54 protein-coding genes and 1 pseudogene (2 of these 55 running past the window's edge) are annotated in these 57,103 nt (G+C 67.4%); 24 read left to right on the top strand and 31 right to left on the bottom strand.

Features of this window, described 5'->3' with window-relative positions:
- The 5 genes from IBX18_RS36735 to IBX18_RS36715 all read right to left on the bottom strand — a co-directional run.
- On the bottom strand, positions 1-145 hold the beginning of the coding sequence (locus IBX18_RS36735) for a thiamine pyrophosphate-dependent enzyme (protein ID WP_194838052.1). It extends 446 nt beyond the left edge of the window; the window shows 145 of its 591 coding nt (coding positions 1-145); it begins with the start codon at positions 143-145; the stop codon falls past the left edge of the window.
- Between the two features lie 2 nt (positions 146-147).
- The gene (locus IBX18_RS36730; RefSeq protein ID WP_194838051.1) at positions 148-690 is read right to left on the bottom strand and encodes a thiamine pyrophosphate-binding protein; all 543 of its coding nucleotides are present in this window, start codon (positions 688-690) and stop codon (positions 148-150) included.
- A 126-nt stretch (positions 691-816) separates the two neighbouring features.
- A complete protein-coding gene (locus tag IBX18_RS36725; protein WP_194838050.1) occupies positions 817-1,536 on the bottom strand; it encodes a GntR family transcriptional regulator in 720 nt (239 codons plus the stop codon).
- A 77-nt stretch (positions 1,537-1,613) separates the two neighbouring features.
- Positions 1,614-2,948, bottom strand: coding sequence for an MFS transporter (locus tag IBX18_RS36720; RefSeq protein WP_194838049.1), 1,335 nt, complete (start codon positions 2,946-2,948; stop codon positions 1,614-1,616).
- Positions 2,949-3,141: 193 nt separating this feature from the next.
- Positions 3,142-3,993, bottom strand: a complete 852-nt coding sequence (locus IBX18_RS36715) for a bifunctional 5,10-methylenetetrahydrofolate dehydrogenase/5,10-methenyltetrahydrofolate cyclohydrolase (protein ID WP_194838048.1) — start codon at positions 3,991-3,993, stop codon at positions 3,142-3,144.
- Between the two features lie 255 nt (positions 3,994-4,248).
- On the opposite strand from IBX18_RS36715, the gene IBX18_RS36710 reads away from it, so the two are divergent.
- Both IBX18_RS36710 and IBX18_RS36705 read left to right on the top strand, forming a co-directional pair.
- A complete protein-coding gene (locus tag IBX18_RS36710; RefSeq protein WP_147143663.1) occupies positions 4,249-5,118 on the top strand; it encodes a YdcF family protein in 870 nt (289 codons plus the stop codon).
- Positions 5,119-5,229: 111 nt separating this feature from the next.
- Positions 5,230-6,042, top strand: coding sequence for a putative protein N(5)-glutamine methyltransferase (locus IBX18_RS36705; protein ID WP_194838047.1), 813 nt, complete (start codon positions 5,230-5,232; stop codon positions 6,040-6,042).
- A 21-nt stretch (positions 6,043-6,063) separates the two neighbouring features.
- Here IBX18_RS36705 and IBX18_RS36700 read toward each other — a convergent pair whose 3' ends face one another.
- The 3 genes from IBX18_RS36700 to IBX18_RS36690 all read right to left on the bottom strand — a co-directional run bounded on the left by IBX18_RS36700 (position 6,064) and on the right by IBX18_RS36690 (position 9,681).
- Complete coding sequence (locus tag IBX18_RS36700) at positions 6,064-7,143, bottom strand: S8 family serine peptidase (RefSeq protein WP_194838046.1); 1,080 nt, start codon at positions 7,141-7,143, stop codon at positions 6,064-6,066.
- Between the two features lie 104 nt (positions 7,144-7,247).
- Positions 7,248-8,078 carry an SDR family NAD(P)-dependent oxidoreductase gene (locus tag IBX18_RS36695; RefSeq protein WP_135231875.1) on the bottom strand — a complete coding sequence of 277 codons (831 nt, stop codon included), beginning with the start codon at positions 8,076-8,078 and terminating at the stop codon, positions 7,248-7,250.
- Between the two features lie 31 nt (positions 8,079-8,109).
- The gene (locus IBX18_RS36690) at positions 8,110-9,681 is read right to left on the bottom strand and encodes a succinic semialdehyde dehydrogenase (RefSeq protein WP_194838045.1); all 1,572 of its coding nucleotides are present in this window, start codon (positions 9,679-9,681) and stop codon (positions 8,110-8,112) included.
- A 172-nt stretch (positions 9,682-9,853) separates the two neighbouring features.
- On the opposite strand from IBX18_RS36690, the gene IBX18_RS36685 reads away from it, so the two are divergent.
- The gene (locus IBX18_RS36685; protein WP_194838044.1) at positions 9,854-10,531 is read left to right on the top strand and encodes a TetR/AcrR family transcriptional regulator; all 678 of its coding nucleotides are present in this window, start codon (positions 9,854-9,856) and stop codon (positions 10,529-10,531) included.
- Positions 10,532-10,598: 67 nt separating this feature from the next.
- Here the strand turns inward: IBX18_RS36685 and IBX18_RS36680 are convergent, their stop codons facing one another.
- The gene (locus IBX18_RS36680; RefSeq protein ID WP_194838043.1) at positions 10,599-11,669 is read right to left on the bottom strand and encodes a PDR/VanB family oxidoreductase; all 1,071 of its coding nucleotides are present in this window, start codon (positions 11,667-11,669) and stop codon (positions 10,599-10,601) included.
- Positions 11,666-12,541 (bottom strand): metal-dependent hydrolase, encoded by an 876-nt coding sequence (locus IBX18_RS36675; RefSeq protein ID WP_194838042.1) that lies wholly within the window; start codon positions 12,539-12,541, stop codon positions 11,666-11,668. Before IBX18_RS36675 ends, IBX18_RS36680 begins: the two co-directional genes overlap by 4 nt.
- A 134-nt stretch (positions 12,542-12,675) precedes the next feature.
- Between IBX18_RS36675 and IBX18_RS36670 the strand changes: the two genes are divergently transcribed.
- Entirely contained in the window at positions 12,676-13,341 is a 666-nt protein-coding gene (locus tag IBX18_RS36670) for a TetR/AcrR family transcriptional regulator (protein WP_194838041.1), read from the top strand.
- Positions 13,342-13,365: 24 nt separating this feature from the next.
- Here the strand turns inward: IBX18_RS36670 and IBX18_RS36665 are convergent, their stop codons facing one another.
- Positions 13,366-14,859, bottom strand: coding sequence for an NAD(P)/FAD-dependent oxidoreductase (locus IBX18_RS36665; RefSeq protein ID WP_194838040.1), 1,494 nt, complete (start codon positions 14,857-14,859; stop codon positions 13,366-13,368).
- A gap of 550 nt (positions 14,860-15,409) precedes the next feature.
- Here IBX18_RS36665 and IBX18_RS36660 point away from each other — a divergent pair.
- From IBX18_RS36660 to IBX18_RS36625, 8 genes are all read left to right on the top strand, one after another.
- On the top strand, positions 15,410-16,459 hold the full coding sequence (locus tag IBX18_RS36660) for a 3-oxoacyl-ACP synthase III family protein (protein ID WP_194838039.1): 1,050 nt from the start codon (positions 15,410-15,412) through the stop codon (positions 16,457-16,459).
- An 8-nt stretch (positions 16,460-16,467) separates the two neighbouring features.
- Positions 16,468-17,376: a hypothetical protein gene (locus IBX18_RS36655; protein ID WP_194838038.1), complete on the top strand. Its 909-nt coding sequence runs from the start codon at positions 16,468-16,470 to the stop codon at positions 17,374-17,376.
- Complete coding sequence (locus IBX18_RS36650; protein ID WP_194838037.1) at positions 17,373-19,046, top strand: fatty acid CoA ligase family protein; 1,674 nt, start codon at positions 17,373-17,375, stop codon at positions 19,044-19,046. Before IBX18_RS36655 ends, IBX18_RS36650 begins: the two co-directional genes overlap by 4 nt.
- On the top strand, positions 19,043-19,318 hold the full coding sequence (locus IBX18_RS36645) for a hypothetical protein (protein WP_194838036.1): 276 nt from the start codon (positions 19,043-19,045) through the stop codon (positions 19,316-19,318). The genes IBX18_RS36650 and IBX18_RS36645 overlap by 4 nt, the downstream gene beginning before the upstream one ends.
- Positions 19,315-20,361, top strand: coding sequence for an NAD(P)-dependent oxidoreductase (locus tag IBX18_RS36640; RefSeq protein WP_194838035.1), 1,047 nt, complete (start codon positions 19,315-19,317; stop codon positions 20,359-20,361). Before IBX18_RS36645 ends, IBX18_RS36640 begins: the two co-directional genes overlap by 4 nt.
- Positions 20,362-20,394: 33 nt before the next feature.
- A complete protein-coding gene (locus IBX18_RS36635) occupies positions 20,395-21,639 on the top strand; it encodes a peptide synthetase (protein ID WP_194838034.1) in 1,245 nt (414 codons plus the stop codon).
- On the top strand, positions 21,636-23,750 hold the full coding sequence (locus tag IBX18_RS36630; protein WP_194838033.1) for an MMPL family transporter: 2,115 nt from the start codon (positions 21,636-21,638) through the stop codon (positions 23,748-23,750). Before IBX18_RS36635 ends, IBX18_RS36630 begins: the two co-directional genes overlap by 4 nt.
- A 157-nt stretch (positions 23,751-23,907) precedes the next feature.
- The gene (locus IBX18_RS36625) at positions 23,908-24,108 is read left to right on the top strand and encodes a hypothetical protein (protein WP_135231888.1); all 201 of its coding nucleotides are present in this window, start codon (positions 23,908-23,910) and stop codon (positions 24,106-24,108) included.
- Between the two features lie 26 nt (positions 24,109-24,134).
- On the opposite strand, the gene IBX18_RS36620 is transcribed toward IBX18_RS36625, so the two are convergent.
- The gene (locus IBX18_RS36620; protein ID WP_194838032.1) at positions 24,135-25,154 is read right to left on the bottom strand and encodes an NAD(P)/FAD-dependent oxidoreductase; all 1,020 of its coding nucleotides are present in this window, start codon (positions 25,152-25,154) and stop codon (positions 24,135-24,137) included.
- Positions 25,155-25,233: 79 nt separating this feature from the next.
- Between IBX18_RS36620 and IBX18_RS36615 the strand changes: the two genes are divergently transcribed.
- Together IBX18_RS36615 and IBX18_RS36610 are read left to right on the top strand one after the other, a co-directional pair.
- A complete protein-coding gene (locus IBX18_RS36615) occupies positions 25,234-25,824 on the top strand; it encodes a helix-turn-helix domain-containing protein (protein ID WP_194838031.1) in 591 nt (196 codons plus the stop codon).
- Positions 25,825-25,991: 167 nt separating this feature from the next.
- On the top strand, positions 25,992-26,735 hold the full coding sequence (locus tag IBX18_RS36610; RefSeq protein ID WP_194838030.1) for a nucleotidyltransferase domain-containing protein: 744 nt from the start codon (positions 25,992-25,994) through the stop codon (positions 26,733-26,735).
- Between the two features lie 419 nt (positions 26,736-27,154).
- Here the strand turns inward: IBX18_RS36610 and rpmB are convergent, their stop codons facing one another.
- The 3 genes from rpmB to IBX18_RS36595 all read right to left on the bottom strand — a co-directional run bounded on the left by rpmB (position 27,155) and on the right by IBX18_RS36595 (position 28,898).
- The gene (gene rpmB / locus IBX18_RS36605; protein WP_167768759.1) at positions 27,155-27,373 is read right to left on the bottom strand and encodes a 50S ribosomal protein L28; all 219 of its coding nucleotides are present in this window, start codon (positions 27,371-27,373) and stop codon (positions 27,155-27,157) included.
- A gap of 211 nt (positions 27,374-27,584) precedes the next feature.
- Positions 27,585-28,190, bottom strand: coding sequence for a response regulator transcription factor (locus tag IBX18_RS36600; RefSeq protein ID WP_194838029.1), 606 nt, complete (start codon positions 28,188-28,190; stop codon positions 27,585-27,587).
- 375 nt (positions 28,191-28,565) lie between these two features.
- Positions 28,566-28,898 carry a hypothetical protein gene (locus tag IBX18_RS36595; protein ID WP_194838028.1) on the bottom strand — a complete coding sequence of 111 codons (333 nt, stop codon included), beginning with the start codon at positions 28,896-28,898 and terminating at the stop codon, positions 28,566-28,568.
- Positions 28,899-29,196: 298 nt separating this feature from the next.
- Here IBX18_RS36595 and IBX18_RS36590 point away from each other — a divergent pair, with 298 nt between their 5' ends.
- From IBX18_RS36590 to IBX18_RS42520, 4 genes and pseudogenes are all read left to right on the top strand, one after another.
- Positions 29,197-29,526, top strand: coding sequence for a hypothetical protein (locus IBX18_RS36590; protein WP_194838027.1), 330 nt, complete (start codon positions 29,197-29,199; stop codon positions 29,524-29,526).
- On the top strand, positions 29,507-30,031 hold the full coding sequence (locus IBX18_RS36585) for a DUF6879 family protein (RefSeq protein ID WP_373889258.1): 525 nt from the start codon (positions 29,507-29,509) through the stop codon (positions 30,029-30,031). The genes IBX18_RS36590 and IBX18_RS36585 overlap by 20 nt, the downstream gene beginning before the upstream one ends.
- Positions 30,031-30,189, top strand: a pseudogene (locus tag IBX18_RS43290) (helix-turn-helix domain-containing protein); the annotation flags it as partial. The gene IBX18_RS36585 and the pseudogene IBX18_RS43290, both read left to right, overlap by 1 nt.
- Positions 30,190-30,352: 163 nt before the next feature.
- Positions 30,353-30,877: a DUF5753 domain-containing protein gene (locus tag IBX18_RS42520; protein ID WP_306796580.1), complete on the top strand. Its 525-nt coding sequence runs from the start codon at positions 30,353-30,355 to the stop codon at positions 30,875-30,877.
- Positions 30,878-31,315: 438 nt separating this feature from the next.
- Here the strand turns inward: IBX18_RS42520 and IBX18_RS36575 are convergent, their stop codons facing one another.
- The 4 genes from IBX18_RS36575 to IBX18_RS36560 form a co-directional block, all read right to left on the bottom strand.
- Positions 31,316-31,546 carry a ferredoxin gene (locus IBX18_RS36575; protein WP_194838026.1) on the bottom strand — a complete coding sequence of 77 codons (231 nt, stop codon included), beginning with the start codon at positions 31,544-31,546 and terminating at the stop codon, positions 31,316-31,318.
- A gap of 12 nt (positions 31,547-31,558) precedes the next feature.
- Entirely contained in the window at positions 31,559-32,761 is a 1,203-nt protein-coding gene (locus tag IBX18_RS36570; RefSeq protein ID WP_194838025.1) for a cytochrome P450, read from the bottom strand.
- A 108-nt stretch (positions 32,762-32,869) separates the two neighbouring features.
- Positions 32,870-33,466, bottom strand: a complete 597-nt coding sequence (locus IBX18_RS36565; protein WP_194838024.1) for a TetR/AcrR family transcriptional regulator — start codon at positions 33,464-33,466, stop codon at positions 32,870-32,872.
- A gap of 133 nt (positions 33,467-33,599) precedes the next feature.
- Positions 33,600-34,502, bottom strand: a complete 903-nt coding sequence (locus IBX18_RS36560) for an alpha/beta hydrolase family protein (protein WP_306796563.1) — start codon at positions 34,500-34,502, stop codon at positions 33,600-33,602.
- Between the two features lie 1,007 nt (positions 34,503-35,509).
- On the opposite strand from IBX18_RS36560, the gene IBX18_RS36555 reads away from it, so the two are divergent.
- Positions 35,510-35,713 carry a cold-shock protein gene (locus IBX18_RS36555; protein WP_069166293.1) on the top strand — a complete coding sequence of 68 codons (204 nt, stop codon included), beginning with the start codon at positions 35,510-35,512 and terminating at the stop codon, positions 35,711-35,713.
- A gap of 55 nt (positions 35,714-35,768) precedes the next feature.
- On the opposite strand, the gene IBX18_RS36550 is transcribed toward IBX18_RS36555, so the two are convergent.
- From IBX18_RS36550 to recC, 8 genes are all read right to left on the bottom strand, one after another.
- Entirely contained in the window at positions 35,769-36,281 is a 513-nt protein-coding gene (locus IBX18_RS36550; protein WP_194838022.1) for a methylated-DNA--[protein]-cysteine S-methyltransferase, read from the bottom strand.
- Positions 36,282-36,343: 62 nt separating this feature from the next.
- Entirely contained in the window at positions 36,344-36,622 is a 279-nt protein-coding gene (locus IBX18_RS36545) for an Ada metal-binding domain-containing protein (RefSeq protein WP_194838021.1), read from the bottom strand.
- Positions 36,609-37,331: a 2OG-Fe(II) oxygenase gene (locus IBX18_RS36540; protein WP_194838020.1), complete on the bottom strand. Its 723-nt coding sequence runs from the start codon at positions 37,329-37,331 to the stop codon at positions 36,609-36,611. The genes IBX18_RS36545 and IBX18_RS36540 overlap by 14 nt, the downstream gene beginning before the upstream one ends.
- The gene (locus IBX18_RS36535; protein ID WP_194838171.1) at positions 37,328-37,942 is read right to left on the bottom strand and encodes a methylated-DNA--[protein]-cysteine S-methyltransferase; all 615 of its coding nucleotides are present in this window, start codon (positions 37,940-37,942) and stop codon (positions 37,328-37,330) included. Before IBX18_RS36535 ends, IBX18_RS36540 begins: the two co-directional genes overlap by 4 nt.
- A complete protein-coding gene (locus IBX18_RS36530; protein WP_228542385.1) occupies positions 37,942-38,415 on the bottom strand; it encodes a sigma-70 family RNA polymerase sigma factor in 474 nt (157 codons plus the stop codon). The genes IBX18_RS36535 and IBX18_RS36530 overlap by 1 nt, the downstream gene beginning before the upstream one ends.
- Before the next feature lie 49 nt (positions 38,416-38,464).
- Positions 38,465-40,375 carry an exodeoxyribonuclease V subunit alpha gene (gene recD, locus IBX18_RS36525; protein ID WP_194838018.1) on the bottom strand — a complete coding sequence of 637 codons (1,911 nt, stop codon included), beginning with the start codon at positions 40,373-40,375 and terminating at the stop codon, positions 38,465-38,467.
- Between the two features lie 109 nt (positions 40,376-40,484).
- Positions 40,485-43,997 (bottom strand): UvrD-helicase domain-containing protein, encoded by a 3,513-nt coding sequence (locus IBX18_RS36520; protein WP_373889257.1) that lies wholly within the window; start codon positions 43,995-43,997, stop codon positions 40,485-40,487.
- Between the two features lie 103 nt (positions 43,998-44,100).
- Positions 44,101-47,520: an exodeoxyribonuclease V subunit gamma gene (recC, locus tag IBX18_RS36515; RefSeq protein ID WP_194838016.1), complete on the bottom strand. Its 3,420-nt coding sequence runs from the start codon at positions 47,518-47,520 to the stop codon at positions 44,101-44,103.
- 674 nt (positions 47,521-48,194) lie between these two features.
- Between recC and IBX18_RS36510 the strand changes: the two genes are divergently transcribed.
- Positions 48,195-49,040: a tat pathway signal sequence gene (locus IBX18_RS36510; RefSeq protein WP_194838015.1), complete on the top strand. Its 846-nt coding sequence runs from the start codon at positions 48,195-48,197 to the stop codon at positions 49,038-49,040.
- Between the two features lie 25 nt (positions 49,041-49,065).
- Here the strand turns inward: IBX18_RS36510 and IBX18_RS36505 are convergent, their stop codons facing one another.
- Positions 49,066-50,577, bottom strand: coding sequence for a cytochrome P450 (locus IBX18_RS36505; protein WP_194838014.1), 1,512 nt, complete (start codon positions 50,575-50,577; stop codon positions 49,066-49,068).
- A gap of 230 nt (positions 50,578-50,807) precedes the next feature.
- Between IBX18_RS36505 and IBX18_RS36500 the strand changes: the two genes are divergently transcribed.
- Positions 50,808-52,247: an NAD(P)/FAD-dependent oxidoreductase gene (locus IBX18_RS36500; protein WP_194838013.1), complete on the top strand. Its 1,440-nt coding sequence runs from the start codon at positions 50,808-50,810 to the stop codon at positions 52,245-52,247.
- A gap of 330 nt (positions 52,248-52,577) precedes the next feature.
- Positions 52,578-53,297, top strand: coding sequence for a hypothetical protein (locus IBX18_RS36495; protein ID WP_194838012.1), 720 nt, complete (start codon positions 52,578-52,580; stop codon positions 53,295-53,297).
- A 341-nt stretch (positions 53,298-53,638) separates the two neighbouring features.
- Here the strand turns inward: IBX18_RS36495 and IBX18_RS36490 are convergent, their stop codons facing one another.
- Genes IBX18_RS36490 through IBX18_RS36480 form a run of 3 tightly spaced genes read right to left on the bottom strand, consistent with a single transcriptional unit; the run spans position 53,639 to position 55,674 of the window.
- Positions 53,639-54,292 carry an urease accessory protein UreD gene (locus tag IBX18_RS36490; protein ID WP_194838011.1) on the bottom strand — a complete coding sequence of 218 codons (654 nt, stop codon included), beginning with the start codon at positions 54,290-54,292 and terminating at the stop codon, positions 53,639-53,641.
- Positions 54,282-54,998, bottom strand: a complete 717-nt coding sequence (ureG, locus tag IBX18_RS36485) for an urease accessory protein UreG (protein WP_194838010.1) — start codon at positions 54,996-54,998, stop codon at positions 54,282-54,284. The genes IBX18_RS36490 and ureG overlap by 11 nt, the downstream gene beginning before the upstream one ends.
- A gap of 25 nt (positions 54,999-55,023) precedes the next feature.
- Entirely contained in the window at positions 55,024-55,674 is a 651-nt protein-coding gene (locus IBX18_RS36480) for an urease accessory protein UreF (protein WP_194838009.1), read from the bottom strand.
- Positions 55,675-55,855: 181 nt separating this feature from the next.
- Between IBX18_RS36480 and IBX18_RS36475 the strand changes: the two genes are divergently transcribed.
- A complete protein-coding gene (locus IBX18_RS36475) occupies positions 55,856-56,194 on the top strand; it encodes a hypothetical protein (RefSeq protein WP_194838008.1) in 339 nt (112 codons plus the stop codon).
- Positions 56,191-57,103: the 5' portion of a polymorphic toxin type 44 domain-containing protein gene (locus IBX18_RS36470; RefSeq protein WP_194838007.1), read on the top strand. 179 nt of this gene lie beyond the right edge of the window; only the first 913 of its 1,092 coding nucleotides appear in the window; it begins with the start codon at positions 56,191-56,193; its stop codon lies off the right edge, out of view. The genes IBX18_RS36475 and IBX18_RS36470 overlap by 4 nt, the downstream gene beginning before the upstream one ends.

The raw sequence follows: 57,103 nt of genomic DNA, 5'->3' as shown, positions 1-57,103 counted from the left end.
CCAGCCCCATCGCATCGAGCAGATACAGATGATTCGGTCGATCCGCGACCGCCGCCAGCTCTCTACTCGAGGCGGCACAGGTCACCACCACCGGCAGGTCGCTGGTCTGTGCGGCGATAATCCGCAGTGCGTCAATACGTTTCACGTTCAGGCCGCCTTGCCGTCGGTCGCCCAGAAGTGTGCGAGCACCACCACCGGCCGAAATGTCATGCGCGCGTGCACACCCGCCTCGGTGACCACCGCCGCCCAGTCCGCAGGCCCACTGCGCCGGTCGAGTTCGAAGAACGGAATCCCGAACTGTTCGAGCATGCGGGGCACGTGCTGGCTGAATGTGTGGATCATCGAGTTGTACTCACCGAGCCCGCCGCGGGTGTTCGCCACGATCAGCATGGGCAGGTGGTAGGCCACGTTGAACGTGGTCAGAGCCGTCAGCGCGTTACCGAAACCGTTGTCCTGCATGACGATTGCGCCGAGCTTGCCGGTCAGCGGCAGCGCGCCGATCAGCCCGGCCGCTTCCTCTTCCCTGGAGAGCGGGAACACCCGCTCGGAGCTGCCTGCGGCACCCCCGCTGGTATCGACCAGCGCCGTGATGACGGGTGCCACGCTCACCGATGGCACATAACCGACCAGATCGACCTCCGCCGCCCAGATGCCGCTGGCGACGGACGCCGCATACGAGTTGGAATTCACCGAATGTCCCTTCGCCGGACCGGCTGCTCGAACGCAGCCTCTTTGGTGTCTGCAACATACTACTCAACGTGAGTAGCATGCAACACTCAAAAAGGCGTGACACCGATCAGGATTCGGACGGGACTGTCAGTAGATGACTTGGTCGCCCTCGGGGACGGACACCGAGACCCACCGCCGCCACTCCGCGACCAGGCCGCGGTTGTCGTCGCTGCTGTGCGCGACGAGCAGATCGCCCGAGCGCACCAGATGTTTGCGCATCGCGCGCTCGGCACCGACACCATCGCGCTTGCGCAGCGCATCGACGATGTCCCAGTGGTCTTTCAGCGCGGTGTCCACCGTCTGATACCGCGGCACGCTGTGCCTGCCGTCCAGGGCCAGCGTCTGCCGCAACTCGTTGACCACCTTGGCCAGCCTGCGATTACCGCTGGCCTGCAGGATCAGTTCGTGCAGCCGCTCGTCGGCGGCGAAGTATTCGGCGCCGCCGTCGGCGGTGCGTTCCATGATCCGATACTCGGCGAGCATGGCTTCGTCGTCGCGGCTGGTCATCACGGCGGCGGCACTGCGGCAGGCGGGCGGTTCCAACAGCACCCGCAGGCTGCACAGGTCGACGATGCCGCGCCCGTCCTGCCCGAGCACCCTGGCGCCGCGGTTGCGTTCGATCTTGACCAGGCCCAGATCGGCCAGCTTCAACAGCGCTTCACGCACCGGCGTCCGCGAGGCGCCGAACCGCTCGCCCAGCTCACGGGACGAATACAGGATGCCGCGCTCGAGCCGCCCCTGCCGGATCGCGTCCCTGATCTCGGCAGCGATCTGCTCGGACTTGCTGTCTACCGCATCCTGCGACAAGGCACCTCTTCACGACCGAGAGCAACGGGAAATCGCCCGTGGCACACCGTCCCCGGGCGATTCCCCAGCATAGTCGCTCAGACAGGCTCTACCGACGAGGCGCGTCGTGGCCTGGACCGCGCGGCGATCGCACCGATCACGAGCAACGCGCCGACGTTGGCCATGATCATCACGGCGATGGCGAAACCGGTGCGCCCGCCGGAGAAGTCCTTGATCCAGCCGAACGCATACGGGCTGACGAACCCGGCCGCGTTGCCGAGCGAATTGATCAGCGCGATACCGCTGGCCGCGCCCGCGCCCGCTAGATAGGCCGTCGGCACCGACCAGAACAGGGGTTTCGCGGTCTGCGCGGCCATCGTGGCCACCGTGATCGCGGCGAACGCCAGCAGCGGCGACCCGAACGCGAACGCCGTGATGCTGAACGCGACCACCGAGATGCCCAGCGCGACCAGCACCGGCCGCGACGATCCCTCGGCTCGGACGAGCCGGCCGGTGGCGTACATCCCGATGGCGGCCAGCAGGAACGGCACCGCCGACAACCAGCCGATCTGGGTGCTGCTCAGCCCGTCACCGACTTCCTTGACCACTGTCGGCATCCAGTAGGCCAGCGGATACGCACCGCACAGCACCAGGAAGTAGGCCAGGCACAGCGCGAGCACCCGCTTGTTCCGCAGCGCCGCCAGATGACCGGCGGGTGCCGTGCGCGCGCGTTCCGCGTTCTCGGCCGCCAAGGTCTCGACCAACCAGGTCCGCTCGGCCTCGCTGAGCCATTTTGCCTCCCTTGGCGTTTCGGTGAGCGCGACGAAGAAGACGCCGCCGAGCAGCACTGCGGGCAGGCCGCCGACGATGAACACCCAACGCCAGCCGTCCAAACCCAGTGCGCCGTCGAAGGTGTCGAGTATCCAGCCGTTGAGCGGACTGCCCAGCACGCTGGCCACCGGGATGGCCACCATCACCGTCGAGATCACCTTGGCGCGTTGGGCATTCGGGTACCAGCGGGTGAGATACACCAGGATGCCGGGAAAGAAGCCCGCCTCCGCGACGCCGAGCAGGAAGCGCAGCACGTAGACCATCTCGACGCTCGTCGCGAACGCGGTCAGCGTGGCGATGATGCCCCAGGTCACCAGGATTCGGCTGAGCCAGATCCGGGCGCCGACCTTGTTCATGACGATATTGCTCGGCACCTCCGCCAGCACATAACCGACGAAGAAGATGCCCGCCGCGAACCCGTACTGGGTCGCGGTCATGCCGAACGTCTCCTCCATGCCGAACTTGGCGAAGCTGATGTTGATCCGATCGATGTAGCTCACGATGTAGCCGATCATCAGCAACGGAACTATCCGGCGGGTGATCTTCCGGATTGTGTTCGCCTGCAGCACGTCCCCCTCGACTTGGGGAATCGAACGTTCCATCTCTTTCCTCCACAGCACAGAGCCAGCTGTGATGGCATGCCACCTAGATCAGTAGCATGTCTCACTTGGTGAGTGGCATGCTACTCATGCTGTGACGCGGCGCACAAGACTTTCGCCGACGTGTCGAGGAAAACGGCGACGGCCGGCCCGGGAAGTTCCCGGACCGGCCGTAAGCCTGCGATGCCGCGGTCTGTCAGTTGCTCGCGTTCTCCGCGGCAACGACGACGTGCCGCATGAGCAGCGCGGTGGTGACGGGCCCGATACCGCCGGGCACCGGGCTGAGGGCGGCGGCCTTGCCGCGCACCGACTCCGCCTCGACATCGCCGACGATGCCGCCGTCGGCGGCCTCATTGGTGCCGACGTCGATGACCACCGCACCCTCGCGCACGTGCTTACCGGTGACCAGGCCGATGCGCCCCGCCGCGGCGACCACGATGTCGGCGGCCGAGGTGACCGCGGGCAGGTCGGTGGTCCGTGAGTGGCAGACGGTGACCGTGGCGTTCTCGGCGAGCAGCAGCTGGGCCAGCGGCTTGCCGACGATGTTCGAGCGGCCGACGACCGCGACATGCCGACCTTCGAGCGGGATTTCATGCTGCTTCAGCAACTCCACCACCGCCTCGGCGGTGGCGGGCACGAAGCCGTCCAGCCCGGAGGCGAGCAGGCCGAGCGAGAGCGGGCTCACGCCGTCGACGTCCTTGGTCGCGACGATCGCGGAGCTCACGTCGTCGAGGGAGATGCCCGCGGGCAGCGGTGTCTGGAGCATGATCGCATCGGTCGCGCTGTCCGCACTGCGCGCCGCGAGCTCCGCGCGGATCGTGTCCGCGCTCGCGTCGGCGCCGAGATCCACGGTGTCGCAGGCGATTCCGAGACGCTCGGCGGCCTTGCGCAGCGAGTTCACGTACCAGGCGCTGGCCGGGTCGTCGGTCGCCACGATCAGGGCAAGGCGCGGCGCGGCGCCCGCCTCGGTGCGTGCGGCGGCGCGCTGCTTGGTGTCGGCGTTGATGGCGGCGGCGAGTTCCTTGCCGGTCAGCGAAACGGTATCCACGCTGTCATACCTTATCCGGGGCCGCGCGGCCCGCCGCGACTGCGCCTAGGTCCTGTGTCGCAGCCCGCCCGGTTTGTCCCGATGCCGGAAATAAGCCGCAGAATCCGCCCGGCTAATACGCGATTTCCAGATCACCCCGCCGTATCGTGATCCCTGCTTGCCCATGGCTAACTGCCAGCACGTGCCAGACCCGTTTCTTGCCGATCGTCCAGCTCGCCGATCACACAGCATTTTCGCGGAAAGGTGTCGACTGTAGTGAAGATCTCGAGGCACTCGAAACAGCTAGCCGCGGCGTTGTTCGCGGCCATCACCCTCACCGGCCTGGCCGGCGCCCCGGCCCAGGCCGACGTGACCGACGACCTCTACAACTCCGCCCAGCGCAACTTCACCGACGGCAACGACGTCGCCGGACGCGCCGACCTGCGTGCCCTGATCGGCGCCGACCCCGCCGACGCCGACGCGCTGTCGCTACAGGCCATCTGGTCGCACTACGCGGGTGACCTGCCCGCACTCGCCGACGCGATGGCGCGGCTCAACGCCGTAGACCCGGGCAAGGCGGCGGGCACCAACCACGTGCTCAACGCCATCGCCGCAGCCGTCGGCACGTTGCCGAATCCGTTGCCTGCGTTGGTCGGACCGCAGACCGGCATCGTTGTGCTCGGCTACGGCCTACTGCCGGACGGCGCGCTGCGCCCCGAACTGGTGAACCGGTTGACCGCGGCCTGGCTGCAGTCGATCGCCTCGCCCCTGTCCCCCATCGTGGTGACCGGCGGTAATCCGCAGAACGGCATCACCGAGGCGGACGCGATGGCAGGCTGGCTGATCGGCCACGGCGTGCCCCCGAACCGGATCCACGTGGAGGGTCGCGCGGGGTCGACCGTGCAGAACGCGCTGTTCAGCACCAAGCTGCTGCGCGATGTCGGCGCGACGAGCGCGGTGGTCGTCACCTCGCCCAACCACATCCGGCGCGCCGTCGCCGACTTCATCGTGGCGGGCACCACCGTGGTCGGCGCGACCACCTCGCTGGAGCAGCTGGTCTCCCAGTTGCCGCCGCCGGCCAGGCAGTCGCAGCGCGGCATCTATCTCGATGCCACGCGCACCTTCGAATTGGCTACTTCGCGCTGAGTACGCCCGCGCCCGGGGTCCGCACGAGGGTGCGGATCCCCGGCGGGCGAGCGAGATCACGGGGAAATTCGCTGGCTGCGTCCGGTCCGGGCACGGCAGGATGGCCGAGTGATGGCAGCAGGTAGAACCGAAGAAGTGGTCGCGTCCTTACGCGCGGCGGGCTGCGTTTTCGCCGAGGACGAGGCCCGCCTGCTCACCGCCGCCGCCGCGGAAACCGGCGCGGACCTCGACGACCTGGTCGCCCGGCGGGTCGATGGCACGCCGCTGGAGTATCTGCTCGGCTGGGCCGAGTTCCACGGGCTGCGGGTCGCGGTCGCCCCCGGCGTTTTCGTGCCGCGGCAGCGCACCGCGTTCCTGGTGGAGGAGGCCGCTCGCTTGACCCGAGCGCGGCACCGGCATTCGGTCGTGGTCGATCTGTGTTGTGGCTCAGGCGCTTTGGGGCTGGCGCTGGCCACCCTCCTGGCCGCCGAGCACACCGTCGTGACGCTGGCCGCCGCCGACATCGACCCGGTCGCCGTCGACTGCGCCCGCCGCAACCTCACCCCACTCGGCGCGCCGGTCTATCAGGGCGACCTCTTCGAACCACTGCCCGAGGAACTCCTCGGCTGCATCGACATCCTGCTCGCCAACACCCCTTACGTCCCGTCCGAGATGATCGCGCACATGCCGCCGGAGGCCCGCGATCACGAACCGCGCACCGCCCTCGACGGCGGCCCCGACGGCCTGAACATCTTCCGCCGCGTCGCCGAAGGCGCCCGATCCTGGCTCGCCCCGGGCGGTCATCTGCTGGTCGAGTCCAGCGAGGAGCAGGCTCCCGCAGCGATCGCAGTGCTCACCGAGCACGGACTCGCAGGCCGGATCGCCGAATCCGAGGAGCACTACGCCACCGTCGTCATCGGAACCAGACCAACCGACGGGGCGTAGCTTCCGGGTTCCGGCGATCCGCTATGCCGCGACCGCTGCCGCGGCGTCGACGATGCCGTACCCGTACAAGGGGGTGTACACCCCACGCGGCGGCCCGGGGACGAATGGCGTACGCGCGGTGCGAAGGATGGCGCTGTAGATGTCCGGCACGCTCCGTCCTTGCGCGGCCAGCAGCGCTGCGACGCCCGCGACGTGGGGGCTTGCCATCGATGTACCGGCGACAGCGTCGTAATCTGCTTGACCGCAGGTACCTGCTGTTCCGGTCCCACGCGGGACCGAAGACCACACGTTGTCATCGCAATTGATCAGTCCCGCACCACCCGGAGCCGAGACGATCTTCAGATCCGGTTTGAGACCGAAGTGTGAGTACCAGCCTTTGAGCTCTTGTCGGTCGGTGCCGACCACACAGATCACGTCGCGAGTGAACGCGGGATCCAGGCACAGCGGAAGGGAAGTGTTGCCCGACGCGGCGACAACCGCGACGCCGTTGCTCACCGCGTAGGCGATCGCATCGGACAGCCGCTTTTCGATCCCGACCACGGCCAGCAACTGGTCGTTGGGCAGCCCGCTCAAGCTCAGGTTGACGACGTCCGCGCCATGATCGACCGCCCAGCGCACGCCCTCGCCGATGTCCTCATAGGTGCCGATATTCTCGACCACCTTCACCGGCATGATCTGCGCGTCCGGTGCGACTCCGGCGATACCGATGCCGTTGCCGGTCGCCGCGGCCGCGATCCCCGCGACATGCGTGCCGTGCACGTCGATGGTCGAGCCGACGCCGTCCGGCCCCTTCCAGTCGCCGTTGCCACACGGCCGCTGCCCGTCGGGACATCCGGTGAAGGTGGCGCCGGGGACGAGCTTGCCTTGCAGATCCGGGTGGTCCAGGTCGACGCCGGAGTCGACGATCGCAATCACGACCCCGGCGCCGGTACTGGTCGACCACGCCTGCGTGGCCTTGATCTGGGTGAGACCCCACTGCTTGCCGAACAGGGGGTCATTGGTCGCGGCATTCGCCGGGGTGGCCAGGGCGACCGCCGTCGCGGCAACCGTGCTTACTGTCAGGCAGAGCGTCATCGAGGTCCAGCTGCGCTTGGTCCGCATGGTCGGCTCCAAGAATCGATGCCCGATCTTTTGGGCCGGGCGTGTGCTGACTTCATCCCGGCCCGAGGACATCGCGTTACTGAACAGTTGCTGACGGCGGCCGCTTACTTCTTGCGACCGGTGAACTCGTCCATCGAGTGGTAGACGCCGACGGAGTTGAGAAACAGATCGCGCAACTTGATCGGCAGGATCCCCGACAGCGCCTTGTTGAGGCGCGAGGTCCACGGCAGGATCACCAGCGGGTTGCCGTTCTTCATCTCGCGCCAGGAGGTGTCGACCACGGCGTCCTGCTCGAGGATCGGGGTGAACAGGAAACCCTTTGCGCCGTCGAACATTCCGGTGTTGATGTAGGTCGGGCAGACCGTGGTGACCTTCACGTGGTCGTGGCCCGCCTGCTCCAGTTCGATGCGCACCGAGTCGGACCAGCCGAGCGCCGCCCACTTGGACGCCGCGTAGACGCTCATCCGCGGATTCGAGACCAGCCCCGCGGAGGAGGCGATGGTCAGCACCCTGGCCTCGGTCGAACCGGCCACCATGGCGGGCAGGAATTCGAGGGTGACGTACATGGGGGCGTGCGCGTTGATCGCCATCGTCTTCTCGATGTCGGCGCGGTTCTCGGTTTCCCAGAAGTAGTTGTTGCCCCGGACGATTCCCGCGTTGTTGACCAGGATGTCGATGGTGCCGACCTCGGCGCGCACCGACTCCGCCGCCTCGGTGATGGCCGCGGGCGCGGACACGTCGACCACGAAGTGGTGGATGGTCCCGCCGAGACCGGTGAGCTCCGCGGCGGTCTCCTTCAGCGCGACCTCGTTGATGTCCCACAGCACCACCGCGGCCGCGCCCTCGCGCACCGCGCGTTCGGCGAACAGCTTGCCAAGGCCCATCGCGGCGCCCGTGACGAGAACCTTCTTGCCCGCAACCGTGTCGAGTTTCATCCGTCCCTATCCCTGTCGATGTCGCTGAAAGTTACTTCTGGCGCAGTGTTTTCATCAGGCCGAAGTAGAAGGTCATGGTCTTGGCCCACAGCTCCTCGGACATGCCGGGCAGCGGCGCGATCGGCAGCATCCGCTGCACCGCGATGGTCTGGGTGTCGATGTATTTGAGGAGGCCCTCGGCGCCGTGCCTGCGCCCGGTGCCGGAGATGCCGAGGCCGCCGGACGGCGCGTCGGCGCTGCCCCAGGCCGCGATGAAGCCCTCGTTGACGTTCACCGAACCGGCGTTGATCCGCGCCGCGACCTCGCGCCCACGGGCGATGTCCTTGGTCCAGACGCTGGCGTTGAGGCCGTACGCGGTGTCGTTGGCCTGCTCGACGGCCTCGTCGTCGCTGCCGACCCGGTAGATCGAGACGACCGGGCCGAAGGTCTCCTCGCGGTACACCGTCATGCCGGGGCGCACGCCGCTCAGCACCGTCGGCTCGTAGAAGTACGGACCGAGATCGGGTCGCGCCCGCCCGCCGGCCAGCACCGTGGCGCCCTTGGCCACCGCGTCCTCGACATGCGAACGGACCGTGGCCAATTGGCGCGGGAAGGTGAGCGAACCCATGTCGCTGTCGTAGTTCAGGCCACCGCCGAGCTCGATACCCTTGACGTGCTCGATGAATTCGGCAACGAACTGGTCATACACCTTGTCGTGCACATAGATTCGCTCCATCGACTCGCACAGCTGCCCGGCCGAGGCGAAGCAGGCGCGGATCGCGATCTTGGCAGCCCGGGACACATCGGCGTCGGCGAGCACCACCAGCGGGTTCTTGCCGCCGAGTTCGAGGGAGTAGCCGATGAGCCGCTCCCCCGCCTGCTGGGCGATGGTGCGGCCGGTCGCGCTGGAACCGGTGTAGTCGACGTAGTCCGCGCGCCCGATCACCTCGTGCCCGATCACCGAGCCGCGCCCGAGTACCGCCTGCCACAGGCCGCGCGGCAGGCCTGCCCGCTCGGCGGCGTCGATCGCCCACAGGGCGGTGAGCGCGGTCTGGTTGTCCGGTCGCGCGACCACCGCGTTGCCCGCGACCAGGGCGGGCAGCGCGTCGGAGGCGGCCAGCGCGAGCGGGTAGTTCCACGGCGAGATCACCGCGACCACACCCTTGGGCCGGTGCCGCACGTCGACCTGGGTGAGCACCGGCAGCACGCCGCGCGGCTTGCGGGTGGCGAGCAGTTTGGCGGCGACCTGCGCGTAGTACCTGGCGTTGACGGCCACATCGCCGACCTCGTCGAAGGCGTGCGCACGAGACTTACCGGTCTCGGTCTGCACGATGTCGAGGATGGTGTCCTGCTCGGCGAGCACGATGTCGTGGAAGCGGCGCAGCACCGCGGTCCGCTCCCGGATCGGGCGGCGCGCCCATTCCTGCTGCACCGCGCGAGCCGTCGCGAACGCCCGGTCGATATCGGCGACCGAGGACTGCGGCAGGTCGGCGATCTTCTGCCCGGTGGCGGGGGCGAACACCTCGACCGAGGGCGCACCGCCCGCGGTCGCACCGTCGAGCAGGGACTGGACCAGCGACGATGGCAACGCGTCTGCCGCGGCGAGCTGGGGGGCGGTCGTCATTGTCGGCCCTCTCGATAGGACGGTCGGACGAGCCGTGCGCGCATCCGCCTTTAACTGAACACTAGTGTTAGATTAATAGGCGTGCCACACCTCGTGTCAAGCTCTTGGTCATGGAACACAGACCCGGCAGGCTGCTCGCTGTGAAGCAGCACCATGTCTGCCGAGTGCTGCGATGACCGAGGCGACCACGCGGCGCGGTAGGCCGCCGCAGACGCAGGAGCAGGCCGAAGAGGTGCGCGCCCGGATCGTGCTCGCCACCGCCGAGGTGTTCACCCGCAACGGCTCGCGTGGGCTGAGCGTCGCGCAGATCATCGAGCAGGCCGGGCTGGCCCGGCCGACCTTCTACCGCTACTTCGGCAACGCGACCGAGCCGCTGCACGTGCTGCTGAACACCTCGAACGACGGCCTGGTCGAGGGCATCCGGGTGGCGCTGACCGGCACCGACGAGCCCGTCGAGCTCGGCATCCGGCTGATCGACGCCTACCTCGACTGGGCGGGCGGTCACGGTGCGATGCTGCGGCCGCTGTTCGCCGAGCTGCACGATCCGGCCTCGCCGGTGTCGGCGTATCGGGAACGGGCACTCGACGATATCCGCAGACTGGTCCGCGAGACGTTCACCGAGCTCGGCCGTCCCGTCCCCAGTCCGCTCGATCTCGATGCGGCACTGCATGTGTGCGAGTACGTGGTCTATCGCATCTCCGCGGGCACCGAGCCGGGGGCCGAGCCCGACGCGGAAACGGTTGCCGCGGCACGGCTCACGATGATCCGCGTGCTGCTGACCACGCTCGGCACCCGCGTCGATCTCGAATACGCGTTGCAGCTGCCGGGTATCTTCCCGGCAGCGCCGTGACTACGGACGGTTGCGGGTCAGCGGGTAGCTGACCCGCGAACTCGGCGAGCGACGTTGATCGCCGAGTTCACAGGTCTAGGTCGAGTTCGGTACCGCGGGCACGCGATACGCAGGTCAGCATGGTGCGGTCACGCTCGCCGTCCGCCAGGAACCGGTCCCGATGGTCGACCTCCCCCGCCAGCACACCGACCCGGCAGGTGCCGCAGAACCCCTGCTGGCACGAGTAGGCGACGCCGGGCAGCCGCCGCCGGATCGCGGCGAGCGCGGACTCGTCGGCCGCGACCTCGACCTCGGTGCCGCTGCGGCGCAACCGGATACGGAAGGGCGCGCCATCGCGCACCGGCACCGGCGAGAACCGCTCGGTGTGCAGCGAGGCCGTCGGATCGTGCAGCGACAACACCTGGCGCGCCGCATCGGCCAATGGCGGTGGGCCACAGACATATACCGCGGCACCGGTCGGTGTCTGCTCGAAGATCATGCGCGGGTCCGGCATGCCGAATTCGTCGTCCGGGCGGACCACCACGTCGCCACCGGTGAGCAACGCCAGCTCACACAGGAACGGCATCCGCGCGCGCGAGCGGCCCAGATACATGAGCCGCCAACGCGTTCCGGCCCGCTCGGCCGCCGCGACCATCGGCAGGATCGGCGTGATCCCGATGCCACCGGCGACGAACAGATACTGCGGCGCCTCGATGAACGGGAAGGCATTGCGCGGCCCACGCACGGTCAACCGGTCACCGACCTGCAACCGCTCGTGGATCTCGCGCGATCCGCCGCCACCATCCGCGATGTAGCGCACGGCAATTCGATACTGCCGCCGATCGGCCGGATCGCTGGTCAGCGAATATTGCCGCTGGCGCCCCGACGGAAGGAACACGTCCAGATGCGCGCCGGGCGTCCACGCGGGCAGCAGGCCGCCGTCCGGATCGGTCAAGAGCACACTGACCACTTCGTCGGCGGCCTGCTCGATCCGATCGATGACGACTGTGAAGTCGTACCCGGTGTGCCGCACCGGCTGCGGCCGCGAAAGCAGCTGCGCCGCATCCCCTTCGGCGAAGACCCGCTTGTACGCGTCGGCCACCGTCGCGATCATCCGCAGCCCCGGCCCCGGCCGATACTCCTCCTCGACGGCCGTCATGCGACGGCCGCCCGAGCCGCGGGCGACTGGGCGAGGTAGCGCAGCGCGTTGTCCATCGGCCCGAGCTGCGACGGATGGAAACCCGGCCGCAGGTAACGGGGAATCTCGGTGAAGAACGTGGTGAAGCTCGGCACAACGCCGCGCACCGAGGCACTGGCCAGCTGTAGTGGCCAGAATCTTCCCTTGCGCGGCGAGGGATCCTTGTGGAACAGGTAGCCGCCTGAAATGACGAACAGCGCAAGCAATCCCGTGCTCGCGATCACCGCTTGCCTGGCCTTGCGGCCGTAGCCACCGTCGACATACATGTACGCGTCGTAGACCACGCTGCGGTGCTCGACCTCTTCCGCGCCGTGCCAGCGGATGAGATCCAGCATCGCCGGATGCATCCCCTTCCGCACGAGAGTGTCGTTGGTCAGCAGCCATTCGCCGATGACGGCGGTGTAGTGCTCCATCCCGGCGAACAGGGCCAGCCGCTCGCACAGCCACGCGTGCTTGGCACGTCCGGACAGCCCGTGGTCGCCGAGCACCCGATCGACAAGCCACGCAACGCGTTCCACCATCGAACGCACGTCGAGGCCGAGCCGCTCGAGTTGTTTCCTGGCCAGCTCATGCGAACTCGCGTGCATGGCCTCCTGCCCGATGAACCCGCGCACTTCTTCGCGCAGCCGCTCGTCGTCGATCAGCGGCAGGGCCTCGGCCAGTGCCTGCGCCATGGCCCGCTCGCCCTCGGGTAACACCAGGTGCATCACGTTGATGATGTGGGTCGCCATCACCTCGCCGGGGATGTAGTGCATCGGCACCGTGTCGAAGTCGAAGGTCACCTCGCGTGCGTTGATCGCGTGCGCCTGATCGGCATAGACGGTGGAGCCCATCTCGCATCCTCATCTCTGATCGGCGAAGCCCGGCAGCCTGGGATCTGCGGCCCGGCATGCTGGCAATCTATTGCTGACATCAGATGCTGTCAACATCATCCGATGTCTACAAGACGGTGTGAGAAGATGGCGCCATGGTCGCCGAAGACGACGGGTCGATCCCGGGCATGCGCCGCTGGCGCGGACGGTCACCCGCCGATCGGGTCGCCGGCCGCCGCGAGCAGCTCATCGAGGCGTGCACCGAACTGATGGGCACCGTCGGCGCCGCCGAAACCTCGATGCGCGGGGTGTGCAGGCAGGCCGGGCTGACCGAGCGCTATTTCTACGAGAGCTTCCCGAACCTGGACGCGCTGCTGACCACCGTGCTCGACACCGTCGTGCTCGGCGCCCGCGACCGACTACTCGATGCGCTACCCACCGCGCCGATCGAGCGTGACGCCATGTTCCGTCACCTGGTCGGCATATTCACCGACTATCTGGTGGAAGATCGCAGGCGCGGCCGGATCATGTTCGTCGAATCGCAGGCCACCCCCGTGCTGATGCCGCGGGCCAACGAACTCATCGGCTTATTCACGGCGCCGATCGCCTTGACGATCGGCGCCGGCGACTACTCCCAGTCCGCACCGGACGAGCACGACAACGCACTCAACGCGAGCGCCATCTTCGGCGCGCTCGCCTACCTCTACCGGCCCTGGCTGGACGGCGAGATCCCGGTCTCCCGGGCCCGATTCGACGAGCACGCCGCGACCGTGCTGGAACAGATTGCGCGGGCGCGGTCTTCGGTGATCACCGAGGCCTAGCGCAGGCCCCGCACCGCCACCGGCTCAATCCCGCACCGCCACCGGCTCGGTTCGCTCCGCCCGCTCGAAGAGCAGCGCGTCGTCGGCGATCGACCCGTGCCGCAACGTGATCATGTCGCGCAGATAGTTCATCCGTAAGCGCCATGGCGCGCGGTCGCCCTGGATCGGGAAGTGGCTCGCGGCCCGCTGCACATATCCGGGATTGAAGTTGAGGAACAACGATTCCGCACCGACCGACGGGTCGCGCACCGGCGTGCAGCGCGCATAACCGCGCGCATCCATGTGCCGGAGCAACCGAACGAGATACTCCGACACCAGATCAGCCTTGAGCGTCCATGAGGCGTTGGTGTAACCGATGATGTAGGCGAAGTTCGGCACATCCGACAGCATCATCGCCTTGTAGGCCATGCTGTCGGACAGGGTCACCGGCCGCCCGTCCACCGCGAAATCGATGCCGCCGAAGGCGAGCAGGTTCAATCCTGTTGCCGTGACGACGATGTCGGCGTCCAGCGTCGCACCGGAGGCCAGCCGCAGCCCGGTCTCGGTGAACGTCTCGATCCGATCGGTGACGATATCCAGCTTGCGCTTGCGGATGGCGCGGAAGAAATCGTTGTTGGGGGCCAGGCAGAGTCGCTGATCCCACGGGTTGTAGCTCGGGGTGAAGTGCGTGTCGATGTCGTAGCCCGGCGGCAGCCAGCGTTCCTGATAGCCACGGATGCGTTCGCGCACCCACGCCGGATAGCGTTGGCTCAGTTGGTAAACCGTCGTGGCCAGCGCCACGTTCTTGGCTCGGATGAGCGCGTAGGCGGCGCGCGGCGGCAAGCGGCGGCGCAGCTTCATCGCGAGGGCGTCGCGGGCGGGCCGGGAAACGATATAGCTCGGGCTGCGCTGCAGCATGGTCACGTGCGCGCCCTGCTCGGTGAGCGTGGGACCCAATGTGACCGCGGTGGCGCCGCTGCCGATCAGCACCACCTTCTTGTTCGCGTAATCCAGCTCCTCGGGCCAGAACTGCGGGTGCACAACAGGTCCGGCGAATTGCTCGACGCCGGGAAAGTCCGGCGTGAAGGCCTCGTCGTAGCTGTAGTAGCCGGAGCAGGAGAGCAGGAAGCCTGCGGTGAACGTGACCGTCTCGCCGCTCTCGGTCCGTTCGGCCTGCACGGTCCAGCGATTGTCCGCCGACGACCATTCGGCGCGCCGCACCCGATGCCCGAAGCGGATGTGCCGGTCGATGCCGTTCTCCGCGGCGGTGTCGCGCACGTAGTCGAGGATGGAATCGCCGTCGGCGATCGACTTGTCGCCCAGCCACGGCTTGAATCGGTAACCCAGGGTGTACATGTCGGAATCGGAGCGAATTCCGGGATAGCGGAACAGATCCCAGGTGCCGCCGATCGCGTCGCGGCCCTCCAGGATCGAGTAGGTCCGCTGCGGGAAAGCCTGCTGCAGGTGATAGGCCGCGCCGATGCCGGACAGTCCGGCTCCGACAATGAGCACCTCGACGTGCTCAGTAGCGGTTGTCATCGCTATCTCCTCGACTGGTCGACGGAATGCCCCAGCCTAACGACCCGGACAGTAATCCGGCGCGCAGGCATGAATGGCGCGGCGCCCCTTTTACCGCGGCGCACGCTGCCCGGTGCGGGTTCCGTTCGGCCGCAACCTAGTTGAGTCTTGTACGACTCGGGATGTGCCGGACGGGTATTCGGCCGTCCAACCCGCAGTGAAGTCACTCACATCGCAGCGACACGCTACTCATTGTTCCGCCGAGACGCTATGTTAGCTAAAGATTCGCTAGCTGGCCGAGCGGGCGCCTTGCACAATACCGGGCCACACTGTCACACCGACCCCGGAAACCCTTGGCGACCCGCACTATTCGCCCCCGCTCGACCTCCCGACCGGCCCATAGCCAGTCGATCACCAGTTAGTGATACTTCACGAAACATGTACTTCTGCACCATAACCGGAGCTCGTCTCTGTGCCATAGGCATTCCTAGTTACCGTCGGGTAGTGTCCGTCGCACCGAAGATCAGAGACGATCCGGAACCGTTTCTTTCCACGATTTCCAGGAGCGCGCGTGTCGCATTCACGATTCGAATCCATCGGCGCCTATCTGCCTTCGAATATCGTTACCACCCAGGAGCTGCTCTCCCGGTTGAAGGAACCGCCGTCTTTCGATCTCGAGAAAATTACCGGCGTCAAAGAGCGCCGGGTGCACGACACGAACCCGGACAGCTACGAGGACTCCTTCGCGATCGCCATGAAGGCGGCGGAGGACTGTTTGTCCAGGTCGCGATACGAAGCAGCCGAGCTCGACGTGATCATCTCCACCTCGATCACCCGGAGCAACCACGGCAGCCGCATCTACATGGAGCCGTCCTTCGCCGGTTCGATAAGCCGCCTTATCGGGGCGAAGAACGCCATTACCTTCGACGTGTCGAACGCCTGCGCCGGGATGCTCACCGGCACTTACATTCTCGACCGGATGATCCGCTCCGGTGCGGTGCGCAACGGCATGGTGGTGAGCGGTGAGGCCATTACTCCCATCGCCGACACCGCGGTCGCCGAGATTTCCGAGAAATACGATCTGCAGTTCGCGTCGCTGTCGGTGGGCGACTCGGGCGCCGCGGTCGTGCTCGACGAGGCGGTCGACGACAACGACAAGATCCACTACATCGAGATGATGACCGCAGCGGAGTACTCCGAGCTGTGCCTCGGCATGCCGAGCGACAAGAGCCAGGGTGTTGCGCTGTACACCGATAACCGCAAAATGCACAACGAAGACCGCTTTCTTTTGGGCACCGACAGCCAGATCAACTACCTGCAGGCGCGCGGACGCACCTTCGCCGACGAGAAGTTCGATTACGTCATCCACCACCAGTTCGGCGCGGCCGCGATCCCGTGGATGAACGCCATCTGCGAGCGCGAGTTCGGCGCCCCGATGCCGCCGGATCTGCGGGTCATCGAGAAATACGGAAACACCTCCACCACTTCGCATTTCATCGTTCTGCACGATCAGCTCAGCGACCAGAACATCCCGGCAGGCTCGAAGCTGCTGATGATTCCCGCCGCGTCCGGCATCGTGACCGGCTTCCTGTCCACCACCATCTCGTCTCTGAAGGTCTGAGGTCAGCCATGGGCGTTCGCATCAAATCCATCGGCATCAGCCGCGACACGCAGAGCAGTGTGCAGAACAGCGGCCTGGCCGCGAAGCAGAGCCTCGAGCGGGCCGGTGTCCGCCCCGAACAGGTCGGCGTGCTGATCAACGCCGGTGTCTTCCGTGACTCCAACACCGTCGAACCGGCCGTCTCCGCGCTGATCCAGAAGGCGGCGGGCATCGGCCTGGAGTACGCGAAGAACGATCCGCGGACCTTCTCGTTCGACCTGATGAACGGCGCGACCGGCGTGCTCAACGCGGTCCAGGTCGCCACCTCCATTCTGGAGACCGGCAGCGCCGAGCACGTGCTCATCGTCGCCGGTGACGGTCACCCGTCGATGACCCGTTCGGCGGCGACCGACGACTTCCCCTATGCCACTTCGGGAGCCGCGCTGCTGCTCGAGCACACCGACGAGCCGGACGGCTTCGGCCGGGTGCACACGGTGAACGGTGACGGCACCCCGGCGGTCGAGGCGTACGTCGACACGGCCACCATGGGCACCGTCGGCCGCGGCCTGATGACCGTGGACCGGGAACCCGGCTTCGCGGATCGGCTGCTGAGCGTGGCCAGCGAGGCGGCTCGGGCGGCGCTCGCCGACGCCGTGCACAGCGACCTGGCCGGCACGGCGCTCATCGCGTCGACACCGAGCCCGGACTTCCCGGCCCGGCTCGCGGAAGCCCTCGGCATCGACCAGGGTTCGGTGCGTACGCCGGACCTGACCGACGGCGACCCGCACACGGCGTCGCTGCCGCAGGCCTACGACCGCGCGGTCGTCTCGGACACGCTGCGGGACTTCACGCACGTGCTGTTCGTCGCGGCGGGCGCGGGCCCGTCGGCGGCGGCGGTGCTGTACCGGCTGCCGGTACTCGCCGGGGCGGCTGCGTGACCTCGGCGACCTACTGGCAGGCCATCGACCGGTTCCGGGCCTTCGCGCGCACGGAACCGGATCGAGAAGCGGTCATCTACCCCGACGGGACGAAATCCGCTGACCTGCCGTCTTATCGGCACGTCACCTACCGCGAGCTGGACGACTGGTCCGAGGCGATCGCCGAGCGGCTCACCGCGGCAGGTGTGGGCACCGGCACCCGCACCATCGTGCTGGTGCTGCCGAGTCCCGAGCTCTACGCGATCCTGTTCGGGCTCTTGAAGATCGGCGCCGTGCCCGTGGTGATCGACCCGGGGATGGGCCTGCGCAAGATGGTGCACTGCCTGCGCGCGGTCGAAGCGGAGGCGTTCATCGGCATCCCGCCCGCGCACGCCGTGCGGGTGCTGTTCCGGCGCAGCTTCCGCAAGGTGCGGACCACGGTGACCGTGGGCAAGCGCTGGTTCTGGCGTGGCGAACGGCTGGCGGCGTGGGGCACCACGCCGTCCGGCGTCGCGCCCGAGCGGGTACCCGGCGCCGCGGAAGACGTGCTGGTGATCGGATTCACCACCGGCAGTACCGGACCCGCCAAGGCGGTCGAGCTGACGCACGGCAATCTGGCGTCGATGGTCGAGCAGGTGCACACGGCTCGCGGCCGGATCGCGCCGGAGACCTCGCTGATCACGTTGCCGCTGGTCGGGATTCTCGATCTGCTGCTCGGGTCGCGTTGCGTGCTACCCCCGTTGATCCCGAGCAAGGTCGGTTCCACCGATCCGGCGCATGTGGCGCACGCGATCGAGAAGTTCGGCGTGCGGACGATGTTCGCCTCCCCCGCGCTGTTGATCCCGCTGCTGCGGCATCTCCGGCAGCGGCCGATCGAGCTGAAGACGTTGGGCAGCATCTACTCCGGTGGCGCGCCGGTACCCGACTGGTGCATCGCCGGGTTGCGCGAGGTGCTGGCCGAGGACGTGCAGATCTTCGCCGGCTACGGGTCCACCGAGGCCTTGCCGATGTCTCTCATCGAATCCCGGGAACTGTTCGACGGTCTGGTGGATCGGACGCACCGCGGCGAGGGCACCTGCATCGGGCGACCAGCCGACCAGATCGAGGCCAGGGTGGTTGCCATCACCGACGAACCGTTACCGACCTGGGCAGAGGTCGAGGAGTTGGCCGGTGACCTCGAAAGTCCGCGGGGTATCGGCGAACTGGTTGTCGCGGGCCCGAATGTCAGTACGCATTACTACTGGCCGGCGGAGGCGAACCGGCAGGGCAAGATCATCGACGGCGACCGGATCTGGCATCGCACCGGCGATCTCGCCTGGATCGACGACGAGGGCCGAATCTGGTTCTGCGGGCGCAAGAGTCAGCGGGTGGTCACCGCCGACGGGCCGATGTTCACCGTCCAGGTGGAGCAGATCTTCAATACCGTTGCGGGCGTTGCCCGGACGGCGCTGGTCGGTGTCGGTGCGCGCGGTGCGCAGCGCCCCGTGCTGTGCATCGAATTGAAGCCCGAGGCCGACGGCGCGGCGGTCGGGGCCGCGCTGCGGGCCCGCGGGTCGGAGTTCGAGCTCACCCGCCCGATCGCGGATTTCCTGATCCATCCCGGTTTTCCGGTCGACATCCGGCACAACGCCAAGATCGGCCGGGAGCAGCTCGCGCAGTGGGCGGCCAAGCAGATCGGAGCGGACGCATGAGCGCGAAAACAACGGCGCTGCGAGCGATTCCGATCCTCGGCTGGTTGTACCTGGCCGGCGGTGTGCTGGCGATCGCGGCGGATCGGGTGCCCACGAACCGGGTGCTGCGCGTCGCGTGGTGGATCGACGCGTTCCTCAGCGTCGTGGTGCACGCGGCCCAGATCCGGCCCGCGCTGCGGGCGGCCGAGGGTTCGGGGCGCTCCCCCGTCGAGACGGCCGTGTTGACGCAGATCTTCGGAATGACCTGGTGGCGAACGCAGGAGACGCAATGACGAAAGTGTTGGTGACCGGCGCTTCCGGGTTCCTCGGTGGGGCGCTGGTGCGCAGGCTGGTCCGCGACGGCGAGCACGAGGTGTCGATTCTGGTGCGGCGCACCAGCAAGCTGACCGATCTCGGCACCGACGTCGACCGGGTACAGCTGGTCTACGGCGATCTCACCGATCCGGCGTCGCTGGTGGCCGCCACCGACGGCGTCGACATCGTGTTCCACAGTGCCGCAAGGGTCGACGAGCGCGGCACGCGGGAACAGTTCTGGAACGAAAATGTCCGCGCGACCGAACACCTGCTCGACGCGGCGCGTCGCGGTGGCGCCTCCCGGTTCGTCTTCATCTCCAGCCCGAGTGCGTTGATGGACTACGACGGCGGCGACCAGCTCGACATCGACGAGTCGGTCCCGTACCCGCAGCGCTACCTGAACCTCTACTCGGAGACCAAGGCGGCCGCCGAACGCGCCGTATTAGCTGCCGACACAGCAGGTTTCACCACGTGCGCACTGCGGCCGCGCGCGATCTGGGGCGCGGGCGACCGGTCCGGCCCAATCGTGCGGCTGCTCGGCAAGACCGGTGCCGGGACGCTGCCGGACATCTCGTTCGGGCGCACCGTGTACGCGTCGCTGTGCCACGTCGACAACATCGTCGAGGCGTGCGTCAAGGCGGCGGCCTCGGATGCGGTGGGCGGCAAGGCGTATTTCGTCGCCGATGCCGAGAAGACGAACGTCTGGGAATTCCTCGGCGCCGTGGCCACCGACCTCGGCAATGAACCACCGAGCCGCAAGCCCAATCCCAAGGTGATCAACGCGGTGGTCAGCGTCGTCGAAACCCTCTGGCGCATACCGGCGGTCGCCACCCGTTGGTCGCCGCCGCTGTCGCGCTACGCCGTCGCACTGATGACGCGCAGCGCCACCTACAACACAGCCGCCGCCGCTCGCGATTTCGGCTATGCCCCGGTGGTCGACCGGGACAGCGGGCTGGCCACCTTCCTGGCGTGGCTCGAAACCCAGGGCGGCGCCGTCGAACTCACTCGAAATTTGCGCTGAACCGCAGCACCCAGTCGGCACCGGAGGTCACCAATGAACCAAGCTTCGCGCAGCGATTCCGTGCGTCCGGCGACGAGTGGGGCCACCGGCGCGGTCTTCCGCCGGAAGATCTCGCCCACCGAGCGCCTGTACTTCTTCACCAGGGAAGTGTCGCCACCGTTCCTGATGCACCTGGCCGTGCACGGCGTCGGCACCCTGGACCCGAATGCGGTGCAGCGCGCGGTAGACGCTGCCTCCGCAGCGAATCCCGGTGCGCGGCTGGTCCGCGACGGCAGCTACTGGGTGGACAGCGGTGTGCCCGCCCAGGTTCGGGTGGTCCCGGGCTGGACGCTCGACTACGCCACGCTGGAAGACGATGCGGTGCTGAACAGCCCGATCGGGCCGACGCCGGAGCGGACGACCGAGGTCCTGCTGCTGACCGGTGAACAAACCACCCTGGTATTCCGTGTCTTCCACGGAGTGATGGACGGGATGGGTATGCGGATGTGGGCCGACGACGTGCTTCGCGCGCTGCGCGGGGTGGCGCCGGTCGGTGCGCCCGATCCGATATCCGACGCCGAGTTGGTGGCGCAGGTGGGTGCGCCGGGCAAGCAGACGCTGGTGCTGCCGACCTATCCGGCGGCGACCGGACGCGGGCGGCAGGATCCGAGCGCGTCGCGCTGGTTGTTGCGGCACCGCACCATTCACGCGAACGGCAAGGGCATCGTCGCGCGAGTCTCGGCGATCCTCGCTGCCGAGGCCGGTGCGAAGTCTCGCTTCATGGTGCCGGTCGACCTGCGCAGGCATGATCACGCGCTGCGCTCGACCGGGAATCTCGCGCTGCCGCTGTTCGTCGACGTAGCGCCCGGCGACAGCTGGGAAACGGTCAGCGCCCGCATGCGGGCCGGGCTGCAAGGCAAGACCGAGTTGAACCAGCTCGACAACGGCGGCCTGTCGAAGTTTCCGCCCGCCGCCATCCGCACGGTGCTGCGGGTGAGCAACTGGCTCGGCGCCCGGTGCAACCGGAACATGGTGTCCGCCACGGTGTCTCACATGGGCAGCGTCGACCTGGACGAGATGGCCGTGCCCGGCTGGACTCCCAGCACGATGCGGGTGCTGCCGCAGCACAGCGGGGCGATGCCGATGCTGTTCGGCATCGTCGAGTCGCGCGGGCAGCTCGAGCTGACGGTGTCCTGTCGCAACGGCGCCGGCGTCGAGCCGCGGCTGGAAGCCCTGCTGGACAAGATCGCCGCCACCCTGGAAGCCGATCTCGCGCCCCAAGATTTACCGGCGCGATGACCGGCTGGGCACGGTTTGTCATCGCCCGGCCGCGCGCGGTTCTCGCCGTGGTCGTCGGGGTGATGCTGCTGTTCGGGCTGCTCGGGATGAATACCGCCGACAAGGTCAGCGCGGCAGGATTCAATGACCCGCACAGCGAATCGGCCGCGGTCGATCGGCTGGTGCGGGAACACTTCGGCCCGCAGACCCCCGACGCGGTCGCGCTGTACACCGCGCCCGACGGCCAGACACTCGACGACATCGGCCCTCGAGTGCAACAGGCGCTCGCCGGGATCGATCCCGCGCTGCTGGAGCGCCCGGTCGAAACCTATTGGAACAGTGTGCCGCCGCGTAAACAGTTCCTGCGCTCCGCCGACAATCGGCAGGCGCTGGCGGTGGTGTTTCTCGCGGGTGACGACAATCGACGCGTCACCGCCTATGCCGATATCGAAGCGGCGCTGCGGGTTCCGGGTATCGACACCAAGCTTTCCGGTTACAGCGCGTTGGCGACCCAGATCAACAGTCAGTCGCAACACGATTTGGTACGGGCTGAATCCCTTTCGCTGCCACTCACTTTGCTGATCCTGGTGCTGGTGTTCGGTGGTGTGGTCGCGGCATCGCTGCCGGTCGCGGTCGGGGTGCTCGCGGTGCTCGGCGCGATGGGCACCATTCGTCTGCTCACCGAATTCACCGAGGTGAGCACGTTCGCGGTGAATATCGCGTCGCTGCTCGGGCTGGGCATGGCGATCGATTACGGGCTTTTCCTGGTGACCCGATTCCGGGAGGAGCTGGCCGGTGGGCGCGATATCGAGTCCGCCATCGAACGCACCTGCGCGACAGCCGGTCGGACCGTCGCCTTCTCGGCTTTACTGCTGATCTGTGCCTTCGCTGGCACTTTCGTGTTCCCGCAGGCGGTGCTGCGGTCGCTGGGGTTCGGCGCGATCGCCGCGGTCGCGCTCGCCGCCGGTCTCTCGCTCACCGTGCTGCCCGCCATGCTCGCGCTGTTCGGTGCTCGAATCGGTAAGGCGGGCAGCAAAGATCGCACCGAGCGGTTCTGGGGGCGGGTGGTGGACGCGGTGCTGCGCAGGCCAGGCCTCGTCACCATCGTGGTCGGCGCGATACTTGTGCTGCTCGCCCTGCCACTCACCGGGGCGAAGCTCGGCGACATCGATCATCGCGCCTTGCCCGCGGGCAACGAAATGCGCAGCACCGTCGAGGAACTCACCGCCACGTTCCCTGCGGCGAGCAGCGGTGTCACGGCGGTGTTGCACGGCATCGACGGTCCGCCGCAATCGGCCGCGGTGGATGCCGCGAGCACGGGACTCGGCCGAGTCGACGGGGTCCGGCAGGTGTTCCAGGTGGGCCGGGCCGAGGATTTCGTCGTGTTCCACGCGTTCCTCGACGACACCGACCGCAGCGAAAACGCCTCTGCCACTGTGCAAGACATCCGTGCGTTGATGCCCCCGGACGGCACGTTCCTGCGGATCGGTGGCGACACCGCCGCCACCGTCGACAGCGTGCACTCCATCGTGCGCGCCATGCCCTGGATGATTCTGGCCATGGTGAGCGCGACCGTGCTGCTACTCGCGGCGGCGTTCCGATCGATCGTATTGCCGCTCAAGGCCGTAGCGATGGCCTTCCTCAGTCTTGCCGCCACCTTCGGCGTGCTCACCTGGATATTCAACGACGGCCATCTCGCGGGTGTCCTCGGTATCAGTCCGGGTCCGCTCGCCGCGGGCATGCTCGTGCTGATCATCGCGGTCGTCTTCGGTTTGTCCACCGACTACGAGGTTTTCCTGCTGTCCCGCATGGTGGAGGCGCATGCGGCGGGGGCCGATACCGCCGGGTCGGTCCGCATCGGGACGCTCAAGACCGCCCGCGTCATCACGGCCGCCGCGACGCTGCTCGTTATCGTCACCGGTGCCTTCACTCTTTCTCCGTTGACGCCCATGCGTTTTCTCGGACTCGGCATGATCATCGCGTTGCTGATCGATGCCACCTTGGTCCGCATGCTGCTGGTGCCCGCGTTGGTCAAACTCATGGGGCCGGCCAATTGGTGGACTCCCTTCCCGCGCCGTCGGCTCATTCCCGCCACTGTCGAACCCTCGAAGGAAACGGCCTCGATTCGGTGAGTCGGGTAGCGCAGAAGTTCCAGGCGCACAGCAAAAATGCCCGTTACGCCTGGAACATCCGCGAATGTCCTATTTGCGGACTAAATTTCATACCGATCGGTCGCCACGCCGCACAGAAGATTGCAATACCTTCGGTGACTACCCAGGCTTAGCTCCCATGTCCGCCGCCTGCCCCTCCTGCTCCTGGCCCTCACCCATGCTCGTCTCCGCACACGGGGCGGTGCGCTATCTGCGCTGCGTATGTGGCAGGTTCCTGGTGTCGCACGGCGGTGGGGTGGACCTGGTGTCCGGTCGCAGTGCTTGCGGCACACCGAAGGCGGCTGAGCATCTCGAGCTGATTCCGCTGCCCGAGGGGTGATCTCGCGGGTCAGGTGATCGCGTCGATCACAGTCCGTGCCGACGCTCGGCCGACACCAACTCCCCGACTTCCGCTTCGTTCTTCGGGGAGAACGGGTTTCGGTACGCGTCCACCGCGCGGCGGGTCTCCTCGGTGACCAGGTCGGCGTTGATCTGGGCTGCCGCGAAAGCGCCTGCCGCCGCGGCTCCGCCGACCTGCGCGGACAAGTCGGTGACATTGCCGGCGACCCACACGCCGGGCACGTCGGTACGGCCGGCCGCGTCCGCCGGGATGTGCTCGCCCATCCCCGAAGGGTGCTGCGCGGGCTGAAGACCCAGTGCCGCAAGGAAATCCGTGCGCGCCACCATCCGGGACTGTACCGTCACCGCCTCGCGCGGGACCACCGTGCCGTCGCTCATGCGCACGCCTGCCAATCTGTCGTCCGCAATCTCCAAGGCTGCCACTTCGCCTGCCACCACTCTGATGCCGCGGGCAGCGAGTTGCTCCGATTCCTCGGGGCTAGGCGATGGCATGGTGTGCGTGAAGAGCGTGATATCGGCGCTCCACTGGCGGAACAGCAGCGCCTGGTGCACCGCCATCGGTCCGGTGCCGAGGACACCGATCGCTTGGTCGCGCACCTCCCAGCCGTGGCAGTACGGGCAGTGCAGCACGTCTCGTCCCCACCGCTCGCGCAGCCCGGCGACGTCCGGCAGCTCGTCGACCAGGCCGGTGGTCACCAGCAGTCGCCGTGCGCGGACCGACCGGCCGTCCGCCAGGGACACCGTGAATCCGTCGTCCGCCCGGTCGACAGCGGTGACTGCACCGGTGACCGCCTCGCCGCCATACCCACGCACCTCCGCTCGACCGCGTTCCAGCAGCTCGCCCGGCGGCATACCCTCCCGGGCCAGTAGTCCGTGTACGCCGGTCGCCGGGGTATTGCGCGGCGCGCCCGCGTCGATCACCAGCACCGACCGCCGCGCTCGTCCCAGCATCAGCGCCCCGCTCAGGCCGGCCGCGCCACCGCCGACAACCACCACGTCATAGCCGTCTTTCAGCTGTTCAGTCATCTCGACCACCTCCGCGACCACCATGCGACCGAGCCCGGCATATGTGCAACCTTTGTTGCCGATCTGGCAAGATGGCGGCATGGACGACGATCTCGATCAGGCACTGGACGCGGTCGGACCACGGCTGCGCGCACTGCGCAAGCAACGCGAAACCACCTTGGCCGACCTCTCGGCCGCCACCGGCATCTCGGTCAGCACCCTGTCTCGCCTGGAGTCCGGTGGCCGCCGCCCGACCCTCGAGCAACTACTCCCCCTCGCCCGCGCCCACGGTGTCACCCTCGACGAACTGGTCGACGCCCCCGCCACCGGCGACCCACGCATCCACCTGCGACCGGTCACCCACTACGGCATGACGATCCTCCCGCTGACCCGCCGAGCGGGCGGCATCCAAGCCTTCAAGATGGTGATCGCCGCCGACTCCGGCCGCACCGAACCGTCGCCGAAAACGCACGAGGGCTACGAATGGCTCTACGTCCTCAACGGCAAGTTGCGGCTCGTCCTCGGCGAACGCGACCTGATCCTCACCCCCGGCGAGGCCGCCGAGTTCGACACCCGCGTACCGCACTGGTTCGGTGCCGCCGACGCCGAACCCGTCGAATTCCTCAGCCTTTTCGGCAAACAGGGCGAACGTGCGCACCTGCGCGCCCGGCCCAAACCACCCGAGCGGTAGCCGCCCGGAAAATCGTTCGAGTTCGTCGCGCCGGCCCGGTACGATCCGACTCGTGGAGTGATGACCGATGCCGAGTGCGCCCGCCGAATAACGCTGCCCCCGTTGTGGTTCAGCGCCCGGCGGTGCTGCCCGTATCCGTCATCACTCCGCTTACCCCTGGGACGACTATGACCGACAAAACCTTCCTTACGCACGTCAGCGGCCGATTGGCCACTCTCCCCGGCGTCCGCGCCGTCACCCTCGGTGGTTCTCGCGCGCAGGGCACCCATACCGCGGACAGCGATTGGGACCTCGCCATCTATTACCGCGGAACGTTCGACCCCGCTTCGCTCCGTGAAATCGGCTGGGATGGTGAGGTTTCCGAGATCGGTGGTTGGGGTGGTGGTGTCTTCAACGGTGGGGCGTGGTTCACCATCGATGGTCGCAAAGTCGATGTCCACTATCGCGATCTCGATGTGGTCGACCATGAACTCGCCGAGGCTGAGCGAGGTCGGTTCCATTGGGAGCCGCTGATGTTCCACCTTGCTGGTATCCCCAGCTATCTGGTGGTCGCTGAGCTCGCCATCAACCAGGTGCTGCACGGCGCGCTCCCCCGGCCGTCCTACCCTGCTGCCCTTCGTGAAGCGGCGCCGCCGATTTGGCGGAGTCGAGCCACGATGACTCTGCAATACGCCAAAGACAACTACTTGGTTCGTGCCCAATCTACGGAATTAGCAGCAACTCTCGGTATCGCTGCAATGCAGACAGCACACGCGATTCTGGCCGCTCGCGGTGAATGGGTTACCAACGAAAAGCGGCTACTGCGACAAGCCGGGCTACGGGGTATCGACGCGATCGTCGCCGGGCTCGAGCCTGAGCCGAAGTCCCTCGCCCAGGCAATTGTCGAAGCAGAAGCGTTGCTGGACAGGTGATCATGGGGAACTGGTGGTGCGGCGCTCTCGGTCGATGCCACCACCAGTTCCCGATCGGTCCACTAGCAGGACTCAGTTCGTGAGCAGTGGACGTAGGCGGCTTTGCAGTCGACAGCTGTGGTGTCCGTAATCCGGATCGTTCAATGCTGCGGCGACGAAATCGGTGTGATGCAAACGGCGTCCGAGCCGAGTCTCCAGACAGCCGATACACAGAATGTTGTCCGCCGAAGCCGCAGCGCAGTCCCACACGCGGTCGTGCACCGTGTACCACTCGTCCGGACCGTCGAGTGGCGCGGTCGGCAATCCGCAGTCGTGGCAAGGGAATTCGTCTCGCTCGTACCGCGGATGCCGACCACCGGTCAACCATGCCAAGAATCGGTGCGCCGGTCTCGAAACAAGCTGCGGCACTGTCGCTGCGGCTATGCGCGCCGCTGCACGCTGCCCTTCTTGATGCACGAGGTACACACCTTCATCCGCACGGGCGCACCGTTCTGCACAGTCCGCACCGGCTGAATATTCGGATTGAACCGGCGACTCGTCCGCCCCTTGACGTACCGCCGTTGCGCACGGCGTCCGGCGCGGGCCACCCGCTTGCCGAAGCTCGGCTTCTTACCGCATACGTCACATTGAGCAGACATCATCTCTCCTGTTCTCCGCCGGCAATCGCCATCGGCTCGGCATCGGTTGTTCGCAGCGATATTGTTGGCGGCAAGGCACGAGCCGTGCGCTGCGTTTTATTCGCGAATAGAACGGCGCGTACGCGGCTGACCAGCGAAGATGGCGAACCGCGCGAGCGTTGCCCGCCCACCGACCGATGCAGATCGCACGCCTCTCCGTGCAAAATGCACGTCAGATCCATCCCCGGCCAACCGCGATCCGTATCGCCTCGATGCGATTACGAGCCCCCACCTTGCGATTGATGGCGGCCAGATTATTGCGAACCGTCCCCGCCGAAAGATGCAGCGCCTCAGCGATTTCCCCGGGCGTGCGCCCCTGCGCGGCCAGCCGGAGAATCTCGAGATCCCGGGCAGTCATCGGATTCTCGGAACCACCCAGTGCTTCGGCAACTGCCTGCGGTTCCAACACCCGATCCCCATGCGCAACCCTGCGCACAGCATCGGTCAACGCCTCGATCGATGCCCCCTTACTCAGCACCCCCTCCACCCGAACCGCCAACGCCGCCCTGAGCACATCGGGCCGGCTCGGCCCCGTCACAATGATCACCCGGCATTCCGGCACCGCCGACTTCAACTGCGCCGCAGCCGAAACCCCATCCAGCCCCGGCAGATCAGCATCCAACAGCGCCAAATTCGGCCGAGTACGCAACGCACCCGGCACCACCGCACTACCCAGGCCCACCTGCGAAACCACTTGCACGCCAGGCACACCGGACAAAACGGCAGCCAGCGCTTCACGAGGCAGCCGTAAACCACCGGCGATCAGCACGCGAATCATGAGACGGCCCCGAGGGTCTCCGAAGACACAAAAACTCCTGTTGCGATAGTCGGCAAGAGATACGGGCAGGCCAGGGCCACGTACGCCAACTGCGCACAGAAAATGGAAACGGGTACGACAAAGCCCAGGCCGCGGGAGAAGCCGTCCACGGCAGACCCGGAGCACGCCTCAGCGGCTCACGGGTTCAGTGCCGGAAAACGGCTACGCGGCCTGGGAAGGAATACGTCATCACCTCAGAACTCGATCGGAGCACCCACACGCACTCCGCAAACGCCATCACCCTACGACCCCCAACCCCCCACGCCAACCCATTTTTGACCAGCCGCAATCCTGCGGGTGCCAGCTACGCCGACCTCCGAACCCCACCCATTGAGTTCACGCACCGTCCCCGAGGAACGGCGAGGCGTAGGAACGCGCATACGTGTACTGCGGCGACACGGTGATCACATCGCACACGCGCACCAACCGCTCCGGCACCTTGCCACCGAAGTGTTCGGGCCCGGGCACCACCACTGCTTCAGCCGCCGCACTGCGAACAACCTCCAATAAGCGGTCGACCGGTGCCTCGGTGTCCCGCCCGAACACCACCGTCTTCGCCACCTCATACCCAAGTCGCTTTGCCAGACTGCGGATTTGAGTCTCGTGCCACGGCTGAGATATGCCGGAAATATCCCGGCGCAGATACCCGATCGCAATCGGTCGGCTCATCGGTTCACCTCGGTCGGATCGAGCGGGCAGCACCGCACCGCGAGGCAAGCACCGGGGCGCGTCTTCGGCAGTGGCACAGTGAACCCCTTGCTGTCGTAGTTGGTCGGCAGCTCGGGACCAGGTCGGCTGCACCAGCCCCAAGCGCCACCTACGACGGTAGGAATAGAACTCGGAAGTGGGCCACGATCTTGCACAAGCTTGCACGTATTCGCCTGTCTGTATACGGATTCGGTGCAAGTGCGGAATCATGTGAGGAGCACGGAAAGGCCGTGCATGATTCTCGGCAGGGGGCTAGATCATGCGCTTACAGTTCCTCGGTAAAGGCGGGTCCGGCAAGGACGACTGTCCAAGCTTGTACGCCACCGATCAGGGAAGTTACCTGGTCCAAGGTTGGAAAACCGACAAGCCGGAGGTAGTCGAAATTCCGCACCTCCTACTGGGATTCACAGATAAAGATACCTACATCGGTACACCGATGGCGGATACGGGCCGTGGCACTTTCAGACTCACTGGTCGACCGATCGTCGACCGTGACACACTCGACCAGCTGACGATGGAAGAATACGAAACCGCCATCGAGGTACCCAGAAGCGGGAGGGCTTATTACGGTGGAGTTCCTACCGACTAGGCAACTCTTCCACGAGTGTCGCAACGAAGCGTTCCGGCTGGAAGTTCGGGACTCTTATGGCGTGCCGGGAGAGTCCGAGCCATTCGATCGATTTCTGAACAACGAGCCGTTCGATCTTCGATCGTGGTTCCAGGATTGGTACGACTTCGTGCAGGAAACCACCGCGCGCGGCGTTACCCTACGTCGCGTGCGGGTGGTAACTGTTCCACACACCGACTACCATCGGTGGTTATTGAAGCTGGCGGCGCTCAACGTCGAAGCCGGTGAAGATATCCGATACATACCACGCCATAGCGCTGGTGAAGTGCCGTCCGATGACTGGTGGATATTCGACAATGAACGAGTTGCGTTCAATCTCGCAGATGGCGAAGGACGGGCCGTCGGCGGTGCGGCGGCAACCAAGGACCCTTGGATAGTGAGCTACTGCCGTAGCGCGAAAGACCGACTCTGGCCACTGGCGACGCCTTTCGATGAGTACGCACACACCGAGGCCGACACCGGGTAGTGACCAACTCGGTACAGGAGGCTCGGGAAACTCTCGGGAAGCGGCTCAGGCAGATCCGGAGAGCTGCCGGGTTGACCGGCGTCGAACTCGCCAGGCGAGAAGGCTGGCATGAGTCCAAGGTTTCGAAGATCGAGTACGGCCGGATCAAGCCATCTGACACCGACATTCGCGCGTATTGCGCTCATTCCGATGCGGACGATCAGCTCGCCGATCTACTGGCCACTCTCCACAACATCGACTCCGCTTACATCGAGTGGAAGCAAATACTCGAGACCGGAGTAAAGCGCCGTCAACAGCAAACTCGAAACGGAAGCCAGGTTCATCCGAAACTATCAGCCATACATCGTCACCGGGCTACTCCAAACCGCACAATACGCCAGAGCGATTCTCCAGAACGTGATCGAGTTCTACGATGTCCCCGACGACCTCGACGAAGGCGTATCGAAGCGGATGGAACGTCAGCAGGCTTTGTATAGACGCGACAAGCGCTTTCACTTTCTCATCGGAGAGCAGTCTCTTTACACAACAGTCGGGGATACCGAAGTCATGGTCGGCCAGTTGGAACGACTGTTGTCAGTCATAGGGTTGCCACGCGTCATGCTCGGAATCATCCCGTTGACAGCTGAGGCCAAAGTGTTGATGAACAATTTTGTCATGTTCGACAATCGGTTGGTGAAGGAAGAAGGCAGCACGGCCGGCCTCGCGATCACCCAGCCCAGGGAGATAGCCCTCTACGGACGCGCATTCAACATCTTCGCAAGCCAATCCGTGACGGGACCACCCGCCCGAGCACTTATCCAGGCAGCCCTGGATCGCCGACGGTCCATCCACCCAACGCCGCGCTGACGCGTGGCGAACCCGATCACTGACCGTACGAGAACCGGAGGTCAGCAAAGAGTAGGTGGTTGAGGCGGCGGCGAAGGTGTCCGGTTTTGCTCTGGTCCGGGGGTTCCGTTGGGGTCAGTAGGGTAAATCTCAATAGGGTCTGTCCGGCCGCGACTGGCGTCAGCTCGAAATGCACCTGGTCATCGGGGCGGCTCGGCCAAAGTGACGACCACACAACCCTGTTGGGCTTGTCCGCACGCAGCACTTCGGGTTCGACCTCGTCGGGAAGCAACTCGAGCCACGCACGCCCTTGTGGGCGCCGCGGCTGCGTCAGCGACTCCCATACGACGGGCGGAGGTGCGGGCAGCGTTCGCGCCCTCGAGCCGATCTCGATCACACTGGCAGCGTAAGGGGCCGGCTCGGCGGGCATGGTTGTAGGCGCACCACCGCCTCCACCACTCACTGTTCAGGAGCGAGGATGGCTCCGGTTTCCTCCTCGCGGATGAGGATTGCTTCGATAGGGCAGGATTCGGCGGCATCGATGAGGAGATCGTCGGGTGGGACGAGGTCGGTGAGGGGACTGGAGCGACCTTCGATGAGGGTGAAGTGGTCGGGGGCCAGGCCGGTGCACATGCCGGAGCCCATGCAGGTGGTTCGGTCGACTTCTATGCGCCAATGTTGGTCAGCCATACTTGTTTCCCCTTACCAGGTCACCGGGAGCGCGGTGGGTCCGCGGACCAGCAGACCGGTCTTCCACGGTACTTCCTCGAACGGGACGGCCAGGCGCAGCGTCGGGAAGCGGTGCAGCAGTGAGCCTATCGCGACTTGCAGTTCCAGGCGGGCCAGTTGGGCGCCGAGGCAGTGGTGGACGCCGTGGCCGAATGCCATGTGGGGGTTGTGGATTCGGGTGAGGTCGAGTTGTTCGGAGTTGTCGAAGATGGCTTCGTCGCGGTTGGCGGCCTGGGTGTTGACGATGACCGACTCGCCTGCGCGGACGGTGACCTCGCCCATGGGGACGTCCTCGGTGGCGACCCTGGCGAACGAACCGCCGGAACCGAGTTGGACGTAGCGCAGTAGTTCTTCGATGGCGGCGGGCACGAGTTCCGGACGGGCACAGAGCAGTTCCCAGTGCTGCGGTTCGCTGAGCAGGACATAGGTGAAGTTGGCGATCTGGTTGGCGGTCGTTTCATGGCCGGCGATGAGCAGGCCGATGCCGAGGTTGACGAGTTCGTCCTCGGTGAGCCGGTCCTCGTTGTCGCGGGCGGCGACGAGCGCGCCGAGGAGATCGTCGGTCGGCCGCGCCCTGCGCTGCGCCACCAACTCGGCGAGGTAGTCCTCCAAAGCCGTACGCGCGGCGTCGATCTGGGCCGGGGTATGTGCGGTGGTGGACAGCACGGTGTCGGAGAAATCCCGGAACCGGTGCTGGTCCTCGGTGGGAACGCCGAGCATCTCGCAGATCACGGTGACGGGCAGCGGCAGGGCGAGGCTCTGCACCAAATCCGCTACCGGCCCGGCTGATTCGATCGCGGCCAGCCGTTCGTTCACGATCTCCTGCGCGCGCGGGCGCAGCTGTTCGACCCGGCGGCTGGTGAACGCCTTGGCGACCAGCTTGCGCAGCCTGCTGTGCTCGGGCGGGTCCATGCTGAGCAGCGAGTTCTGCCGCGACGGTTGCGGTGTGGTGCGCGGGATGTCCTCGCGGTCCACCGTGGCCGCACGACTGAATCGGGGGTCGGCGAGTACCAGCTTGGCGTCGGCGTAGCGGGTGACCAGCCAGCCCTCGACACCGTAGGGCAGCTGCACGCGGGAAACCGGTTCCTCCCGGCGCAGTTTGGCGAACAGCGGGTCCATGTCGAGGCGGACGGGTTCACCGAAGGGGTAGTGACGCACCTCGGTTTTCACGGTCATGCGGGTCTCCCTTCGCCGACGCCGGCTGGCGCGGTAAGCGATGTAAGCAAGTGCTTACAAGACTCCATGTTAGGGAGGTCACAATGCCCCGTCAACGGTCGGATTCCGTTACGGCGGTGGGAAATTCACGTCCACTCGGTCCAACAGCACCTGCGCGGCGCGCAGCACATGGCGAGCAACCGTGGTGGGGTCGGCGCTGGCCAGCGGCTCTCTGCGGTGCACCGAACGCATCAATCCGATGCCGAGCAACCAGGCGAGCAGCAGGTCGGCATACAGCTCGCTATCGGGATCGTCACTGAGCGTGGACAACGCGCGGACGTACTCGTCGCCCAACTCGCGGCGGATCGCCGACACCCCCTCGTCGTGTCCGCTGGACCGCAGCGCCGCCTGCAACCACTGCCCCTGCGCGACCGAGCCGGCCGGTTCGAGCGCCCGCGCGAGCAGCCTGCTCAGCAGCCCGTCGACCGACCCTGCCTCGAGCGTGCGCCGCCCCTGGTCCGCGATCGCGGCCCGGAACAGTTCGTCCTTGTTGCCGAAGTACCGGAACAGCAGCGCCTGATTCACGCCGGCGCGCGTCGCGATGTCGCGCACCGTGGCGCGCTCGTACCCCCGTTCGGCAAACAATTCCTGCGCCGCGGTCAGGATCGCGGCACTGGTGGCGGCCGAATCCCTTTTGCGGCTGACCGTTTCGTTCTCACTCGACATGCATCCTCCGGTTGCCAAATCTCCGGAAGAGCAGCGTAAAGCAGGCAACCGGTCCTTCGCTGGCGCCGGCAGGCGAGCCGAAGTCAGGGACGCTAGACCCTAATCTCGGAAACCGCCTGGCAAATCGGACATTTCACGCACCGAGCGCGCCGGCCAGCAGCGGCCAGGAATCGTGCAGATCCGTTTCGAACTGCCCCCAAGTGTGTGCGCCCTCCGGCCGGTTGATGTGTACCGCGGGCACACCGAGCTGCGCGAGCCTGCCTGCGAAGGACGCGGTGCACGAGCTCGCGATGGCCTCGAGCGGCGGGAAGGTGAGCCCGCCCTGGTCGATCGCGCCGGGCGTGCCGGTGGCGGCGGACAGGTAGATCGCCTTCCCGGCGAGTGCGGACGCATTGGCGAAAGCGTCGTGCGCCCGCCAGAGTTCGCTGCCGGGCGCACCCCACATGTTCGCCGTATTGCCGCCGCCGCGCAGCACCTGCGCGTTCACCATCGCCGCGCCGACCGCGTCCGCACTCCAGGGACACCCGCTGTACGCCGCGACGGCGCTGTACACCTCCGGCGCCTGAATCGCGAGGTCCACCGCGGATCCCCCACTCATCGACACCCCCGCGATCGCATTGCGTCCGGTGCTGCCCAGCTCCGCGTCGAGAACTCCGGGGAGTTCGCGGGTGAGATAGGTCTGCCACCGGTTGCGCCCGACCGCCGGATCGTCGGCGATCCAGTCGGTGTACAGGCTGAACGCGCCACCCACCGGCATCACCACATTGACGTGCTTGTCGGCGAAGAACTCCCGGACATCGGTGTCGTCCCACCACGAAATGCCGTCCACACCCCCACCAATCCCGGTGAGCAGGTACAGCGTCGGCGCGGGACCGCCCGTCGCCCGAATCACCCGATTGGTCACCACCCGATCCATCGAGGGCGAGTAGACATCCATCCGCGAGACCGAACCGCCCAGCGACGCCTCTTCGACCAGCCGCGCCCCGGTCGGCACCGCCGCTACCGAGCCGACGGACAGCAGCGAAACCAGCAACACACCGACTACAGAAACCAGATATTTTGAAGCCGCCACTATCCCGTTATACCGCCGCGCGATCGGCCCAAAACCCGAAGTGGAAGACCAAGATTCGGGTCTTGACAGGGTGGTCGGCATGCCGTGTGATGTCCCCGCCAGACCTCGGACCAGCTGCGATGACGCTGATCACGCACGGGGACAGGCATTGTCGATGCGTGCGCGAGAACGATCCCGGAAACGGCTGCACGACTGGCTGATTCACGAGGACGCGGGACCCCGGCGAACGCCCAGCATGCTTCGACAGCGATGAGCACCCACCGCGAAGCCCGCACAGCCGGAGCTTCGTCGCCCGCAACGCCCGTGCTCGACCAGCCCTCGCCGAGGCAACCACCCCGCGCAGCACGAAGAAATTTTCTGCCCGACAGCTCCCTGCCAAGAATTTACGAAAGACTCGACACGAAGGTGCGCCAGGCGTACAAGCAGTCCGCCACCGGCCGAGCGAGCGCACCGCTGAGCACCAATTTGCACACCATGAAATTTCACTCGCACCCGCCACCACCGTGCACACCATCGACATCCAGCCCGAACGGAACTACCGCAGGACGCCAGCGAACAAATCACACTAAAACCGGCGGATTTCGCCCCGAAATGTCCGAATCGGCCCCAGCACGCCCCTGCCACGCCCCCAGCACCCGAACCGACGCACTCCCAGGCCAGCGCGATCCAGCACCGACCGATCGACCACGCCACGAGCACCGAACCCCCGCGGCGCGCCGAGCGAACAAAATTGGTTGTCTGCCACGCCGCACAGGCCGCGCCACGCACAATCGGCGAGAAAAAGGTAGGCTTGCGCGGCGCTAGTGCTGTCGGCGGCAAGCCGGTAGCACAGTGAGCGGAGAATGCTTTTGCACACAATCCGCCCGCCCGCGTTAACCATGCGGCAAGCGCGCATGGAATGCTGTCCACCGAGTCCTTGTTTTTCGCAAGATTTCCGTGGACTGAACAATCACCGAGTAAGAGGAGAAAATATGACACAGGGCGTCGTCAAGTGGTTCAACGCGGAGAAGGGGTTCGGCTTCATCGCGCAGGACGGCGGCGGTCCCGACGTCTTCGTCCACTACTCGGCTCTCGGCGGGTCCGGGTTCAAGTCCCTCGATGAGGGACAGCGCGTGGAGTTCGAGGTCGGCCAGGGCCAGAAGGGTCCGCAGGCCACGGACGTCCGCGCCATCTGATCAGGCCGGATTGAGCTCCTCCCACTCACGTGGTGGGAGGGGCGCACCTGCCTCGTCAGGCCGGTAGGACGGGCAACAGGAGATCGACCGACTCGAGGTCCAGCAGCGCGCGTTTGACAGGCAGTCCACCCGCATAGCCGGTGAGAGCGCCGTCCGCGCCGAGGACCCGATGGCACGGGATCAGTATCAACAGTGGGTTGCGCGACAACGCGCCGCCGATCTTGCGGGCGTCCGCGGGTCCACGACCGAGCGCGCGAGCGAGCGCCCCGTAGGTGGTCGTGCCGCCATACCGAGTGGTGCTTTCCAGAGTTTCCAGGACTTGACGGTCGAAGGCGCTCAGCGCGGACCGGTCCGTGCGAACGGTGAACTCGCTGCGGGTGCCCGTCAGGTAGCCGTCGAGCTGAGCGACCGCCGTCACCACATATTCCAGCGCACACGAGTTCTCGGCAGTAGGCGTGGCAGGGGCGTCGTCGGTGAAGACCACCCGGCTGACGCCCACCGGGCTCGCTTCGATACGGACGTTACCGAGGGACGACGCGTGCACGGTCCGGGCGGCTGAGATCTGCATGATGTGCTCCTGTTCGGCGATCTTGTCACCCAGTAGACGGTGGCCGGCCCCGGAACGTGAGATCACTGAGAATTGTTGTCCCGCGCGGCTTTCCACGCGGCGTACCGCTCCGGTAGACACACCGCACACGGCCGATAGCCCGCACTGATCGCGGTGGACTCGTCGGCGAAGAAGACGCGATGCGTGTGGTACACGCCGCGCGCCAAGGCACGTAAGGCGGACGGGCAGTCCAAGCGGCCATAGATCCGACCGCGCCGGTGACCGCCGTACCGGCCCGGTGTCGGACTGCGGTACGGGCGGCCGTCTGCGTCGAGCAGCGTGTAGTCGCTACTGGGCGTCATGCAGCACAAGCCCGAGGGTGTGCCGGATACCACCACGGATTCGGCTGACACCGTGGCGCACCGGGGCCCGAGACCAGCCGCGACTCGACGGCGTCGGCCGGTCGCGCGTGGTGAAGATCAGACCGTGCCCCTGCTCCAGCACGGTGACAGTGGCCTTGGACTGCGCCCTCGCCCGCTGCTCGACCAACAGGAACTCACCACCGGTGTGGTCGACCCCCGGCCGGTCCAGCCCGATCACCACTTGCAGCGGGAACACCAGGTCACCGTAGAGGTCACGGTGCAAGGCATTCCAGTCACCTTCGGTGTAGCGCAACAGAATCGGCGTCGGCTTGACCTGCCCGGCGGCGTGGCAGGCGTCGAGCCAGTCGGCGAAGTCGTCCGGCCACGGCGCCGGATCACCGAGCCGTTCGGCCCAGGATCGCGCCACCGGCAACGACTTTCGATAGAACGCCGCGCGCAGCGTCATGATCGGATCGGGCACCGGATCGGCGAAGTAGCGGTAAGTGCCCTGACCGAACCGATAGCGCGCCATGTCGATGGTGGAGCGGAATCGCGCTACGTCATCCCACATTTCGGCGAACTCGGCGCACTCGTCGGGTGTCAGGATCGGGCCGGTCTGGGCGCAACCGTACGAGTCGAGTTCGTCGACCAGCGTGGGCCAGGACTGCGCGTCCACTCGATCAGCCAGCGGAGCAAGGGTTTCCCTCATGCCGCCTCCAGCGTCAGCAGCGTCGTCTTGGCGTCGATGCCGCCCACGTACTGACCGATCGATCCGTCACTGCGCACCACCCGGTGGCACGGAATCACCACGGGCAGTGGGTTGTGCGCGCAGGCCGAGCCGACGGCACGGACCGCCCGCGGATTGCCTACGGCGGCCGCGACGGCGGCATAGCTTTCGCGACGTCCGTAGCCGATGTCGCTGAGATGCTCGATTACCTGACGGCGGAATCCCCCGGTCAGTTGCAGATCCAAAGGCAGGTCGAAATGTGTTCGGGCACCGGCGAAGTACTCGTCGATCTCGCGAGCCGCGGCATCCAGGCGCGCCGGTGCGGCGAGTACGCGCGGGCTGACCCGCTCAGCCAGCGTGATCAGGACGGCGTCGTGGTCCTCGTTGGGGTAGGCGACGCGCACCAGACCCGCTGAGGTCGCCGCGAGCAGCAGCGAGCCGACGGGCGTGTCGATGGTGCGGTAGGCGACGTCGAGCAGTCCTGCGGTCTGCGCGTCCACGGCCAACCGGCGGCGCAGCTCGGCCAGCAGGGCACGGTCGGGGGTGAGGCCGTCGAGCAGGCCGTTCGGGTCGCCACGGTCGATGGTGGCCATCATGAGTCATCCTTCGGGTAGAGCTTGCGCAGCGTTTTGAGGCCGTCGGCGGCGGCGCGGCGGGCGGCATCGGTGGAGTTGCCGAGCAGCACGGCGATCTCGGCGTGTGGCAGGCCTGCCAGATAGTGGTAGGCGACCGCCTGGCGCTGCTTGGGCGGCAACGCTTTCAGGGCGGCCCAGAGGTGCGGGTCGTAATCGGCGGGGTCGGGGTCCGGGGCCGGACGGTCGGGCAGCGTCTCGGCCGGGACCGGGGCCCGGGTGAGCGCGCGACCGACGTCGATCGCGCGACGGTGCGCGATGGTGACCAACCAGGCCTCGATGTTCGCCCCCGGGTCGAGGTCGGGATAGGCGCGCAGGGCGGACAGGAACGTCTCCGACCACGCGTCGGCCGCATCGGTCGGACCGAGCACCGCCCGGCAGACGCGCAGCACCATCGGGCCGTACTCGGCCACCACTTCCTCGAACGGAGGCAATCTCACACTGGGTAGACGTCCACGACGCCGGAAACGTGAGATGCGCCGGTCATCGGCCGTCCTCGCGGCGGGACAGCCCGCTGGCGCGCAGCACCCGGCGTGCGATACCGGCCCTGATGGACTCGTCGGTGCCGATGACCCGGACGTGGCGGCGGGCGCGGGTGATCGCCGTGTACAGCAGTTCCCGCGTCAGCAGCGTCGATTCCGGTTCGGGCAGGACCACAGACACGGTGTCGTACTGACTGCCCTGGCTGCGGTGGATGGTCATGGCGAACACGGTGACCACGGCCGGGAACTGGGTCGGGTGCACCAGGTACGGTTCGCTGCCGCGTTGCAGGGCGGCGCGCAGTGAACCGTCGGGCATGCGCACGACGACGCCGGTGTCCCCGTTGTAGATGCGGGCCTCGTGGTCATTGGCGGTGACCAGCAGCGGCTGGCCCGGATACCAGGGCGCCAGGTGCGAATCGGGTCCCGCACCCCCAGCCGCCGCCCACTCGGCAGCCATCCGGTCCCAGCGCTCGACGCCGAACGGACCCTGCCGGTGGGCGCACAGCAGGCGGTGCGATTCGAGGGCGGTGAGCGCGCCCGCCGCGTCACCGTCGAGCGCGGCGGTGGTCACCTCGCGCGCGGCGCGCACGACATCGGCCCGCACACCGGCCATCTCATCGGGTGCGCTGAGCGAGAGTTCGTCACCGCCCGCGCGGAGCAGTTCGAGCGCGGTATCGGCGTCGCCGGCGCGCACCGCGACCGCGAGGTCGGCGATCCGGCCGCCGAAGCGACGGCCGCGGGTCAGTCGAACGATGCCGCCGCGCAGGCGAGTTCGCTCCAGCGTGGTCAATGCCGATGAATTGCTGTCCGGTGCAGCCGATTCCGGTGCGTCCGCGCCGAGGATCTCGTCGAGCATCGGATTCGGTGTGCCCGCAACGGGTCCCGCAACCAGGTCGGCGAGCACCGCGCCCGCGTCGACCGAGGCGAGCTGGTCCGGGTCGCCGACGAGCACCAGCCGGGTGTCGGGGCGCAGCGCGGCGAACAGCCTGCTCATCATGGTGAGCGACACCATGGAGGTTTCGTCGACGACGATCACGTCGTAAGGGAGCCGGTTGAATTCGTGGTACTTGAACCGGGTGGTGCGGCCACGCTGCCAGCCGAGCAGGCGGTGCAGGGTGGCGGCGGTGAGGTCGGGCAGGCCGAGTTCGTCGGCTTGCTCGCGCACGGCCTCCTGGAGGCGCGCGGCCGCCTTGCCCGTCGGCGCGGCCAGTGCGATCCGCAGTGCGGGCAGTTTGGGATTCGCTTTGCGGTGCGCGTCGAGCAGACCGATGATGCGCGCGATGGTGTGCGTCTTGCCGGTGCCCGGACCGCCGGCCACCACCGTGGTCCAGTGGGTCGCGGCGAGGGCGGCCGCGAGCCGCTGGCGGTCGGGTACGCCGCCGACCGATGCGTCGAACAGCCGATCCAGTTCGCGGCGAACGATATTCGGGTCGACCACCGGATGGTGCCCGGACCGCTCGGTGAGCACGCGGCGGACGGTCTGCTCCTGCTGGTAGTACCGGTCCAGGTAGAGCAGCGGGCCGGTGTCGTCGCGGCGCTGCGATTCCACCAGCCGCAAGGGGCACAGCGGGCCCGCGGGCCCACCGGTCACCAGCGGGCTGACCCGCAGCGCGGCCACCACCGCGTCGATATCTGGCCACGGCAGCGTCGCCGGATCGATGCGCTCGCCGGTGTCCCAGGTCTCGTCGGCGTCGATGCCGATCTCGCGCATCCGGTACAACTCCAGGCACACCGAACCGGAGCGCACCGCACGCACCGCCAGCGCCGCCGCGAACAGCACCGCCTCGGTGTCCTCACGCCCCAACCGCCCCAACCGCACCGCGACATGCACGTCCGCGGCCGACAGCACCCCCGCCTCGTTGAACGTCCGCAACAGCCCCGTCCCCCGCTGCGCCAACTGAATCGAGGTCACCAACCCACCTTCCGGGCCGAGCCGCACACTTTCCGACTTCCCGCACACCGAATCGCATGCGAAACCCTCTGCGGGAAATCAGAAAGTGTGCGGCTGTGGTGCATGGCGGTCATCGGGTGACCTCGCCGGCCAGCAGGCGCGACAGCGCGATGATGAGGGCGGCGGGCGGGTTCCAGTCGAAAACGCCGTAACCGTTCGGGGTTTCGGGGCCGACCATGCCGCGGACGAACAGATAGCAGGCGCCGCCGAGGTGGCGGGCGGGGTCGTAGCCGGGCAGCCGCCAGCGCAGGTAGCGGTGCAACGCGACCGCGTACAGCAGAGCCTGGAGCGGGTAGTGCGAGCGCATCATCTCGGCGGCCATCCGGTCGCGCGTGTAGTGCTCGACGGTGAGGTCGCCGGTGCCGAGGCGGTTGGTCTTGTAGTCGACGATCACGTATCTGGTGTCCGCGCCATCGGTTACCCGCAGCACGGCGTCGATGCTGCCGGTCAGGTAGCCGCGCAGCGGAAGGTCATCGAGGGTCGCCAGGTGGTCGGCGTAGACGAAAAGGTCGTCGTCGGCAGGCAAGTGGGTGCGCAGCAGGTCCGCGATCTGCCGCAGCGTCGCCGACTCGGCGCTCGGCGCGTCGCCACCCGCCAGCGGCAGCTCGAACTCCAACTCGTTCAAGCGATCTCGGCTGGAGATGTCGGCGAGCGAGCCGATACCAAGCGGGGTGCGCAGTACAGCGAGCAGCGCGGTGCTGAGTACTTCCGGGTCGGCTTCGGCCATGAGTTCGTCGACCGCAGCACGGCAACGCTTGTCCACCTCGGCGGCCAGATCCGTTGCGTCCGTGTCGATCAGCTCGAGCACGCCGTGCACGAGGGTGCCGAACTCGGCACCGTAGGGCAGCGAGTTCATCAGCGACGGCGCGCCGGCGAACACCTCTTCGACCTCGGCGACCACCGGGGCACTCGGCTCGTCGGCCGGCCCACGGGTGTCCTCGGGTTCGATCTCCGGCTCGGGCGTGACCGGGCCGTGCGCGGAGGCGGTCAACGCCGAGTACGAGGTGCGCCGCCACAATTGGTCCAGCTTGCGGTCGAAGCGGGCGGCGGCGAGGTCGCCGGTGACGGGCTCGGTGCGCACCCGCTGGATCGCGACATCGTCGGTTCCGGCGACGGCCGTCACCGAGATGGCTTGCGCCGCTCCCCCTGCCCACGCCGAAAGCATGTTCGGCGCAACGGCGTCCGCGGGCACGGCGGCCCGCGGCGGTACGGTGTCGCCGCCGTCGGGGCGACCAAGGATCATCCGGTGCAGTGGCGAGGCCGCGGTGGTGATCGCGGGCGCCCACCACGCGACGACCTGACACATGGCCCGGGTCAGCGCGACGTAGAGCAAGCGCAGTTCCTCGCCGGCCTCTTCGGTCTCGCTGCGCAGCTTGCGTTCGGCGTATCCGGACGCGTCCGGTCCACCGACGTCGAGCACGCGCATGTCGTTGTCGTCGTGGAACAGCAGCGTCGCCGGATACGGGTTCTTCGCGTTGTCCCAGGCGAACGGCAAGTACACGATGGGGAATTCGAGGCCCTTGCTGGCGTGCACGGTGGCGATCTGCACGGCCGCGGCATCGCGGTCGAGCCTGCGGCTACGGTCGGCCACAGTGCCCGACGCGGGATCACGCACCCGGTCGGCCAGCCAGCGGGTCAACGCGGTCAACCCCAAAGACTCGGTGAGCGCCACCTGATCGAGCAGTTGCGCGATGTGCCGCAGATCGGTCAGCTGCCGCTCCCCGTTCTCGACGGCGAGCAGCCGCTGCGCCAAATCGGCTTCGGCGGAGATCTTTTCGAAGACCGCGGCGAAACCAGCGCGGGCGAACAACCGGGCGGCATCACGAAGCTGAGAGCTGACCCGGCCGACCAGATCCGCACCGCCGCTGTCGATCTCGGCTGCGGTGACGCCGATCAGTGGTGTGCATGCCGCGAGCCGCACCCGGTCACCGCGGTGCGGCTGCTCCAGTGCGCGCAGCAGCCACAGCCAATCGGTGGCACTGCTCGTCGCGAACACGCTGGTACCGCCCGCGAGCACGGAGGCGACGCCGACTCGGTCCAAAGCCGCACGCACCACGTCGATTTGGGAACGCGTCCGTACCAGCACAGCGATATCGCCGGGGCTGATCGGCCTAGTCCCAGGGGACACGCCGGCAGCCAGCTGTCCGGCGGCGCCCGACGGGCTACTTCCGCCGGACGATCGACCCGCCTCCCGCGAACCGCTCAGCTCCAGTGCCGAATCAACGATCGGCCCACCGACTGCGGCATGCGGCCCTGCCACCGGATCCGGACCGACGTGGCGTGCCGACGTGGCCAGCGAGGTGCCCGACTCGAGCAACCGGACGATGTCGGCAGCCAGATCGTCGGCGACCTTCGCGCGCATCCGACCAACAGCCGGGAATCCGGACTTGTTCAACGGCCCCGCACCCGTACGCGGCAGGCAGCGCATCCGCATCGGCGTGACGAGATCTTCCGGCCCCGACAGTCGTGACCACGGCCGAGTGGCGGCCACCGGATACACGGTGATCTCCTTGTGCCCCAACGCCGCTCCACCTTGCAGATGGTCCAGCGCGGCCAGCAACCCGGCATCGCTGCGCCAGTTGGTGGTGAGCTCTTTACGGGTGTCCGCGTGCCCGACCGCATCCAGATAACTGAGCACCTCGGCGCCGCGGAAAGCGTAGATGGCCTGTTTCGGATCACCGACCAGCACCAACGTGGTGTGCCCGTGGAAGGAGCGGCGCAGGATGTCCCACTGGAGCGGATCGGTGTCCTGGAACTCGTCGACCAGCGCGACCCGATAGCGCTCACGAATACGGCGGCAGGCGCGCGGCCCGTGCTCGGTGTCGGCCAGCACGTCGTGCAACAGCACCAGCAGGTCATCGAAATCGCGCAGCCCGGCCAGCCGCTTCCGCCGTTCGGTTTCCGCCCGGACCGCGGTCGCGAAGGCCACCCGCTCCCCCGCCGCGCCGTCGCCCTTCGGCATCAACACCGCGTGCCGGTCGCGCACCGCAGCCAGCGCCAACGTGTGCGCCTCCTTCACCGAGAACGGCGGTTCGGTGCGGGCGTAGCGGTTCAGGTAGAGGTCGTCGGCGACCGTGCCGACCAGCTCATCGACGTTTTCGACCAGCCGCGAACCGGGATCGTGCTCGCCCGCCAGCCCGAGCTCGTCCAGCATCCGCTGGCAGAAGCTGTGGGTGGTAGCGATGGTGCCCGCGTCGAAATCCGAGAGAGCCGCGAGCAACCGGGCCCGCCGACGCCGCACCTCGTCCGGATCCGCCTGCGCGAGATGCCGAATCAGCTCGTCGGCGTGCGCCCGCGCCAGTTCTGGATCGGCCAGACCGGCCGCGACGACCACGAACCGATCCCGCGTGCGTTCCCGCAACTCCTGCGTGGCCGCGCGGCTGAACGTCACCAGCAGCAACTGGGAGACATCGATCCCGGCCTCGGCCACATATCGCACCGCCAGCCCGACGATCGCGTGCGTCTTACCGGTCCCCGCGCTGGCCTCCAGCACGGTAGTCCCGGTCGGCAGCGGTCCGTACGGCTCGAAACTGTCGGGCGCGTCGATCTCGGGCACCACGAACGAGGTGTCTTGCACGGTCACGCGAACACCCGCCTCTCGACCCGCCGAAACCGCCATTCTGCCGGTCCGCCGGGCCTCGCGGTGCCACCGACACGCGTGATGAACACCGCCATACTGCCGTGGTTCACGGTTGCCCCTGGCTCTCGGCGCTCAGCAACGGCACCCACATGCGGCGGGCGAGCGCACCGAAGCGGGTGGTCTCCCCCGGTTCGCCGGGTGGCGCGGGAATCTCCATCAGGTGTTCGAGGCGCGGCGCCGGACCCCAGACGTAGCGCAGGTGGCGGTCGGTGTGGTCGCCGAAGGGTCCGGGTCCGTTCGGGCCGCCGTTGAATTCGCGTTCGGCGGCGACGATGGCTTCGTCGGTGTTGGCGCCGCGGAACCGGCGTTCGGCGTAGGCGGCGGTGGAGCCGGGGGCGATCGGCAGCGGCTCGGTCAGCCCGGCATCGCGCAGCGCGACGAGTTCGCGCAGGATGCTCCGGGCCGCTGGCATATCCGGCGCGGTGATCTCCGAACGCCATGCGGGGCGGCCGAATTGACCACGGCCGGTGGTGACGGCGCGCCAGGAGCGATCCTCGGTGACGGCGAGGGCGAGCAGCGACACCCAGGCGGCGATCCGGTGTTTCGGGGCGAGCCGGGAGAAGGTGGTGCGGACCAGGGTCTCGCCGCGCACCTCCGGCACGGTGCCGGTGAGCCTGCGACCGTTGCCGAGATCCACCGCGACGTCGACGGCGCGCGGGGCACCCTCGTAATCGCCCTGCGAGGCACGTACCAGTTTGTCCACCGTGTGCTCGACCTCGTCGAGGACCGCGGCACCGAAACCGAAGGGCGGCAACGTGCCACGCCGCCACTCGGCGGCCCGGAGTCCGGCCGGATCTGCGCCGGTGAGGCGGGCGCCCAAGAGTCGTTCGCCCAGTTCCCATTTCGCCAGGCCGTCGAGTTCGATGGGCAGCCGGTCGGCGATGTCCTCCTCGTGTTCGGGGACGCGCAGGCCGAGCCGCTGCCACAGGAAGGCGCGGATCGGGTGCTCGACGAACGAGATCAGGTCGGCCAGGGCCACATCCGTGAGTTCCGGCGCGGGCAGCGGCTCGGGCAGGAACGCCGGGCGCGGCTGCGCTGGCTCCCCGGCGGACAGAGCGCCGGCGAGCGCGACGGTGTCGAAACTGAACGGGGCATCGGACCGGAAGTTGCGACGGTCGAAGGCCTGCAACGGATGTCGGGTCACCACCGCGTCCATGCCCGCCGCACCGACGTGCGCCCGCAGCACGTCGAGCAGCTCGGCCACCGGGATGGCCGGCGGGCGGTGGGCGCCGGTGACCGGGTCGGCGCCGGTGTGGAAGACCAGCAGCTTGTCCTGGGCCGCGAGCATCGCGTCGAGCAGCAGCTGCCGATCCTCGCTGCGCGGATCACGTTCGCCCAGTAGCGGATTGCGGGCGAGCACGTCATCGCCGTCCACGCCGCTGGTGCGCGGGAACACGTCGTCGTCCAGGCCCAGCAGCACCACCACGCGATGCGGCACCGAACGCATCGGCACCATGGTGCAGACGGTCAGCTCACCGGTGCGGAAGTTGGCGCGGGTCGGCGCGGCCGCCAGCCGGGAGTGCAGCAGCACCGCGACGTCGGCCAGCCGCAGCGGCACATCGCCCGCATGCTCGGTGGCGGCGGCCAGCTCCTGGCGCGCCTCGGTGCGCACCCATGCCTGCGAATCCGGTACGTCCGTCAGCAGATCCAGCGCCCGGCCGAGCACCGTAGCCCAGTCGTGGGCCGGGCGCGGTCCGCGCAGATCGCGCAGACAGACCGCGAGCCGGTCGATGAATTCGGCGAACCGGCCGGCCAGATCGACGTCGTTGCTGTCCACGTCGTCCAGCGGCAACGCGAGATCCAGCCAGCCGGCGGAGCTTGCGGAGCCGCCATCCAATCCAGCCTCGGAGGTTTCACCCGCGGTGACACCGAGCAGGATGCGATCCACCGCCGCGTTCAACGTGTTCTGCGCGAAGTCGGCGAGCCCGAACGCCTTTCGCTGCCGCTGCCCGATCCCCCAGCGCGCGCCCGACTCGGCGGCCCACTCGCGCAACCGCTCGATATCGTCGTCGTCGAAACCGCAACGCCGCCGGACCGTTTCGGCCGCCGCCAGATCGAGCACCTGCGTCACGGTGACCCGGCCGTCGGCCAGCTCCAGCAGCACGCCGATCACCGCGAGCAACGGATTCGTGATGCCGCGACCCCGATCGGCGAGCCGGACCCGCAGGCGGTGCGCCGGGTGCGCCGAATCCGGCGCCTGCTCGGTCGATCCCGGCAGCCGCTGCCCGAACGCCGCGCGCACCAGCGGCGCGTACGCCTCTACCTCAGGACACATGACCAGCACGTCCCTGGGCTCCAAGGTCTCGTCCGCGGCGAACAAACCGAGCAGGCATTCCCGCAGCACCTCGACCTGGCGTGCGGGTCCGTGGCAGGCGTGCACCTGCACCGTGCCATCACCGGCACGCACGGCGGAGGGCGGCCAGCGATCGTCGCGGATACCCGCCTGCAACGCGCCGAGCAGCGTCAGCCCAGATGTATCCCCTTCCGGCGCAAGCTCATCCGACGCGATCGGATAGTAGGTGTCGGAGGTAGCGGTCAAGCGCTGCTGGAGTTCCCGCACGTCACGCGCGAGCCCGGCCAACAGCGGGTGACCGACGACACTGCCGCTGAGATCGGCGGCACGCGAACCAGCGGCCGGACTCCCGACCAGCTCGGTCCACATCACCGGACTCGGGTGCGGCAGCCACAGATGGATCTCCCGGCTCGCCGCCAACGCCGACAGCACGGCGAGTTGATCGGTGGACATCCTGGTCGCGCCGAACAACGAAAACCGCGCCGGAATTGGAACAAGTTCAGGCTCCGCGCGCAGCCGCGCGCACGCACCCTCGAGACGCTCGGCCGGACTCGGCGCACCCACCTCCGCGCGCAGCCGTCGCCACAGCTCCGGCTGCCACAGCAGATCGTCGGGCACCGGATTGCCCGCGCCGTCGGTATCGGACCCGGCGGCCCATTCGGTGATGAGCCGCGGTCGCTGCGCGGCGTAGCTGTCGAACAGCGCGGCCAGGTGCGCGGCGGTGGCGTAGCGGCGGCCGATGCGGTGGTCGCGCCCCGACGGGTCCCGCGCACCGAGATGCCGGGCGAGCACCGCGCACCACGGCTCGCCGAGGGAGGCGTCGATCACCCGCAGCAGCGTCCACACGACGCGCTCACCGGCCCACGGATCATCCTCCGGCCGCACCCCGCTCGCCGCCGCCAGCGCGGTGGCGACCAGGCCGGACGGCGAAGGAAACTGGATGTTAGCGGCGACACCGTCGGTCGAGGCAGCGTCGAACGACGGGGCGAACGCCGCCGCGCCGGACACGCCGAGCACCCCGGACAACCGCTGCGTCAACCACCGCTCCACGCCCTTCGCGGGCACCGCGACCACCTCCGCCGCGAACGGGTCGGGCAGCGGCGTGGCCAGCAGTTCGGCCAGCCCGTCCGCCAGAACATCGGCGCGCTCGGCACGGTGGATGTGCAGCGGCATCTGCGCCCTCTCGGTAGGTGGAGTATCGGACGGCGCTCGGTGGACGGGCTGCGCGGTGCGCGGCTGCCGGATTGCTCGGTTGTGGCGAGGCGCCTCGGGCTTCGTGCACGTTTATACGCCCAGCCGCTCCGACTCCACTGTGCCACCCCGAAGCAGGTCCGAACGGACTCGTTTCTGTTACCTGTGTGACTGGAGTGAAATGAGCCACATAAGAACACATTCCTACGCCGTGTCCGCTCGGATCCGCGCGCCCGATGTGCAACAGTGCTGAACCGGGGAGGACGAGAGAGCTGCACCGAAAGGCTGGTTCGCGTTCATGATTGCGATGGTGATTCCCCTGGTTCCGCGAGGCGGGTTCACAGTCCGCCGCGTAGGAGATCGCTGGGAGCTCGTCAACTCGCGAGGCTACGGCCGTACCGTCGTCCTACATTCGTGGCCGCGTGATCAGCACACCGAGGCGTTCGAGCACTGCTACCGCCTCAACGGGCGCACGGTAGAGGAATTACAGGCCGCGTTCCGCTGAATGGTTCGTGGTGGCCGAAACCCGCTGGGACGCAAGTACACAACCTTTAGCACACGCCGAATTCGAGCTCAAGACGTGCATCGAGCTCGCGGATGTGCGATCGTGATCCCTCGTGCGTCAACCCTCGCCCGCCACCCGAACCGTTCCCCGCGTGGCCGCATCCGCCTGTGTCCTCGCCGCTGCGGCGATCCTCATCCCCAGCGCGCCGCACGTGCTGCCGAGCGCGGCCGCCGCGCCACTCGCGCACACCAGCGCGTGCCTGGCCGGTTTCGACTGCGATATGAGCAGCCGGATCGCCGCGGTCGATAAGTATCTGACCGGCCGCCCCGGTGTCACCGGTTACGTTGTGCGCGACCGGGTCTCCGGCGGCGTCTACGCGAATGCCAACGCGGAGAACGCGGTCTGGACCGCCTCCACGATCAAACTGGCGATCGCGGAGGATTTGCTGAACCGCGCCAGGGTCGGTGCGATCAACCTGACGCCGGAAGATCGCATGACCATGGAGTCGATGCTCGCCACGTCCAACGACGGCGCGGCCGACCGACTGTGGAACAAGTACGCCGGCCTGGACCGGATGGCGTTCAACAACGCCTTCCGCAACAACGGCATGAACACCCTGGTTCCCCAGCCGACGAACACCGCGCTGTTCCCGGACTGGTCGTTCCAGAAGTGCACCGCCGCCGACCTGGACCGGCTGATGGACCACATCCTCAACGTCATGCACCCCGACGACCGCAACTACCTGCTGGACCGGATGCGCTCGGTGGACAGCAACCAGCACTGGGGCGTGTGGGGCGCGGGCGCGAACATGCGGCCGGGCCTGAAGAACGGCTGGTCCGCCGAACAGGGTGGCTGGGTGGTGAATTCGGTCGGCTTCGCCGGCCCGAACGAGCGCTACACGCTGGCCATCATGACCTCACTCGGTGACCAGGGCGGCTACACCGAGGGCGCCGACACCGACACCAAGGTGGCCGAGATGCTGCTCGCGGGGCGCTGAACGAGCCCCGCACGCACCATCGGGTTCACGCGGAGCGTCGACGCAACACCATCGGCGCTCCGTCCCTCGGGGCCGGAATCGCGTTGAACCCCCACGGCATTCGATAATGCTCGGGTATCTGCCACGCGTACGCACGCACCAGCGCGGCGATGACCGTCTTCACCTCGAACGTGCCGAAATGCATGCCGATGCACTTGTGCGCGCCCGCGCCGAACGGCAGCCAGGCCAGCCGATGCGACTTGTCCTCGCGGCGGGCCTCGCCGAAGCGCTCCGGGTCGAACAGCTCCGGCCGGGTCCACAGTTCGGGCAGCAGGTGATTGACCTGATAGGCCAGGTCGATCGCGGTGCCCCCCGGAATGTAGTGACCCGCGATCTCGGTGTCGCGCACCGCACGACGCGACAAACCGGGCACCGGCGGCATCAGCCGCAGACTCTCCTTCAGCACCAGATCCAGGTCGCGCAGACCCTCCAGCTGGTCGATAGCCGGTGCCGCACCACCGATTTCGGCGTCGAGGGCCAGCACCTCGGCGCGCACCCGCTCCTGCCACTCCGGGTGTTTGCCCAGGTAGTAGGCGACCGCCGTGGCCGTTGTCGTGGTGGTGTCGTGCGCGGCCATGATCAGAAAGATCATGTGGTTCACCACATCCGCGTCCCCGAACACGCCGCCGTCCTCGCTGCGCGCGTGACACAGTCCGGAGAAGAAGTCCGGTGACTCCGAGCGCCGCTTCTCCGGCAGCATCGCGGTGAAGTACTCCTCCAGCACCTTGCGGCCGCGCAGCCCGGACCGCCACTTGCCGCCCGGCACCGGATGCCGGACGATCGCCAGACCCGCGTGCGTGCAGTCGATGAACGCGTCGATGAGCTGACGCCGCTGTGGGCCGACATCGACACCCATGAACGTCTCCCCCGCGATGTCGAGGGTGAGTTCCTTGATGGTCGGATACAGCTGCACCGTCCGTTCGGCGTTGCCGCCCTGCGGAACCCAGCGGTCGATGCTCGCGCGGACCACCGGAGTGAGCGCCGCGAGATGGGCTTCCAGACGCTCCCTGGTGAACGCCTGCTGCATGATCCTGCGGTGGAATTTGTGTTCCTCGAATTCGAGGAGCAGCAGGCCGCGCCGGAAGAAGGGGCCGATGAAGTAGTCCCAGCCCTGGCCGAAATCGCGGCGCCGCCGGCCGAGCACCTCGTCGAGCGCCTCCGGCCCGGCGACCAGCACCCGGTCGATGCCGAGCGAGGTGTTCACCGTGACCGGTCCGTATTTGCGATAGCGGCCGACCATCTCGGCCGGACCCCAGCGCATGTACTGGAGCACTCGACCCAGGTACGGCAGCCCGGCGTCGCCGTGCACCGCGGTCGTCTCGCTGCCCTGCGGCGGTGTCGCGAGGATTCGGCGCCGTTCCGGTAGCCGGTGCAATGCTCGATCGAGCAGATGATCGCGCGGTATGTCGATCAGCGCGGTGTTCTCCGATGCTGCGTTGCCGTCGGATCGCCCGCGCAGGCTGGGCTTTCGGCCGACAGCACGGTCCCCGGCGACCATGGCAAACCTCCCTGAAAGAGACATTTATCGTATTCGCTTTTGCGCATTCGTTCGGGTGGTTCGCCGCAACCGAGCACGGCGATGGTGGTGCGGCGCGCGCGAGGCAGCGCAGCGCAACACACCCGGAACAGGGATGTCGGCGCGACCCTCGAGACAGACCCGACTACGGTTGGGACCTGACCGCAACCGTTCGCGGGGGTCACACCCCAGGTCTGTCGAGGAGCAGGACGATGAACACTCAGTCTGTCGAGAACCGTCGTCACCAGGTGGTGGTGATCGGCTCCGGCTTCGGCGGCTTGTTCGGCACCAAACACCTCAAGCGGGCCGACGTCGACGTCACGTTGATCTCCAAAACCACCTCGCACCTGTTCCAGCCGCTGCTCTACCAGGTGGCCACCGGCATCCTCTCGGTCGGCGAGATCGCGCCCGCCACCCGGCTGGTGCTGCGCAAACAGAAGAACGCGCAGGTGCTGCTCGGCGATGTCACCGACATCGACCTCGAAGCCAAGACGGTCACCTCGCGGCTGCTCAACTCCAACACCGTCACCCCGTTCGACAGCCTGATCGTGGCCACCGGCGCGCAGCAGTCGTACTTCGGCAACAACCAGTTCGCCACCTACGCGCCCGGCATGAAGACCATCGACGACGCGCTCGAGCTACGCGGCCGCATCCTCGGCTCCTTCGAGGGTGCGGAGCTGGCCACCAGCCAGGAGATGCGGGACCGGTTGCTCACCTTCGTGGTGGTCGGCGCCGGACCCACCGGTGTCGAATTGGCCGGGCAGATCGCCGAACTCGCCGACCGCACGCTCGAAGGAACCTTCCACAACATCGATCCGCGCGATGCCCGCGTCGTACTGCTCGAGGGGGCAGGCGCGGTGCTCGGCCCGATGGGACCCAAGCTCGGCAACAAGGCCAAGCGGCGGCTGGAGAAGATGGGCGTCGAGATCCAGCTCAACGCCATGGTCACCGATATCGACGCACTGGGCGTCACGGTGAAGGACGCCGACGGCACCATCCGTCGCATCGAATCTTCCTGCAAGGTGTGGTCGGCCGGTGTGCAGGCCAGCCCGCTGGGCAAGATGCTCGCCGAACGCTCCGACGGCACCGAGGTGGACCGCGCCGGACGCGTCGTGGTCGAGCCGGACCTGACCATCAAGGGGCATCCGAACGTCTTCGTGGTCGGCGACCTGATGTCGGTGCCCGGCGTGCCCGGCCAGGCGCAGGGTGCGATCCAGGGCGCCACCTACGCGGCCAAGGCCATCAAGGCCGGGCTCAATGGTCAAGCGCCGCAAGACCGTAAGCCGTTCAAGTACTTCAACAAGGGCAGCATGGCGACGGTGTCGCGGTTCAACGCCGTGTGCCAGGTCGGCAAGCTGGAGTTCAGCGGGTTCATCGCCTGGCTGGCCTGGCTGGCGCTGCACCTGTACTACCTGATCGGTTACCGCAGCCGGATCATCACCGTCATCCAGTGGTTCGTCACCTTCCTCGGCCGCAGCCGCGGGCAGATGGCCGCCACCGAGCAGTGGGTGTTCGCCCGGCTCGCGCTCGAACAGGTCAACTCCGACGAGGAAGAGGCCGACGAGCTCGCGGCCGCGCTCGGGGCGCCACCCGCGGACAACCGCAAGCTCGCGGAGAAAGCCAAGGCCGCCATCGACGGCCGGGTGAGCTGAGCCGCACCGCCTGATTTCACCGGAGGCGATCTTCGGTCTGTCCGACAGACCGAAGATCGCCTCCGGTCTGTTTCGGGCGGTGCCCGTCCGGCTGTCCCACGTGCCGTGTCCGGACCCCCCACTCCGAAGCGCATCCGCAACCCACAAGTAGCTATTTGTCGGCAATGGCAGTGCCGACGAATCGGCCGAAAATGAACCCATCCAGGTGCCCAGCAGATCCGAATGTCGGACGTCGAAAGTGACATCTCTTCTGACCTGACGAAAGGCGATCTACCTATGGGCACAGGCAAGCACAGAGCCCCCAACCCGCAGCGGCAAAAGGTGGGCTCGATGGTCGCGGCAGGTGCGGTACCGCTGGTCCTCGCACTGGTCGGCACCGGCACCGCCAATGCCGAGCCTGCACAACCCAATGTGACGGCACAGCCGGATCAGCCCGCGCAGTGGCCTGCGGCCGAACCGCCGAACGCCATGCCGTACGAGGGCCTGGACATCCCGGACAACACCAAGAGCTCGCTGCAGTGGTCGCGGCCGCTGCCGGACAAGAAGTACCTGGCACCGGTCGGGGTGCTGCACGCACCGGTCCCGGTGGCGCCGGTGCCGCCGATCGCGCCGCCGCCCGGCAAGTTCCGCTTCGGCGACGTCCAGGTCGACGCGCCGGACTGGATCGACCAGGAACAGGCCATCCAGATCAACGACAACGCGGCCATCGCCGAGGCCAACCTGGCCACCTTCCTCGACTCGGTCGGCATGGAACGCAGCAGGTCCGACCGGATCGCCGGGCAGACCGTCGGCACGGCCGCCATGGGCGCGCTGGCCGGTGCGGCCTCGGGTGCCCCGTTCGCGGCGGCCTCCGGGCTGGTCGGCGGTGCGGTGGGCCTGGTCGTCGGGCTGCCGTTCGTGCCGGTCGGCGTGGTGGCGGGCCCGATGCTCGGCGCGACCTTCGGCGCCGCCGTGATCACCATCCCGGCGGCGGCGATCGGTGCGGCGGCCGGTGCGGCCGTCGGCGCGGTCAACGCGTTCAACGCCCCCTCGCGGGTCGTCGGCGACTGACCACTGCGTGCCACGGTTAGCGAATAAGGGTGGGAACCCGACGACACTGTCGAGTTCCCACCCTTTCTCTTTGTCCCGTTGTGGGCGGAGTACGCGCCGCGGTGACCCTCGCCACCCGGACGTGTTTCTGATTCGGCGCGTCGCTTTCGGCGAGTCTTCCGGGGTACAAGATCAGCGCAACATGACAGCAATCGACGGGAGGAGATGCGGTGGAGACCGGCGACTGGATGGTCGTTTTGCTGGGCGGCGTGCCTTTGTTCGGCGTCGTCGGTCTTGCGGCCGCGTTCCTGCTCCGGCGGTGGCGACGATCTCGAGCGGAGCGCTCTTCGGGGCCGCCTCGATCAACGGGCGGCGAGGAGTGAGCTCGTCCGAGTGAGCAGCGTGCCGCCCGCTGCCAGTGGGAGGCGGGTCTCGGTCAAACCCGGTGCCTCCGCCGGTCGGTCGTCCGGGTAGCGCAGTTCGCTCTCCAGCGCGCGCGGCGCGGCGAGCTGGTCATCGGCGGCTGTGCCCGCACCCAATTCCAGACGGTGTCGCAGCAGCGGGGTATCACCGAGGTCGGCGATCAGGTCGCCGCGCCAACTGCCGGTGTCTTCGCCGGAACGTCCGATCTGCACCCGTTCGCGCAGGCGCAGCCGGGCGTCCGGCGCCAGCAGGACCGAGCTGATCGTGTGGTGTTGCGCGCCACCCGCCACGATCGTCGGCTCCGGATCGAAGTCGAGGTCTCCCCCGCTGTCGACCTGGAAGTGCCAGTGCGCCACCGAGAACGGTGTCGCCGCGCTCGGCAGCGCGATGGTGGCGGCGACCGAGCGCACCGCGAGTCGCGCGCCGGGACCGACCACGATCGTGATGTCGAGCTCGTCGCCGCCGAGCGGAGTGGCCGCGGTGCCGATCAGGTGCACGGTGTGCGGGCCGGTGCGGCGGGCCGACAGCCCGCCGCTCGCGTGGATCTCCGGCCGCGCCGCGGTGGTCGCGACTATCCGTACTTCAGTGCGCAACAGCGGATTCGGCGCCGGCGCGGTCCTGCTCCGCGATGACGCGCAGTTGCTCGCGCACCCAGCCGAGCACCGCGGTGGCGGCCGGGTCGTCGGTGAGCGAGATCAGCGCGGTCGGGCGGCCTTCGCGCACCTTCGCGGCGTCGCGCTCCATCACGCCGAGATCCGCGCCGACCAGCGGGGCGAGGTCGGTCTTGTTGACCACAAGCAGATCCGAGAACGTCACGCCGGGACCGCCTTTGCGCGGCACCTTGTCGCCGCCGGCCACGTCGACCACGAAGATCTGCACGTCGATCAGGCCGGAGGAGAAGGTGGCGGTGAGGTTGTCACCACCGGATTCGACCAGGATCAGATCCAGCGGCGGGTTCGCCGCGATCAGGTCGTCAATGGCGTCCAGGTTGGCGGTGATGTCGTCGCGGATGGCGGTGTGCGGGCAGCCGCCGGTCTGCACCGCGGTGATCCGCTCGTCCGGCAGCACGGCGTGCCGACGGAGGAAGTCGGCGTCCTCCGTGGTGTAGATGTCGTTGGTCAGCACGGCGAGCGAGAGTTCCTCGCGCAGCTGCCTGCACAGCGCGGCCACCAGTGCGGTCTTGCCGGAGCCGACCGGTCCGCCGATGCCGATGCGCAGCGCCTCACCGGGGGTGCGCTGGCGTTTCGGCCGGTCGTGGGTGTGGTCGTGCGGTTCACCGTCGATCAGGTGCGGTGGCATGGGGCGATCTCCTTCTTCCGGGGACTCAGCTGGCGAACAGGGGCATGTCGCGGTGCAGGTGGCGTTGGGCGAGTACGTCTTGCAACGGGTCCGACAGGCAAGCGAGGCCGTCGGCCGCTTCGGCCGCGGTGCGGTCGCACAGGTCGGCGAGGCGGACGGTGCAGCCTGCGATGGCGGCGGGGTCGAGTGCGAGCAGCCGTTGGGCGGCGGTGGCGGCACCGGTGAGGGTTGTGTAGACGACAACGCCCGCGGTCTCCTGCGGGGTCACGCTACAGGCGGCGCCGACCAGGCCGAAGACGGTCGACAGATGTGGGCGTGGACCGAGTACGGACCAATCCTCCTGCGGCCACAGCTGTTTGGCCAAGCGCAACAAGCCGCGACCCTGCGCACGGGAGGCCGTCCGTGCGGCGGGCGACGGAGTACGCGCGTCTGCTTCGGCCTCGGCCCGCTGCGGTTCCAGCGCGCCCGCGCACACCGCGGCCGCGAGCGAGGCCGCGACCAAGCCCGAGGTGCTGATCCGGCGGCGCAGATACAGCTCGACCGTCGCGACATCGCGCACCAGGCCGGACGCTATCGCCTCCTCGACACCACCAGAGTGCACATGCCCGCCGATCGGCAATCGCGAATCCGCCAGCGCGAACAACGTCGCCAGACTCGTCGGACCGATTTCACCCACCGGGGGATCCTATGCCCGGCGTGTCGCTGGGCGTGTCCCGGGCTGGCCGGTCCGGTTCTGTACCACCAGAGGTATTGGGGGCTGGCTGAATCTTCCGGCCGGCTGGCTTGTCCATTATTCTGCAAGGTCAGGCCGCGACGATATACATCGCGCGTACCGGTGTCGAAATGGGGAATCGTCGATGACGATAAAAGTCGATCTGGAAAAACTGGGGACGGCGTCGAAAACTCTGCACAAATTGAGCGGTGAGGCAGCCGATTTGGATGCGCTGCAGGCTGTCCCGATCCAAGTCCTCCTACCGTTCGGCGGGAACTCGACCCTGGAATCGGTCGTCGCGTCGAGCCTGATGGCGCTCGACGTGCAAACCAGTTTGGTACCCGCGGTATCGCGTCGGCTGAGCGAGATCGGGGACCTCATGCACGCGGTCACCGTGCAGTTCCAGAAGGCCGAGGAGGCCAGCACGGTCACCTTGGCCGCCACCTTCACCAAGTCCTCCGGTGATTGGCAGAAACCGAAATGACGCCGACCAGACGCCAACTGGAAAAGTATGATGCCCAGCCCATCTGGGATATCGCGCAGGCGTTCAAACGCATCGGCCCGCAGATCGAGAACCTCTTCGAACGTTACGTCGGCAGCGTCACCGCGCCCGACTGGCAGGGTGTCGCGGCTGAAGCGGCGCTGGACCGCGCAGGCAAGGACCGGAAGACGGCGTACGCGATGGCCGATACCCTGACGGCCTCGGCGGATCGGCTCGAGCAGGGCTATTGGGACGTCAGCACCCCGTTGAACTCCGCGCGCGGATACATCACCTCCGCCGAGGCGGCAGGCTTTCCCGTCGGGTCGACCCTCGCTGTCTCCTACCCGCAAGGGAGTAATCCGACGCCGGCGTTGGAATCGACCCGAGCCGAATGGGAACGCCAAATCGTCACCGCCGCCAATAGCGTGGAAACCGAAGACAAGCGGCTGCAACAGGATCTGACGAAACTCAGCGCGGCGATGAAGACCGAGTTCGACGCGATCGGCGGCAGCCAGACGACACTCGACGAAAAACGCTTCTCCGACGCGGAACGTTTCATCTTCGACGAGATGAAACGGAACATCAATTCCGACACCGTCAAGATGATCCAGGGGCTGCTGCGCCAGCCGAAGTGGTACGAGTTCGGCCGCAACTACGGCAACGACATCATGACGGCCCTGACGATGTGGGGCGTGAAGGTCGCGCCGGGGCAGGCGTGGGACCACAAACCACAGCTGCAGAGCAAATTCGATCTGAAGACGTCGAACGACTTCTATTTCAAGCAGCCCGGCACCGACCGGAAGGTCTACTACGATATCTATTCGAACATCCACTACGGATACGTCGGCCGCGCCGCGGGAATCGACTCCGAGACCCTGATCAAGGGTGCCTCGCTCGGCGAGTCCGTGCTGG

Source organism: Nocardia sp. XZ_19_369 (genome assembly GCF_015355715.1).
Classification (GTDB): domain Bacteria; phylum Actinomycetota; class Actinomycetes; order Mycobacteriales; family Mycobacteriaceae; genus Nocardia.
This window is presented reverse-complemented; position numbering and strand designations above follow the sequence as displayed.

Coding starts and splice junctions, on each gene's coding strand:
- IBX18_RS36720 (WP_194838049.1), bottom strand. CDS start 2,948: ATGGAACGTTCGATTCCCCAAGTCGAGGGGGACGTGCTGCAGGCGAAC.
- IBX18_RS36705 (WP_194838047.1), top strand. CDS start 5,230: ATGGCAGCAGGTAGAACCGAAGAAGTGGTCGCGTCCTTACGCGCGGCG.
- IBX18_RS36700 (WP_194838046.1), bottom strand. CDS start 7,143: ATGCGGACCAAGCGCAGCTGGACCTCGATGACGCTCTGCCTGACAGTA.
- IBX18_RS36695 (WP_135231875.1), bottom strand. CDS start 8,078: ATGAAACTCGACACGGTTGCGGGCAAGAAGGTTCTCGTCACGGGCGCC.
- IBX18_RS36690 (WP_194838045.1), bottom strand. CDS start 9,681: ATGACGACCGCCCCCCAGCTCGCCGCGGCAGACGCGTTGCCATCGTCG.
- IBX18_RS36685 (WP_194838044.1), top strand. CDS start 9,854: ATGACCGAGGCGACCACGCGGCGCGGTAGGCCGCCGCAGACGCAGGAG.
- IBX18_RS36680 (WP_194838043.1), bottom strand. CDS start 11,669: ATGACGGCCGTCGAGGAGGAGTATCGGCCGGGGCCGGGGCTGCGGATG.
- IBX18_RS36675 (WP_194838042.1), bottom strand. CDS start 12,541: ATGGGCTCCACCGTCTATGCCGATCAGGCGCACGCGATCAACGCACGC.
- IBX18_RS36670 (WP_194838041.1), top strand. CDS start 12,676: ATGGTCGCCGAAGACGACGGGTCGATCCCGGGCATGCGCCGCTGGCGC.
- IBX18_RS36665 (WP_194838040.1), bottom strand. CDS start 14,859: ATGACAACCGCTACTGAGCACGTCGAGGTGCTCATTGTCGGAGCCGGA.
- IBX18_RS36655 (WP_194838038.1), top strand. CDS start 16,468: ATGGGCGTTCGCATCAAATCCATCGGCATCAGCCGCGACACGCAGAGC.
- IBX18_RS36645 (WP_194838036.1), top strand. CDS start 19,043: ATGAGCGCGAAAACAACGGCGCTGCGAGCGATTCCGATCCTCGGCTGG.
- IBX18_RS36640 (WP_194838035.1), top strand. CDS start 19,315: ATGACGAAAGTGTTGGTGACCGGCGCTTCCGGGTTCCTCGGTGGGGCG.
- IBX18_RS36635 (WP_194838034.1), top strand. CDS start 20,395: ATGAACCAAGCTTCGCGCAGCGATTCCGTGCGTCCGGCGACGAGTGGG.
- IBX18_RS36630 (WP_194838033.1), top strand. CDS start 21,636: ATGACCGGCTGGGCACGGTTTGTCATCGCCCGGCCGCGCGCGGTTCTC.
- IBX18_RS36625 (WP_135231888.1), top strand. CDS start 23,908: ATGTCCGCCGCCTGCCCCTCCTGCTCCTGGCCCTCACCCATGCTCGTC.
- IBX18_RS36620 (WP_194838032.1), bottom strand. CDS start 25,154: ATGACTGAACAGCTGAAAGACGGCTATGACGTGGTGGTTGTCGGCGGT.
- IBX18_RS36615 (WP_194838031.1), top strand. CDS start 25,234: ATGGACGACGATCTCGATCAGGCACTGGACGCGGTCGGACCACGGCTG.
- IBX18_RS36610 (WP_194838030.1), top strand. CDS start 25,992: ATGACCGACAAAACCTTCCTTACGCACGTCAGCGGCCGATTGGCCACT.
- rpmB (WP_167768759.1), bottom strand. CDS start 27,373: ATGTCTGCTCAATGTGACGTATGCGGTAAGAAGCCGAGCTTCGGCAAG.
- IBX18_RS36600 (WP_194838029.1), bottom strand. CDS start 28,190: ATGATTCGCGTGCTGATCGCCGGTGGTTTACGGCTGCCTCGTGAAGCG.
- IBX18_RS36595 (WP_194838028.1), bottom strand. CDS start 28,898: ATGAGCCGACCGATTGCGATCGGGTATCTGCGCCGGGATATTTCCGGC.
- IBX18_RS36590 (WP_194838027.1), top strand. CDS start 29,197: ATGCGCTTACAGTTCCTCGGTAAAGGCGGGTCCGGCAAGGACGACTGT.
- IBX18_RS36575 (WP_194838026.1), bottom strand. CDS start 31,546: ATGGCTGACCAACATTGGCGCATAGAAGTCGACCGAACCACCTGCATG.
- IBX18_RS36570 (WP_194838025.1), bottom strand. CDS start 32,761: ATGACCGTGAAAACCGAGGTGCGTCACTACCCCTTCGGTGAACCCGTC.
- IBX18_RS36565 (WP_194838024.1), bottom strand. CDS start 33,466: ATGTCGAGTGAGAACGAAACGGTCAGCCGCAAAAGGGATTCGGCCGCC.
- IBX18_RS36555 (WP_069166293.1), top strand. CDS start 35,510: ATGACACAGGGCGTCGTCAAGTGGTTCAACGCGGAGAAGGGGTTCGGC.
- IBX18_RS36550 (WP_194838022.1), bottom strand. CDS start 36,281: ATGCAGATCTCAGCCGCCCGGACCGTGCACGCGTCGTCCCTCGGTAAC.
- IBX18_RS36545 (WP_194838021.1), bottom strand. CDS start 36,622: ATGACGCCCAGTAGCGACTACACGCTGCTCGACGCAGACGGCCGCCCG.
- IBX18_RS36540 (WP_194838020.1), bottom strand. CDS start 37,331: ATGAGGGAAACCCTTGCTCCGCTGGCTGATCGAGTGGACGCGCAGTCC.
- IBX18_RS36535 (WP_194838171.1), bottom strand. CDS start 37,942: ATGGCCACCATCGACCGTGGCGACCCGAACGGCCTGCTCGACGGCCTC.
- recC (WP_194838016.1), bottom strand. CDS start 47,520: ATGCCGCTGCACATCCACCGTGCCGAGCGCGCCGATGTTCTGGCGGAC.
- IBX18_RS36505 (WP_194838014.1), bottom strand. CDS start 50,577: ATGGTCGCCGGGGACCGTGCTGTCGGCCGAAAGCCCAGCCTGCGCGGG.
- IBX18_RS36500 (WP_194838013.1), top strand. CDS start 50,808: ATGAACACTCAGTCTGTCGAGAACCGTCGTCACCAGGTGGTGGTGATC.
- IBX18_RS36495 (WP_194838012.1), top strand. CDS start 52,578: ATGGTCGCGGCAGGTGCGGTACCGCTGGTCCTCGCACTGGTCGGCACC.
- ureG (WP_194838010.1), bottom strand. CDS start 54,998: ATGCCACCGCACCTGATCGACGGTGAACCGCACGACCACACCCACGAC.
- IBX18_RS36475 (WP_194838008.1), top strand. CDS start 55,856: ATGACGATAAAAGTCGATCTGGAAAAACTGGGGACGGCGTCGAAAACT.